Origin of the sequence: Halapricum hydrolyticum (assembly GCF_025517535.1) — an archaeon.
Lineage (GTDB): Archaea > Halobacteriota > Halobacteria > Halobacteriales > Haloarculaceae > Halapricum > Halapricum hydrolyticum.
Window position 1 is genome coordinate 55,902 of record NZ_JAOPKC010000003.1, and the last position, 56,111, is coordinate 112,012.

The following is a 56,111-nucleotide window of genomic DNA, read 5'->3' on the forward strand; positions in this document are numbered from 1 at the left end:
GTCGAACGTCGACTCGACCCACGCCGTCTCCGGCTCGCTTTCGGGCTCGGTCACCTCGACCGACCAGGCGTACTGGCGGCCACCGGCGACCTCGCCGAACGGCGACTGCGTGTTGTTCTGGAGGAACGGTACGCCCCGGTAGTTGCGCCAGACCTGGATCTCGTGAGACCCGACCGGGCCGACTGCCCGGACCCGCGCAGTCGCAGTCCCGCGGTTGATCACGCCGGTCATGAAGCCCATCGTCCCGTTGTCCCAGGCGATCTGGTAGTTGTTCTCAAGGACGTTCGGGCCGATGCCGTAGCCCGTGATCGTGAAAAAGTCCCCGAGCGGGGCTTCGGTGCGATCGAGTTCGAACCACGGCGTGATCGCGATCGTCGTCTTCGCCAGCGGCGGTCCGTCCTCGTCTGTTCGGACTTCGATCGTGTGTTCGCCGCCGTAATCCTCCGGAATCTCCCAGTCTCGCTCGAAGCGGCCGTCCTCGTCGGTCGTCGCGGTGAACGCCTCGACCGTTCGCGGGCGATACTGTGCGCCGACGACCTCGTTGGCCTTCAGGATCCCCCACCGCCCTTCGACGGTCTTCCAGAAGACGTCGACCTCCGTGTTCGCGGGGAGGTTCAGCCCACGAAGTGTGATCGTGTCACCGACGTACGCCTCCTCGTCGCTCGCGACGAGTGTTCCCGAAGCAGTCTGGTCCTCCCGGCGCTCCTGTAGCCTGTCTCTGACTTCTGAAGACAGTCGATCGTCTGCCATGCCTGGCTATATTGACACCGCACGCAAAACGGTTCGGCTGTAATATAAAGCAGTTTAAGCGGAACGCGAGCGGACTCGTTCAGACCGTCTCGGTCTCCTGGATCTGTGTCGCGCCGAGGATCGCGGACATGATCTTCCCCTCTGCGGCCCGCAGTCGCTGTGACGCCGCCGATTTCGAGATCCCGAGCGCGTCGGCGATGTCCGCGAGATTGCCGCCCCGCTGGGTGGAGTAGTGTCCGAGCTCGTGTGCGACCTCCAGCGCCTCCCACTGCTTTTCAGTGACGTCGCTGACGTCGATAGACAGGCAGTTTACGTCTTCGCGCGAGGGGTCGACGATCGAGATCATCTTCACGCTCGACTCCAACTGAGAGTACTCGCGGACGACGTGCCGCAGGACTGACCGGTCTTCGACCTTCAACGTCACGAATAGCGGGTAATTCGAGTCAGTCATTGCACTTCCCGGCACCTCCCGGCCGTTTCCCCGCGCGTCGCCGCTGGTGGCTACTCGAACCCGTCCTCGTCATCTGACCCGCGCCAGTCGACCCCGCGAACTGGCTGGATACCGTATACCTGCTCATGGGAATACGTCTGTGCGACACCAGCGAGAAGATTCACCTTCATTTTACACTGTTTCAAGTACTGTCTCTGGCAAAAACCCTTCCCGAGTGACAGGTGTTCCGAAGGAAACTCAGTCCACAGACCAGTGATCGACGAGCTTGTGAATCAGTTTCGACTCGATCGATTTGAGCCGCTGGGAGACGGCCGACTTCGAGATGCCGAGCCGGTCGGCCAGGACTTCCAGATCTGCTTTGCGGGGCGTTTCGTAGTACCCCTCTTCGACGGCGACCATGAGCGCCTCGCGCTGTTTATCGGTGATGTCGGTAACGTCCATGACGATCGACTCGTTGCCTTTGACGTTCGACTGGGTGATGCCGTAGACGTCGACGCTGGAGCCTCCCTCGCGGAGCCGGCTGACGAGTTCGCGTAGCGTCTCGCGGTCGGGCAACAGCACGGAGACGACGATCCGGTTGCCCTGAACGCGCTCGATGGAGGGCACGCAGTCGACCTCGTGAAAGACGAGACAGAAACAGCCGGTCTCGACCTCGGACCGGACGTACCGGTCGGAGAACACGCCCTCGTCTTCCTCGACGACCTTGGTGTTGCACGTCCCGTCTTCGAGGTCGCTGTTCCCCGCGGACCGCGAGAACGTGAGGTTGTGATCCTCGATATCGATGTTGTCGGCTTCGCTTACGACCACGCAGTCGGCTTCCGGCGGTGGTTCGACCGCCAGCGTCGCCGTGATTGGCGGTCCATCGGGCATGGCTGTGCCCTGTGATTCGTCCGATATACTCTCGGAGCCCATGGTTCGAGTAAAGAACGTTTAGTAGCCTTCATATATACGTTCTTTCCTGCCGGCGTTCGCTACTGGTACCGGTGACAAAACCCGTAATTGATTTTCGTTTCGCGCGTGGTTTTGTACTATCTTTACACGATTGTACGAAACGCTCCCTCCGATCGTTTCCGACTGCGAACGGCCGATACGATCGCGTAGCCGCGTCGTTCCGCGACCGTGGCTACCGCAGTTCGGAGATCGTCACGAGTGCATCGGCGGCTTCGTTCGCAGCCTCGAGTGATTCGCGAGCGCGTCGCGGATCGTCGGCCTGTTCGGCTTCGCGAGCGAACCGGAGCAGGCTCCGGCGCAGCGACGCCCTGGCCTGCTCGAGGTCGTCGCTTCCGTCGGCGGTCGACTCGCGCTCGAACTCCTCGCGGCGGGCTGGCGGATCCGGACGGCGCAACTCCTCGCCTGGACTCCGGTCGCGGTCGGGAACGCTCGGCCGCTCGCGACGCTCGGGTAACTCCGACGCTTCACGCCGATCCGGTCCCGTCGGACTGTCGTCCGCGTCCGGGGCCTCCCCGGCGGTGTCGCTCTCGGCACCGTCCTCCGGAGCTGTTTCCGCCGCGGACTCGGCTGTCGGTTCTGTGTCGCTTGCCGCCGTGGACTCGGCTGCTGGCTCGGATCCACCCTCGTCCGTCTCGGCCGCGCTGGCGCCGTCATCGATCTTCGTGCCGTCCTCCGCGACGACTTCTTCGCAGGTCGGACAGAACAGCTGCCCCTCGTACCGGAAGATCGGATCGCCACACGTCTCACAGTGGACGTTCGTCATCGTCGCGCCTTTCAATAGGAGTTCGCTCATCCGCTCGGTCGCCTCCCGCTTTTGCTCGTCGCGCTCGTACTGTTCGCGGAGCCGTTCGCGCTCGGCTTCCTCGTCGAAATCGCTCATACGCGAGTGTTCGACGCCGATGCCGAAAAAAGACGCGGGCCAGCGCCGTCCGACCCGCGACGCTGGTTCGGTCACTCCCGGGCGGATCGCTCGTCCGACCGACGAGCGGCTGTTTCGTCGGCGATCCGCTCGTCGAGCAGCGACGCCCACTCCTCGACGTGTGTGTGTCGCTCTCTCATGGATGAAACATCTACGGCATTCATAATAGTCGTTTATATCGGCCAGCGAGGCTGCTTCGACGCTTTTTCGTACGGTAGGAACGACGCGGTGGACAGAGATGGGAGACAGCGAGTCCGACGCGCTCGTCGAGTACGGGATCGAAGATCGACCGCCACTCGGACGGTCGATCCTGCTAGGAGCACAGCACTACCTGACGATGATCGGGGCGAACATCGCCGTTCCGCTGTTGCTGGCGAGCGCGATGGGAATGCCGACGGACGTCACCGCGAAGTTCATCGGCACGTTCTTCGTCGTCAGCGGGATCGCGACGCTTGCCCAGACCACGTTCGGCAACCGATATCCGATCGTTCAGGGGGCGCCTTTCTCGATGCTCGCACCCGGTCTCGCTATCGTCACGACCGAGGTCGCCGTCTCCGGACTGCCGGCCTGGAACGCGAAGCTGCTCTTCCTGCAGGGCGCGATCATCACCGCTGCCATCGTCGAGATCGCGATCGGATATTTCGGGCTCGTCGGCAAGATCCGGGAGTACCTCTCGCCGGTCGTCGTCGCCCCGGTCGTCGCGCTGATCGGGCTGTCGCTGTTCTCCGCTCCGCAGGTCACGCAGGCGGCCAACAACTGGTACCTCCTGTTGCTCACGCTCGGGTTGATCGTGCTGTTCTCGCAGTATCTCGACCGACGTTCGCCTGTGTTCGCGCTGTTTCCGGTCCTGTTGGGGATCGCTGCCGCGTGGATCATCGCGGCAGTGGCTTCGGCGACGGGCCTCATTCCGGCCGGCGACCCCGGCTTTATCGATTTCGAGCGGGTCACTGACGTCGAATCGCTCCTGTACGTCCCGCTGCCGTTCCAGTGGGGGATGCCGATGTTCAAAGCCTCCTTCGCCGTCGGGATGTTCGCCGGGGTGCTGGCGTCGATCATCGAGTCGTTCGCCGACTACCACGCCGTCGCCCGCATCTCCGGCGTTGGCGCGCCCTCCAAACGCCGGATCAACCACGGCATCGGGATGGAAGGGCTGGCAAACGTCTTCTCCGGCGTGATGGGGACCGGGGGATCGACCTCGTATTCGGAGAACATCGGCGCGATCGGGTTGACCGGCGTCGCCTCCCGGTTCGTCGTCCAGGTCGGTGCCGTCGTGATGCTCGTCGTCGGCGTCGTCCCGTTTTTCGGCCAGCTCATCGCCACGATCCCGGATCCGATCGTCGGCGGACTCTACGTCGCCATGTTCGGCCAGATCGTCGCCGTCGGTCTCGCGAACCTGAAGTACGTCGACCTGGACTCCTCGCGCAACCTCTTCATCGTCGGGATCGCGCTGTTCGCCGGGATGGCGATCCCGCAGTACATCGGCGGGCTCGAAGGGTACTCGGCGCTCCAGACCGGACTCGCGAACGTCCCGCTGTTCGGATCGATCCTCGGCACCGAGGTCGTCGCCCGGACGGTGTTCATCGTGGGTGGGGTCGAGATGGCAGTCGGCGGCTTCATCGCGCTCGTGCTGGACAACACGATCCCCGGTACGCGCGAGGAGCGCGGCTTGACCGACTGGGCGAGACTCGCGGAGGACGAGGGCGACTTCGACTCCGCGCTCGACCGCGCCCGCGACCGCTGGTCCCGCGAGTCGCCGCCGATGTCCGGCGACGACTGATCTTCCCTCTGCTCCGATACCCGCCGTGAGACGCCTGTCAGACGCTCTTCTCCCAATCCTGGCCAAGAGTTAAGTGCTCCGGGAAGCTCGGTGAAAGTGATGAGCGACGACCCCGAAGAGGGGATGCTGTCCTGGGACGAGTCGGTGTTTCGCGACGAGCACGTCTTCGAGATAGACCACGTCCCCGAAACCTTCCGCCATCGCGACAGCCAGATGGAGAGCCTGAAGTACGCGCTCCGACCTGCCGTCCGGGGATCGCGGCCGCTGAACGTCATCGCTCGCGGTCCGCCCGGGACCGGCAAGACGACCGCAGTCCAGAAGCTGTTCTCCGAGTTGCGCGCCCAGACAGACGTCAACGTCGCTCGCGTCAACTGCCAGGTCGACTCGACGCGGTATTCGGTCTTCTCGCGGCTGTTCGAACACGTCTTCGAGTACGAACCGCCCGCTAGCGGGATCTCGTTCAAGAAGCTGTTCGGCCAGATCACCGACAAACTCGTCGAGGAAGACGAGGTGCTGGCGGTGGCGCTGGACGACGTGAACTACCTCTTTTACGAGGGCGAAGCCAGCGAAACGCTGTACTCGCTCCTTCGCGCACACGAAGCCCACAGTGGCGCGAAGATCGGCGTCATCGTCATCTCCTCGGACCTGGATCTGGACGTGATCGAGGCACTCGACAGCCGCGTCCAGAGCGTCTTCCGGCCGGAAGAGGTCTACTTCAACAAGTACGGCGAGCGCGAAATCGTCGACATCCTCCAGGAGCGCGTCGAACGCGGCTTCCACGAGGACGCTGTCGGCCCGACAGTGCTGGACCGGGTGGCCGAGTTGACCGCCGAGCAGGGTGGCGACCTGCGCGTCGGCATCGACCTCCTTCGGCGGGCGGGCATGCACGCCGAGATGCGCGCCAGCCGGATCGTCGAACGCGAAGACGTCGAGGAGGCGTACGACAAGTCCAAATACGTCCACCTCTCGCGGCACCTCCGCGGACTCTCGGACTCCGAGCAGGCGCTGGTCGAGGTGCTGGCCGAGGAGCAGGGCGGTCGCGCCGGCGACATCTATGAGGCGTTTCACGACCGGTCGGATCTGGGCTACACCCGCTACTCGGAGATCATCAACAAGCTCGACCAGCTGGACATCATCGACGCCGAGTACACCAGCGTCGACGGCCGCGGCCGGTCGCGGGACCTGACGCTGAAATACGACGCTGAAGCCGTATTAGAGCGGCTGTGATGCCGTTCCGTCCCTCCGTCCGCGAAACTCTGTAATCGATCCTCGAACGCCAGTGTGGGCACGAACCGTCCGATCGGTCTCACCGCCGGTCAAGCCGTCTGCTCGGATCGATCCGTGGCAGGGCCACGCTCAGTCGTCAGCCGGCTTCGGATCGGTCCCGAGGTCGATCCCGAGCGTGTCCTCGACGACGTCGCCGTGTTTCCAGGCCCCGCGACGGAACCACAGCAACGCGATGACAGCGCCGGCGACGTTCGAGACCGCGAAGGCCGTCCAGACCCCTTCCTGGCCGATCGTACCTGCACCGAACCAGGCGATCGGCAGACGGATCAGCCACAGCATGACGACGGTGACTGCCGCTGCGGTGAGCGTCCCGCCGGTCCCGCGGAACCCGCCGACGTACGCCCGCATGATGCCGATGAACCCGAAGGAGGGGGCAGCATACCGCAGGAAGGTCGATCCGGGCTCGATCACCGCTGGATCGCCGGTGAACACGCCGATGATCGGCTCCGCGAAGACGAACGCCACGACGCCCATGGCCGTGAGGACGACGAACAGCACCCGGGCTGCGAAGTTGTTCGTCGCCTCGGCGCGGTCCGTGCGGTCGGCACCGACGTTCTGACCGGTCATCGTTTCCACGCCCTGCGAGACCGCGATGGCAGGCAGGAAGACGATCGAGTTGACGCGAGCGACGACGCCGAAACCCGCGACGACTCCGTTGGCGAACTGGCCGACGATGAACAACATCACCGTCACCGACAGTGCTCTGCCCGTGACCTCGATCGAGCCGGGGACGCCGATCCGCAACAGCTTGCGCCAGTAGCGCAGGTCGGGGCGCATTTCCGAGCGGTGGATCTCGACGCCGTAGGTCCCCCGGAACATGATCGCCAGACCGACGACCATCGCCAGTCCGCGGGAGGCGACCGTCGCGACGGCCGCACCGGTGATACCCAACTCCGGGACCGGTCCCCAGCCGAAGATGACGAACGGGTCGATCGCGATGTTGATCACGACCGAGCCGAACATCACCAGCATCGGTGTGACGGTATCGCCGTACCCGCGCATGAGCGAGATGAACACCGCGAACCCGAACATGAAGGGCATCCCCAGGGCGATGACGCGCATGTAGTCAGCGGCCAGGGGACGAACGGCTGGCCCGGCACCGAGCAACCCCAGGATCGGCTCGACGACCGCGTACCCTGCCAGCCCCAGCCCGAGCGAGACCGTCAGCGAGAACACGACCGTCTGGGAGGCCGCGAACTCCGCTCCGGCTTCGTCGTCGGCACCGACGTTCTGGGCGACCAGCACGCTGCCGGCGATGGCCAGCCCCATCGCCATCGCGAACATCAGAAACACCAGCGGGAACGAAAACGTGATCGCGGTCAGCGCCGCGGTGCTGTAGCGACCGACCCAGAAGGTGTCCGTGAGGTTGTAGGCCGTCTGCAGCAGGTTCGTGACGATGATCGGCAGCGACAGGTAGAACAGCGGCCACGCGATCCCGCCGCTGGTCAGGTCCAGGTCGTCCGGGTCCCTGAACACCTGGCCGATGCGCTCGCGAACCCCGGAGAGCCGCCGCGTCACGCTTCTCGCGACGCTCATCGGAGCGACACCTCCGGGTGACGAACAACTGCGCGAGTTGACACTGCGGGGACCATCGTGACCGTACCAACACTGACTGACCAGTTAGTCAAGAACCTTCCGGTAGTTAGACAGGTAGTCACACAGTACCACTGGTCTTTTTCCGACGGAGACTCGACACGAGGAAAACCGACGGAAGGCCGGTTGATTGTGAGTCGGCGGCTGGTTCGTCAGGGGAACGGATCGACGCGGCCGTGGGTCCCGTCGTCGCGCCGGTGGAGCACGATCGGGTTGCCGTCCGGGTCGGCGACGATCGCAATCTCGCAGACCCCGGTCTCGAACGGCTCCGTCAGGACGGCCACGTCCTCCTCTCGGAGGTCCGCGACGGCCTCCTCGACGTCGTCGACGGCGAGTGCGACGCTGGCGGACCCTCCGCCAGGCGTGCTCGGGTCCTGGGGGCCGGGTTCGTTGAGCGCGAGCGTGGTGGGTGGCATGGCAAACTCCGCCCAGCCGTGTTCGTCGAGTCGGTCTTCGAGTGTCAGGCCGAGCGTGTCGCGATAGAACGGGACGGCCGTGTCGAGGTCGCTGACGGTGTACTGGACGAAGTCGACTGCCTTGGCTTCCATACAGTGTTGCTCGGCGGATGCGGCAATATACATGGCGGTTTGTCGATGGAATGAAACGAGCCATAGCCAGCGTCACGGAGGCGACGTGAGCAGGCCTTAACAACTGCGGGTGCGCACATTCAGACAATGGTAGTCTCGAACGACAAGGGCGACCGCCGCGAGCGGGAACTCGTCAACGCCCTCGATTCGGCCGGCTTCGCGGTGATGCGTGCTCCGGCCAGCGGCAGCGCGACCGAGCGGGAACTCCCGGACGTGCTGGCCGGCGACGGCACGACCTTCTACGCCATCGAGGCCAAATCCAGCAGCGGCGACCCGATCTATCTCTCCGGCGAGGAGATCGAGGCGCTGGTCTACTTCTCGCGGAACTTCGGCGCGAAGCCGCGTGTCGGGGTCCGCTTCGACCGCGAGGACTGGTACTTCTTCCACCCCGGCGACCTCTACACGACCGACGGGGGCAACTACCGCGTCAAAAAGGAGACTGCGCTCGCGGAGGGGACGGACTTCGAGGAGTTCGTCGGCCACTCGAAGAAGGTCACGCTGGACGACCTCGCTGCGGACGACGGTCCGGACCAGAACGTGCTGGACGTGCTCGCGGCCTTCGACCGCGGCGATCTGGACATCGACGAGGCCGCGGCGATGCTAGAGTGACCAGCCGCGATCAGATATCCAGCAGTCGCTGCTCGGTCGCTGCAAGCCGCGAGTGTGGGAACGCGTAGGTCCGGGGCTGTTCGCGGTGGGCCACGTCGCCGAGATAGCTCGCTTCGACCACCAGGTCGTCGTCGGGATAGCCCGCGTTCGTCTCGTAGGCGGCGACGGTACTGTCGACGGTGTCGATCACGTACTCGTCGGCCCGCTGGGTCGTGACGCCCGCGACGACCAGCCGGTCGCCCGTCTCGCGGTCGAGGACGACGTCGCCGGGTTCGAACCGGCAGTTCGAACAGAACCACGGCTCTGCACTGTCTTCCTCGACGAACGTCTCGACGCCACACTGCGCGCAGCGAACCTGACGCTTGCCCGGCGGCGGAACGCGGTGGCTGGTCACTTCGATGGCGACGCGACGAATGTGCTTGCATCGCTCGCCGCGGATCCGGTGGTCGGGACAGGTACAGCGACTTTCGGGGAGGTTGACGACGTACGTCGCGCCGCTGTGGCTGTCGACGGCGTATCGGCCCCCGCCCAGCGGACGGACGGCCATGCGCTCGGTCCAGGCGCGGGCCGCCCGCTCGTCCATCGTCCGGGTATCGGGCGCGAGCGCTGTCTTTCGGGTCGAACGACCCGGGAGTTGGTCGGTCATCGTAGATCGGACGCGGCTGGGTTCACGTCTGCGTCCACTAGACACGTAGGGGCTCCAGAAGCCTAAATTGACCGGTAGGTCGGGTCAAACCCCGGAACGGCGGGCCGACCGCGTGCTTCGACACGCTTTTCCGGGCCCGAATCGGATTCTCCCGGTAATGGAGCGTTCAGACGCTGTCGAGATCGGTGTTGCCATCGGGTCCGTCGCGATATTCGTCGCCGCGCTCGTCGCGGTGGGAACGCTCTACGGAACCACCGATGGCACGTTCGACGGAACGCTGACTGGCGACGCGACGCTCGACGACGGGGCACTGTCCGGCACTGTTGACGGTGATCTGCAGGGCAGCGTCGCCGATACGTCCGGTGGTCAGTTCAACGGGACGTTCGAAGGCTCGTTCGACGGAACCGACGACGGAGAACCAGTCAACGGGACGCTCGAGGGAACTGTCAACGGGACAATCGATGGGGCGAGTAACGCCACGTTCGAGGGGACGGTCACGGGGACGCTTAACGGTACGACCAACGCGACCGTCTCCGGGACGATCGAAGGGACCGCCGACGGGTCGATCCAGGAGACGAATCACATCGCCGCGGACGGCGCGCTCGCGCTCGTCGGCGCGCTCGCGCTGTTCATTCTCGTCATGACGGCTGTCGGTCTGTTCCTCGCACGTCAGGATTCCTGACTTTCGCGCCAGTCGGTCACCTCGTCTTCGTCGGCCTCGTCCAGCGCGTCCTCGTAGTAGGCCATCGGATGTGAGATCCGCTCGCACCGATCGTCCATGTTGACACAGTCACCGTACGATTGCATCGTCGCACACGACGGCGTCGAGTACTCCGTCGGGCTGGTTTCCCCGCGGATGTGGTCGGTCTGATAGCGCGTCATCTCCTCGCCGAACCCGGGATTGATCTCGTACAGTTCGACGATCTCGTCGGTGCTCATCCCGATCGAGGTCAGAAACGAGGTGATCGCGAACCGCGAGTGGTGTTCGAGGTGTTCGCCCTTCTGGATCTGATCCAGCAGCGCACGCATACACGGCGGGAACAGATCGGGGACGACCGTGTCGATGTCGCGGGTCAGATCCAGCTCTGCGAGCGTCTCACGTAACTGGGCGACCTCATCACCGAGTGGCTCGGCGATAGCGTCGGGCACCGTCAGCGGCAGGCCCGACTCGACGCGCTGCTCGACGGCCCGTCGACACAGTACGAGCAGCTCGCTCTCTTCGAGCGGCACCTCGCCGTCGGTCAGCGGCCGGTTAACCAGCCGCCACTCCTCGCCCCACTGCCCGGCCGCCAGATCCAGATACGGGCCGACTTCGACCCAGTAGCGATCGGCTTCCTCCAGTGGACCGGCCTCGGGTCTGACGTGTTCGAGCAGTTCGAACTCCGCGAGCAACTCGCGCAGCGTCAGCGAGTCACCGCTGGTGCTTTGCAACTGCGTGGTCGACGCCAACTCGTCGGTGAACCGCTCGTGGGCGCTCGCCGCTTCCGCGCGAGCGTACGACCGGGTCAGGACTGCCTCGTCGACGATCGACACGAGCACGCGAGCGACGGGGTAGGACAAAAGCTCCACGCGGGTCTGCCTGTGGGGTTCGCCGACGGTGCCGTCCTCGAGGGCTGACTCGACGCGATCGAGTCCGCGTTCGACTGCCGGATCGCCCCGCTGGACTACCGTCGCCAGGTCGATCTCGGCGGCCTCGACCGCCTCCCTGGCTGCCCGCATGAACGGATACCGCGCGTGCAGCGGCTTCATTCGACCGTTGGTTTCGTGCGCGCCTGAATAAACTCGGCGGTCCCCGAAACTCGTCGCCATTCGAGACGTTCACTGCTCGCCTTTCGGGGATTGCGATCGAAGCGAGGGGGCACCCCTGCTCGCTGTCCCCGAGGACTCATTTCGGTCGTCCTCGCTGCTCGCGGCTTCGCCGCTCGCTATTTCGAGATTCCTCCCTACTCTCTAAACTCGGATTCGATCTCCCGAATCACGCTCGACTGCTCGCCGCCGTCGCCGCGGATCGCCTGCCGGTACTGCTGGTATTGCTCGCGCGGCACGCGCACGGTTCTGGTCTCGCCCTCGCGGGTGACTTCCATCCGAACCGTGCCCTGGGGGTTGTTCCGGACGCGATAGCTGGCGACCGTCGAGAACACCGACCACAGCGCCAGACACGCACCGAAGAAGTAGACCATGGTCGTCTCGAAGGCGTAAGATGGCTCGGCCGGCGGCCACATCCAGGGATACGCGTGGACGAACAGCCCCACACCGACTATCGAGATCGCCGCCCCGACGACGACGCCGATCCCCTGGCGGCGGCTTGAGGGAAGAACCGCGACCACGCTGAGCAATATCGCCGGCACGCCAAGTCCCGCCAGCACGCCGGCGACCTCCCGCGCTTCGTACTGCCCAGTCAGGCCGAGCGCGTCCCCGAGTGGGGTCGCGACCAGCGCGATCGCGGCGACGATCGCTGCCACGCCCGCCAGGAACGCACCGATGCCCGCGATGACCCACTGCCGGTCCCGGTCGCTCCACTCGCGCTGGTTGTACGCCTCGCCGAGACTGGTCATACGCGTGTCCACGTCCCCAAAATACAAAACCACCCGTCAGACAGAGGCAAGACGCCCCTCTATACAAGAGGAACCGTGCTCTTGACACCGCTTTCATCGTATGGTGGTCCCTACCGTGTGAATAAAGAACATAGAGTGGCAATCAGACGTGATGAGCCGACTCGATTCCCCGATCCTCGAACCGCGGGTCGTGGATACAGGGATTCTCGTGGCCGTCGTCGCGTTGCTCGCGACCGGCGTCGCGAGCATGTTCGCGGCGACGCCAGCCACGGCCTGGGTGTACGTTCTCCACGGCACGACGGGCGTGCTTTTCCTCGCGCTGGTCGTGCTGAAACTCTGGCGCGTCCGACACCGCGTTCGCGTCCGTCCGAGTGGCGTCTGGACGTCGCTGCTCTTGGCGGCTCTTTCGGTGGCCGCGCTCGCAACCGGATTCGGCTGGGTGTTCGGCCTGGAACTCGACGTGGGCTTCTGGGGGCTGTTGAACGTTCACATCGCGTTCGGACTGCTTGTCGCCCCGGTGGTGCTCTTTCACCTTCGGCGGCGTTTCGCCGTGGCGAGCCGCGAGACACTCACCCAACGTCGGACCGTACTGCGGTCCGGTGGGCTGCTCGTCGGCGGTGCGGTCGCCTGGCGCGCCCAGCAGTCACTCAACCGGTTGCTGGACACAGCCGGAGCCGACCGACGGTTCACCGGCTCGCGTCCGGCCGAGGGTGACTCGGGCAACGACTTCCCTGTGACCATGTGGATGGCCGACGATCCCGATCCGATCGATACGGACTCGTGGACGCTGTCCGTGGGTGGGTTGACCGAACGTTCGCTTTCGGTCGGCGCGGACGAACTCGACCCCGACAGCGAGCAGCGCGCGCTGCTGGACTGCACCAGCGGCTGGTACGCCGAGCGCGACTGGCAGGGGCTGTCCGTCGGCGATCTGCTCGACGCGGTCGAGCCACACGAAGACGCCGCCTGGGTCCAGTTTCGGTCCGTGACGGGCTACCGGTGGACCCTCCCGATTGACGAGGCCCGGGACGCCCTGCTGGCCACGCACGTCGACGGGCAGCGACTCAGTCACGGGCACGGCTATCCGCTCCGGCTCGTCGCACCTGATCGGCGCGGCTACCAGTGGGTCAAGTGGGTCGAGAGCGTCGAAGTCAGCCGATCGCGGGACCTGAGTGAGTCGATCGCGATTTTCGTTAGCGGTTTGTGATCGGCGTCCGGGATCAGCGGTTTGTGATCGGTCCACGGTCTCTCCCGGCGGACGCTAGACGAGCGCCCGCAATGTCGCCCAGAACTCCGGCGCGTCCTCTTTCTCCTCGACGCGGACGGGCACGAACCCGGCGTTGCGCGCCCCCTCGACGTCCGAATCGCTGTCCCCGACCATCACGTACTCCTCGGCGTCGATCCGCTCCCGTGCTTCTTCGAACGGTGCCGGGTCGGGCTTGTGGGCTCCGACGTCGTAAGAGGAGACCACCGTCTCGAAGTACGGGAGCAGGTCGTGGGCCGCGAGTTTCTCGCGCTGCCAGTCGCCGACGCCGTTGGTGAGCACGCCCAGTCGATCGGACTCCCCCAGCACTTCGAGGCTCTCGTATGCACCGTCCGGGACGGTCGTGTGCTCGTGTTCGGCCGCCTGCAGGGCCGCGGCCATCGCGTCCGGGTCACCCTCCGCGTCCGAGGCCGCCACGACTGCCTCCATCCCGCGGCGAACGGGTTCGGGTTCGAGCGCCTCGAAGGCCGCGGTGAACGCCTCGTCGTAGGCTCCCAGCAGCGAGTCGGACGTCCGCCCGAGTTCCGACTCGAAGACGTCCCGCAGGAGATCGGCGTAGGAGCGTTCGAAGCGGACGAGCGTGCCGTCGCAGTCGAAGAAGATCGCGGTCGTCATCGGTCGTCGGTCTCGACGGGCTGACCGTCCTGGGTCGGTGGTGCGATGTGATCGATGAACGCCTCGACGTCCGGTTCCGTTACCCGAACTCTGACGTGGATCTCGCCGAGTTCGTCGGGATCACCGACGGCGAAGTTGACCACGCCCTGGAAGGCCGCTTGCTTCTTGAGGTCGAAGCTGAACGTATCGCCCCGGCGGTTCTCGAAGAACGCACCCCGGGCGGTATCGAGGATCTCCCGGCGGTGCAACAGCTCCGAGAAGTGACTCAGGTCATGGGTCTCGCCGACGATCTCGCCGTGCTGGTGGTCGAGTTCCGCCCCGGGGAAGACGTTCGTGATCGCGTCGGCGACCCGGTCGGCGACCTCGGTGTCGTAGACCGGCGCGGTGATCTGGACGTCGACGCTGTAGACCTCGCTCATCGGTCCCCCTCCACGGCGGTCAGTCCCTCGGTCAGCAGCGTCTCGATCCGGTCGTGAAACGCCTCCAGGGAGTCGGTGTTTGCCATCGTGCAGTCGGCCATCTCCATGGCCTCGCCCATGCCGAATCCCAGCTCGCGCTCGTCGCGCGCTTCGAGGCTCTCGCCGCCTTCCTCGACGCTCGCGTCCCGCCCTCGCAGATCGAGGCGCTCGGCCCGCAACTTCCGGGGGGCCTCGATGCTGAGGAGTTCGAAGTCCTCACCGAAGGCCTCGCGGAAGCGCTCGACCTCGACGTCCGACCGGATGCCGTCGACGACGACCGTGTCGCTATCTGCCAGTGCCTCGCGGATGATCGGCAGCGAGCGCTCGGCGATGGCAGCCGGCCCGTTTTCCTCGCGCAGGGCTTTGGCGACCTCGCCGTGATGGGTCGCGGGGTCCAGCCCCCGGTCGCGACACTCCTGGCGGATGACGTCGCCCATCGTGACCACAGGAATGTCGAGTACCCGGGCGACTTCGGCGGCCTCGCTCTTGCCGCTGCCGGGCATCCCGACGGTTCCGATAACTCTCATTGGGAGGATTTTGGCCGCTGTGTGTGGTAAGGATTGCGACCTCCCATCCACGCCCACACGTGTCCGCTCGCTGTTTCGAGGACTCGCTGCGCTCGTCCTCGCTACTCGCGGTTCGTTTCACTCACCGCTCGTCTTTTCGAGACCCCTCGCTTCGCTCGGCGTCTCGCTGTTTCGAGACGCTCCTTACAGTCGTCTCGCTACCGCTCACGAACGACGACAAACTTCGCCAGATCCTCCAGATACGCCAGCGCCTGCTCGTCTTCCACCTCGATCGTCGAGAGCGACTCCAGCGCAGCGTCGGACTGTGCGCGGGCGCGCTCGTTGGCCTCATCGGGCGTGAGTTTGGTCACCTCGACCAGCGAGGGGCGTTCCATGGCGGCGTCCTGACCGGCGGGCTTGCCCAGCTTCTCGGTGTCAGCGGTCGCGTCCAGCACGTCGTCGCGCATCTGGAAGGCCACGCCCACGCGTTCGGCGTAGTCGCCGACGGCCTCGACGGCGTAGGGGTCGGCGTCGGCGGCGATCGCGCCCAGCTCAGCGGCTGCCCGGAAAAGCGCGCCGGTCTTGCGCCGGGCCAGGCGCATGTACTCCTCCTCGGAGGTCGGCTGTGCGACCAGTTCGGAGGCCTCGCCCTCCCCGAGTTCGACCATCGCCTCGGAGACGACTCGCATCGCCCGCTCGTCGCTCGAAAAGAGGTCGAACGCCTCCCCGAGGAGCCCGTCGCTGGCGATGATTGCAGGTCCGTGTCCGAACGCCGCCCAGGCGCTGTCCGACCCGCGACGCAAGTCCGATTCGTCGATGATGTCGTCGATCACCAGCGACGCGTTGTGGACGAGCTCGATCCCGACCGCAAAGTCCAGGGCGTCTTCGGTGTCGCCCCCGAGCGCTTCACAGACCAGCACCGTCACGATCGGCCGGACGCGCTTGCCACCGGCGAGCACGACGTGTTCGAGCTGCGCTCCGAGTGCGTCCGGCTCGACCCGACCGACGACCGCCTCCAGTCGCTCGGCAACGAGCGACCGACGACGCTCCAGATACTCCATCGGACGCGCCCTTCGGACTGGAATGTAAAGTACGTGACGATCGGTCCGACTATCGCGATCAGTTGTCTCGCAGGATGTCCTCTTTCTCGGCGGCTTCGAGGGTCTCTTCCTCGACGTGCGTTGCGACGACGGCCGGCTTGTACGCCCCGCCGTCGAACAGGTCGTGTTCGCTCACCGAGGACTCGACGAAGCGGGTAAACGCCCGCCTGTTCGCGGGCAGTTCGCCGTAAACGACTTCCTCCTCGACCAGATCGTAGACCGGGATTCGCGGGGTCAGCAGGGTGTTCTCGCCCACGATCGAGTTCTCGCCCACCCGGAAGCCACTGGTGACCCGACAGCCCGCGCCCAGCGAGACGCCGTCCTCGACGATGACCGGACTGTCCTCGACGGGTTCGAGCACGCCGCCGATCAGCGTGTTCGCGCCGAGTTTGACGTTCTCGCCGATCTGGGCACACGAGCCGACGGTGTCACTGGAGTCGACCAGCGTCCCGTCGCCAACGTGTGCGCCGACGTTGACGAAGCTGGGGCTCATCATGATCGCGTCGCTGCCCACGTAGGCACCGCGGCGGATTACGGTCCCGTCGGGCGTGTTTCGCGTGCCGCGCTCGCCCAGGTCCCCGGTCTCCCGAAGCGGCAGGACGTCGTGATAGGTGACGCCGCCGTACTCGCGGGGCTGGGTCTCGCGAAGGCCGAAATTGAGGAGGATCCCTCGCTTGACCCACTCGTTGACGACCCACTCGTCGCTCCCGTCCGGCTCGGCGGCCCGGACCTCGCCGCCTTCCAGAGCTTCGAGGAAGCGTTCGAGGGTCGAAAGGTCGTCGCTGTCGGCTTCGCTGGCGGTCAGTCCGTCCTCGTATCGCTGCCAGAGGTATTCGACGTCGGTTTGCAGACTCATTGAAGAGTGCTGGAGTCTCGATCGATAACTATGCGTCGGTCTCTAGCCGTCGATCACGTCGCTGAACTCGTACCAGCCTGACTCTTGCTCCGACAGCCAGACGGCAGCGTCGATCGCACCCGCCGCGAAGACGCCGCGATCCTCCGCCCTGTGCGCGAGGGTCACGACCTCGTCGTTGCCGGCGAGCATGACTTCGTGCTCGCCCCGGATGTCGCCGGCCCGCCGGACGTGGACGCCAATCTCCTCCTCTTCCCGGGGCTGGATACCCTCGCGGCCGTAGACCTCCTCGAAGTCGGCTTCGCGGGCGTCCTGGATTTCTTCCAGGATCGTATTCGCGGTGCCGCTGGGGGCGTCTCGCTTGCCGTTGTGATGGGTCTCCGTGACCTCGATGTCGTAGCCTGGCAGCGCCTCCACCGCCGCCGAGACCGTCCGCAACAGCGCCTGGATCCCGCGGGCGAAGTTCGTCGCCTTCAGCACCGGCGTGCGCTCGCTGGCGGCCGCGACGGTCTCGAACTGCAGGTCGTCGTGGCCGGTCGTCCCGGTCACCAGCGGGACGCCAGCCTCGGCGCAGGCGGTCGCGAACGTCGTCGCCGCTCTGGGCACGGTAAAGTCGATGACGGCGTCCGGATCGTGGGATTCGAGCAACGTCTCGAACGCGTCCGGGTCGTCGATCGGGACGCCCAGAACCTCCTCGACGTCGGCGGTGTCGACGCCGAAAACGACTTCGACGTCCTCGCGACCGGCGGCGGTCTCGATGACTGCCTCGCCCATCCGCCCGGCCGCGCCGCTCACGCCCAGCGAGATCATCGATCCACCCCCGCGCTCTCGACGTCCGTTTCGGCCAGCCGTTCCAGTTCGGCTTCCAGCGCGTTGCGGTGCCGCTCGGAGAGGCGGGTCAGCGGTGATCGGACGTACGGCGTGCCGTGCCCGCGGATGTGCATGGCTTCCTTGATCGGGATCGGGTTCGTCTCGACGAAGAGCTGTCGGGTCAGCGGCCCGAGTTCGTGATGCAGGCGCCGAGCGCGCTCGTAATCGCCGGCCAGCGCCGAGCCGACCATCGCGCAGGTCCGCTCCGGCTCGACGTTGGCGATGACGGAGATACAGCCGTCGGCACCGATCGACAGCAGCGGCAGGGTCATGCCGTCGTCGCCCGACAGCACCGCGAAGTCCTCGTCGCGAGTGCGCTCGATGATCTCGCTGATCTGGCCCGTGTCACCACTGGCGGCCTTGAATCCCGCGACGTTCGGGTGACTCGCCAGTTCGACGGCCGTGTCGGGTTCGATGTTTCGCCCCGTCCGCGAGGGGACGTTGTAGACGATCTGGGGGAGATCCACTTCGTCGGCCAGCGTCCGGTAGTGCTCGACCAGCCCCTGCTGTTCGGGCTTGTTGTAGTACGGCGAGATCAGCAGGAGGGCGTCGGCCCCCGCGTCGGCGGCGCGCCGGGAGAGTTCCAGCGCCTCACGTGTGTTGTTGCTCCCGGTGCCGGCGATCACGGGGACGTCCTCGACGGCGTCGACGACCGCTTCGACGACCTCGACGTGTTCGTCGTGAGAGAGTGTCGCCGACTCGCCGGTCGAACCGACCGGCACGAGTCCGTCGACGCCTGCCGCTTCCAGTCGCTGTGCGTCCGCCTGGAGTTGGTCGAAATCGATGCTGCCGTCCGTGTCGAACGGCGTCACCATCGCGGGGTAGACGCCTTCGAAGAGCTGTGTGGTCATGGGTTGGGTGTATCGTGTCGGCTGTGACGTTGTCGGTGTCGTTGGCGCGCGAGCAATTAACAGGACCGACCCGAGACGGGACGCCACCCCGCCGCGAGTCACTGCTCGCGTTTCCGTTTCGACACCGCCGTCTCACCGGGTTGGTCACGCGTATCGGGGGTGAGACGGCACATACACCATCAATTATCGCTCGCCGACTTATGGATTGTGTGGGCCGCGTGGACAGTCCACAACACACCCTGGTGGAGCAATCGACACCGCCTTGATCGGGTCGCTCGTCACGACTGTTCGATCGGGATCGATCGCTGGCGGATCGACACACGTCGGCGGCTACTCGCCCCCACCGACTCGTCGCTCGAACAGCTCCCGAACGGCGTCCTCGATCGCGTACTCGGTCTCCCAGCCCAGCGTCTCGCGGGCGTTCGAGGTGTCGACCGCGAACTGATCGACCATCGTCTCCTCGCCCGCGCGGGGGTTCTCGACGAGCTCGACGTTGACGTCGATGCCGTACTCGCCGGCGATCTCTTTGACCTGTTCTGCGACAGTCATCACGCTCGGGTCCTGCTCGCTGGCGATCTCGTACTTCTCGACGCCAGTCTCGCCCGCCGCGAGTTGCTCCTCGAACCGCTCGGCACTCCGGACGTAGGCGCGGGCGACGTCCTTGACGTGGATGTAGTTGCGGGCCTGCGTGCCCGGTTCGTAGACGGTCAGCGGCTCGTCGGCCATCGCACGGCCGAGGAAGAAGTTGATTACGGTGCCTTTCGAGACCACTTTGTCGCCAATGATGTGATCGCCGTAGAGGTTCGATTTCATGAACAGGTGGGCCGGGAACGCGCCGTCGGCGTAGGTCTCGACGAGCCGCTCGCCCAGCACCTTCGTCCGGCCGTACCAGTTCATCGGATCGCGCGGCTGGTCGATCGTGATCGGGAACTCGCCGGGATCGCCCAGCACGGCCATGCTGAAGGGGAACGCCATCGCCGCACCGCTCTTCCGGCAGAACCAGGCGACGTTGGCGGTCCCCTCGACGTTGACCGCCTGGGCGAGATCCGTGTTGTTCCGGCAGTCGTCGACGCCGCTGATCGCCGCCAGGTGGATCACGACGTCCGCGCCCTCCAGGGCGGTCTCCAGGCGGTCGCGCTCGCGGATGTCGACGTGCTGAATCTCGACGTCGCCGACCTGGCGGACGTCACCGCGATAGAAGTTGTCGATGGCGCTGATCTCCCAGTCGGGATGGGTCGCCTGCAGGCGCTCGAGCACGCGACTACCGATGTAGCCCGCGCCGCCGGTCACCGCGACGTGAAATGTCGTGGATTCGTTAGTCATGGATATCGCTGTGCGGGCATGCCGGTTATCGCTGTCGTTCCGTCAGCGTTGCCGCGAGGTCGCAGACCCCCTCGCGGAGGGTCCATTCGGTCTCGAAGCCGGTCTCGGCGACCCGGTCGAAGTTGACGTGGTAGGACGGGCCGGGGTGCTCGTCTTCGAGGTAGGTCACGTCGACGTCACCGACCTCTTCGCTGACGATCTCGGCGATCTCGCTGATCCGGTAGTTGCCGTCGTTGCTGCCGACGTTGTAGACCTGTCTGGGCCACTGTTCGGGCGAGACGGCAGCCTGTTCGAACGCCCGGGCGGCGTCCCGGACGTGGATGAACGGCCGCCAGTTGGTGCCGTCGCCGTACACCGTCAGCGGGCGACCGGTCAGCGCACGGAAGACGAACAGGTTGACGACGAGGTTGAACCGGACGCCCGGCGCGTAGCCGTAGTTCGTGCTCATCCGGAGCGCAGTCGCCGAGAAGTCCCCCTCGTCGGCCCGCTCTGCCAGTTCGCGTTCGGAGGCGACCTTCGTCTCGGCGTAGGGATTGAGCGGGTCCATCTCGGTGTCTTCGTCGATGTTCGCACTCGTCGTCCGGCCGTAGTTGTTACACGAGGAGGCGAAGACGACGTTCTCGACGTCGAGTTTCTCCGCGGCCGTCAGGACGTTGGTCGTCCCGTCGCGATTGACGGCAAACGTCTCCTCGCGGCGGTCGTGCGTCGAGGAGGCACCGGTGATCGCCGCCAGGTGGACGACCGTGTCCGCGTCGCGCATGGCGCTCTCGACGTCGCCGTACTCCCGGACGTCGCCGCGCCGAAAGGCCAGCCCGTCGCCGAGTTCGGCCTCCAGCAGGTTCCGGGGCGACCCGCTCGCGAGCGAGTCCAGAACGGTGACCGACTCGACCTCGGGGTTGTCCTGGAGCCGCGGCAACAGCGCGCTGCCGATGTAGCCACAGCCGCCGGTGACGAGTACGTGCATCTTACTCGTCGGGTTCGAGCACGCCCGGCAGGAACCGGTCCTCGTGGGCCTCAATCCGGTCGGCGTACTGGGTCAGCGTCGCGAAGATATCGTCGACGCCCTCGGCGAAGGTCTGATCCTGTCCGTCGATCAGATCGAGATAGCGATCGTTCTCGATCTCCATCTTGTGAGTCTCGTCCTCGTCGCGGGGGTTCTCGAAGTGCTCGACCTCGACGTCCAGGTCGTAGTCGTCGGCGACCTCGGCGATGGTCTCGCCGACCTCGACGATGGAGATGGCGCGGGTGACCTGGTTGTAGACGACGTGATCGTCCGGCCGCTCGTCGGGATCGATCAGCGCCACGCGGGCCAGCCCCTCGACGGCGTCTTCGAGGCTGATGAACGGCTTGCGCTGCTCTCCCTTGCCGTAGATGGTGACGGGATACCCCGAGACGGCCTGAGCAGCGAAGCGGTGGGCGACGACCCCGAAGTAGTAATCGAAGTCGAAGCGGGTCTTCAGTCGCGGGTCTTTCCGGGTCTCCTCGACCTCGGTCCCGTAGGTGATCGCCGTCCGAACGTCGCTGATCGGGATGTCGAAGTGGCTGTGGGCCAGTCGCATGTTGGCCGCGTCGTGGCTCTTCGTGAGGTGGTACCACGAGCCGGCCATGGCGGGGAACGGAACCTCGTCAGTCTCGCCCTGGTTTTGCATCGTCGCGCCGCCTTCCGGGATGGGGAACTCCGGTGCGCCGTAGACGCCCGTCGTGGTCGTCTCGACGAAGTGGGTGTCGGTCATGTCGTGCTCTTCCAGCCCCCACAGCAGGTTCCGCGTCGCCTGCATGTTGTTGTGCTGGGTGTAGTTGGCCCGCTCGCCGTTGATCTGGCTGTATGGAGCCGAGGGCTGGGCGGCCGTGTGGACGATGGTGTCCGGTTCGTGGACTTCGAGCAACTGATCGACGAAGGACTTCTCGGTGAGGTCCCCTTCGACGAACGAGAGGTTCGTCAGCCCGAGGACCTCTTCTGCCGCGTCGATCCGCTCGTCGATCGAGGCGATCGGCACGGCACTGACCGAACCGATCTCCTCGACCCACTCGCGTCGGCCGAAGTTGTCCACGAGAATCACACGGTCGTCGGTTCGGTCCGCGATGCGCAGGGCGGCCGGCCACCCGAGGTAGCCGTCACCGCCGGTGACGATAATCGACATCGATGTTACTCAATTTCTGAGTAACGAATATAAATCTTCTCATCAGTGGCTTTTCGCCGGCGGACGGTCTGGACGCAAAACGAGTCCTCGGAAAAAACGGTTTCGGGATCATCGTTGTCCGTCTTCTCCGGATCGACCTCTTGCAGTCGGGCGGCCGTGCCGGAAAGTCGCTCCGACGATCAGTCGTCGGCGGGCACGCCGGACGTGGTCGCTCCGTACTCGGAGCCACCGCTGACTTTCCCGACGTTGTCGACGACGTACTTCACGACGAGGAACGAGAACAGATACTTCGCGACGATGTCGAAAGCGCTGTAGCCCCAGGACGTAAGACCGACCGAATCGATGACCGCCAGCCCCTCGTTTCCGAGCGCCCACCAGATCGTGTAGCCGAACCACAGCACGACCGTCAGGATCTTCAGCGTGCTGAATATCTCTTCGGTGCCCGCCTCTCTGGCGTCCTCAGACCACTCGAACAGCAGGATGTAGACGACGACGAGGAAGAACGTGACGCTGATCCCGTACCAGACCCACCGCATCGGGTACGAGGACGTGGTCAGCGCGGCGGCCAGCCCGGTGATCATGATGCCGATATCGAAAATGATGGCGGTGAAAATCTTCGTGATGTCCGATCCGGCGATCAGCCCGAGCGCGAGCAGGATCAGCGGTGTCGAGAACGCCCACGTCAGATATCGACCCCAGAGGCTGATCGTCCCCTCGACCGTCTCGCCGCTGTGAGCCAGTTCGGTCGTCGCTCCGGACATGGCGTGGCCGTCCGGCATTTCGAGGATGCCGATCGTCAACCCCGACGCGAGCCCGGTGTAGCTGGCGATCGAGACGGCCGAGACGCTCATCACCGACACGACGATCAGTTTGGCGCGCGGATCGGCGACGTTGCGCCCCATGTACGCGAACAACAGCAACGTCAACCCGGCGAGGGCGATGTTGGCGTAGATCGAACTCCCGAGGAGCGGATCGTTCAGCACGTGCTCGAACATGTCCTGCTGGGTGACTTGCATGACGACGGTCGGTACAATCTGTGACATGGTTCCAGTACACAACTACTGTCGCTACCGTGATATACTGTGTGCCAAACCAGTTTGGGAACCGACCATTTCGGAGGGGAGGGCACGCACCTGTTTTCAGCGATTCCGCGGTCCCGTTTCGACGATTCCGCAACTACTTTGCGCGCTGCCCGCGCGCCTCTGGATATGAAACTCGCCGGTATGGCTTCCAATCGCGGCCGAAACCTGCTGAACATCGCCGACCACGCTCCGGGTGGTGCCGAGTTCGCCGTCGTGCTTTCGAACGATGCGGACGCACCGATCCTCGAGGCGGCCCGGGAACGTGGCATTCCGACCGAGGTCGTCCCCAGAGACGAGGACGAACCTCGTCGCGAGCACGAACGGCGCGTCGAGGACGCGCTGGCCGAGTACGACTTCGAACTCGTCTGTCTGGACGGGTACATGCGGATCCTCACCGAGGAGTTCGTCGAGAGCCAGCCGACGATCCTCAACGTCCACCCCTCGCTGTTGCCCGCTTTCCCCGGGATGGACGCCCACGAGCAGGTACTGGAAGCGGGGGTCAAGCAGACCGGCTGCACAGTCCACGTCGTCGACGAGACCGTCGACGGCGGACCGATCGTCACACAGGAACCGATCCCCGTCTTCGAGGGCGACGACGCCGACGACCTCAAAGAGCGCGTCCTCTATCAGGGTGAGTTCGCGGCCTACCCGCGTGCAGTGAAGTGGTTCGCCGAGGATCGGGTGACCGTCGACGACGAGAACGACGTCGTCCACGTCGAGGGCGACGACGGTGGGCAGTTCCCGGCGCGGCGCGTGACCAGCGAGGATCGGGTCGCGGACCTGCGCTACGGCGAGAACCCCCATCAGGACGCCGCGCTGTACGCCGACAGCACCTGCGAGGAGGCCAGCGTCGTCTCGGCACCGCAGCTCAACGAGGGCGCGAAGGGCATGGGTTACAACAACTACAACGACGCCGACGCCGCGCTGAACATCGTCAAGGAGTTCGACGAGCCGGCCTGTGCGGTCATCAAGCATACCAATCCCGCGGGTACGGCGGTCGCCGATTCGATCTCGCAGGCTTACGCCGACGCGCTCTCGACGGACCCCAAGAGCGCCTTCGGCGGGATCGTCGCGCTGAATCGGGAGTGTGACGCTGCCACTGCAGAGCAGATCGTCGAGTCGTTCAAGGAGGTCGTCGTCGCGCCGGGATACACCGAGGAGGCGCTGGAGGTCCTCTTCGAGAAGGACAACCTCCGGGTGCTGGACGTGAGCGAGCAGTTCGAGGCCACCGAGACGCTGACCGAGAAGGACCTGGTCGGCGGGCGACTGGTCCAGGAGCGGGATCTGCAGTCGCTGGATCCTGACGACCTGGAGGTCGTCACCGAGCGCGAACCGACCGACGAGCAGATCGAGTCGATGCTGTTCGCCTGGCAGACGATCAAACACGTCAAATCGAACGCGATCCTCTTCGCGAAAGGTACTGAAACCGTCGGGGTCGGGGCCGGCCAGGTCTCGCGTGTCGACGCCGTCGAGATCGCGAAGATGAAAGCCGACAGCGACGCCGAGGGCAAGGACGCTGACGGAGCGGTGATGGCTAGCGACGCCTTCTTCCCGTTCCCGGATGGGATCGAGGCTGCCGCCGAGGCCGGGATCGAGGCAGTTATCCAGCCCGGCGGATCGGTCAACGACGACGACGTCATCGAGAAGGCCGACGAACTGGACATGACGATGGTACTGACCGGCCAGCGGTGCTTCCGGCATGACTGAGCCAGCGGGAAGGAGTGTCTGACCCTCGTTGGTAGCTGACCCGTGTATATACGGCAGTCGGTGATCGTTGCTAGGTATGGCACAGTCCGAACGGACCGTGATCGTTGCCGGGACGTTCACACCGATTCACAACGGTCACCGCGCGCTCTTGCACAAGGCGTTCCAGACCGCTAGCTCCGATAGCAACGGGGACGGACGCGTTATCGTCGCCCTCACGTCGTCGTCGCTCACCACACAGACGCGGAGTGACCCCGCCCACGCAGAAACGCTCGGTTCTTTCGAGCAACGGCGGGAGAATCTCGATGCCGAACTCGACCGCATGGACGACGCCTACACTGCCACCTACGAGATCATCCGGCTGGAGGACACGCACGGCCCGGCCGCGACGCGTGAGGATCTCGATGCGCTCGTCGTTTCGCCGGAAGCGAAAGCACAGCGCCGCGCATACGAACTCAATCAACAACGCGTGGAGACGGGTCTCCGGCCGCTCGAAATCCACACCCCACCGTTCGTCATCGCTGAAGACGGCGAACGCATCAGTAGCACCCGGATTCGAAACGGAGAGATAGACGCCCATGGGCGCATACTGGATGGGACGTGACTCGCCCGAGTCGTGACCGAGTCACAGCGATCACTCATAGTGGTTGCTGTAACGATTTACCGGTGTGACCGCACGATGGCGTGCGGTCAACCCGGAACAGACTTACAGCAACCACTATCACTCGCCCCGAGAAACGACGTGGATCGAGCTCCCGAGATACTTCTTGAGTGCCTCGTCGACCGTCTCGGCTCTGAACTCATCGAGTTGGCCGCCGATCTCGTTCCGGAGTGCGTCGAGATACGCCTGGTCCGTCTGCAGTTCGCTGAACGAAACCGATACGACGGGCACGCCGAGTGCGTCCTCGGCGACCTCCTGCAAGTACGTCTCGTCCCCGAGGTCGCCGCGCCAGAGGTGATCGCGGAAGAAGAGCCAGCCGGCCTCGCCCGGCGGATCCGCCGACCGGTACAGCGTCGTCTCGAACTCCGCCGGGTCGACCGACACCTCCGCCAGTGAGGGCTCGATCCGGAACCTGACCCGGAATTTGTAGCGAGCGGTCCCCGCCGGCGAGTCGCTGGCTTTCATACCCGTATTTACGGCTACGCACGCAAAAAGACGGCTCTGTTGACCCCCTCCACTGATACGATCCGCTTACCTCACTGACCGAAGTGAGAGTACTTGTCTCTCATACCTCCTCATACTGCCGGCTGTACGTTCGTACAGATATTCGCCACCCCGGGGTGGCGAATTATTTCGAAATGTTACAGCCGGCAGTATCAGAACCATCGGTTCTCGCTCGGAAGGAACCACCAGCATAGATTATCGTGTCTGTTAGCCTATCAACTCGGTGAATACGATGCACAGTCACCTCCACCGATCGCAGATCATCTCGACGCTCGTCATTCTCGTTCTCGCAGCCATTTCCTCACTACTGGGGGTGTTTCGCCCTGGCCACTACCAGGCTGCGCCAGAACTCGTCGAATCGTACCAAGTGCAGGACATCACCATCCTCGTCGTCGGCATCCCCGTCGTTGCGGCTGGACTCCGGTATGCAGTGCGGAACTCGCCACGCGGTCGTATCGTCTGGCTCGGTGGCCTGGCGTACATGACATACATGTGGTTTAGCATCTCGATCCAGATCCCGTTCAACGAGCTCTTTCTGGTGTATATCGTGCTGGCCGGACTCTCACTGTTCACGTTCGTTAGTGGTTTGGTAACAACCGACGTCAACACTATCCATCAGGCCCTGGGGGGGCGTATCAACCCGTCGCTGTACAGCGGAGCACTGGCCGTCATCGGAGTCGGCCTCGCGACGCTCTGGCTGTCGGACATCGTGCCCCCGCTGCTCAGTGGCACGACGCCGCCACTCATCGAGGAGGCGGGCCCGCAGGCGATGGCGAGCCACGTCATCGACCTCGGAATCGTCGTTCCGTCGATTATCGTTGCCGCGGCGTGGCTATACCAGGAACGGCCCTGGGGCTACGTCTTCGCTGGCGTCGTCTTGGTCCTCGGCGCGACGCTCGCAGCCCCGATCGGCGTGATGACGCTCGTGCTAATGGCCGGTGAGACAGTCTCTATCAGTCCCATTGCAGCTCTCTTCACCTTCCTCCCCATCGTTGTCTCGGCGCTACTGGCCGTGACGTATCTCTACTCGATGGAAGGACAAACGCACTTGCCGCCCGACGGCGATGGTCGCCAGTCGGCCTGATACTGCCGGCTGTACGTTCGTACAGATATTCGCCACCCCAGAGTGGCGAATTATTTCGAAATGTTACAGCCGGCAGTATGAGCGTCGGCGGACCTGCCTGCCCCTGGTCGATATCTCGATGCCCGCGAGATTCGAACTACGGACCGGATGGGAATTGAACCGGATGGAGACGTTCCGGGCATGCGGCGCTTCGCGCCGTTCCGGGGCTGCGACTCCGAGGGTTCAATTCCCTGGCCGCTTCGCTCGTCACGTCCGTTTCTCGCAGAAGCGGGCCGGATGGGAATTGAACCCATGACCGTCTGGTTAAAAGCCAGACGCTCTGCCTAACTGAGCTACCGGCCCTCACCTACAGGTCGGGCGGTGATCGCTTAAGACCTTACGATTGGTCGTCGTGTCGATTCTGGATCTACTGTCTGTCACAGACGGTCGAGCCCTTACCAGCGTCAACACGACGGGTCGTCGTACTCGATGGCGTCGGCCAGAAACGCCCCCGGCTCGGCGTTCGCCAGTGACGACTGCCGGCGGAGACAGAGATACGAATCGACCGGGAGATCGATCGTGAGTCGGCCGAGACGCCCATCGGTTTCCGCCTCGAGCGCCTCGGCGACGTTCTCGCCGTCGTTGACCCGGCTGGCGATCGATCGAACCTCTCTGACAGTCAGGTCGTGATCGAGTGTGGCCCAGGCCAGCAAATAGCGTGCCGTGCCGGAGACGCGAGCGATGTGCTTGGCCGCCGTCGGCGCGATCTCGCCGCGGGCGACGTGCCGACGGATCGCCTGCGGGAGGTCGTGTACCCGCGACCACTTGCGGATGAACGCGACTGTCGCCTCCCCGCCGGCGCGCTCGGCGGCCGCCTTGTAGGACCCCTCGCCGCGGACCAGCGCCGCACAGGCGGCGGCTCCCCGTAACACGTAGACGTTGTCCGCGTCTCCGGCCGTATTTCCGGCGAATGCTTCGACTGTCTCGGCAGCGCGGGCGACGCTCTCGGGATCGTCGGGATCGAACTGTACGGCCTCGTTCGGCCGCTGGCCGGTCAGTTCGGGATCGCCCCTGATGACCGGCTCACCGACCGGTGACTCACGATCGACTGGCGGCTCTGGCCCCTCCGGCGGCATTGCCCGTAGTAACGGGGTCGCTGCGGAAAAGCCTCTCGTCGCCGGTGATTTCTGGGACTTGTCGTCTGCTGACTCCGTGTCTGTCCGAACTCGCTGCTGAGTGCTGTCACTCCCGCTGCTCGATCGGGACGAACTTCTGATCGGTCGGCCCCACGTATCGTGACCGCGGCCGGATGAGGCGGTTGTCCGCCTGATACTCCAGGACGTGTGCGATCCAGCCGCCGACGCGACTCAGCGCGAAGATCGGCGTGAACAAATCGATCGGGATTCCCATCTGGTAGTACGTCGAGGCCGAATAGAAGTCCACGTTCGGAGCGATCCCCGTTTCTTGCTGCATGAACTCCTCGATCACCTGGCTGTAGGAGAACCACTTGAGCTCGCCGGAGGCGTTGCCCAGCTCTCGGGATTGATCGCCGAGGATCGCCGCTCGCGGGTCCTTCACGTCGTAGACTCGATGCCCGAACCCGGGAATCCGCTTGCCCTCCTCCAGGGCGTTGCGAGTCCACTCGACGACGCTCAGTTCGCTCTCGTCGATCTCCTTGAGCATCGCCATGACGTTCTGGTTCGCACCGCCGTGGAGGCCGCCTTTCAGCGTCCCGATAGCGCTCGTGACCGAGCTGTAGATGTCCGACAGCGTCGAGGCCGTGACCATCGCGGCGAACGTCGAGGCGTTGATCCCGTGATCGACGTGCAACACCAGCGCCATGTCGAAGATCTCGGCGAGCTTGTCGTCGGGGACCTCGCCGTTGAGCATATACAGGAAATTCGCGGCGTGATCGAGGTCCTCCCGAGGCGCGACCGGCTCGTCTCCGTCACGCATCCGCTTGAACGCTGCCACGATCGTCGGCATCTTGGCAGTGATCCGCTGGCCCTTCGCCAGGTCTTCTGCCCGCGTGCCGGGCTCGCCGTCTTCCTCGTCGTAGGCCGACAGCATCGATGTCGCCGTTCGGAGTGCTGCCATCGGGTTCGCGTCGGCCTCGGCCAGTCGCCGCACCGTCTCGAGAACGTCGTCGTGGACGGTCCGGTTCGCGGCCAGTTCCTCCTCGAAAGTCGCGAGTTCCGATGCTATCGGCAACTTACCGTGCCAGAGCAAATAGAGCACTTCTTCGAAACTGGCCTGCGCCGCCAGGTCTCCGATCTCGTACCCGCGATAGACGAGCCGTCCCTCGTCGCCGTCGATGTAGCTGAGTTCCGACTCGGCGACGAGGACGCCTTCGAGCCCCTTCTTGAGGTCGTCGGACATATTGTACTGCAATCAACCTCGGCGGAAAAACATTGTCGTTTCCGCGCTACACGTTCCCATAGTCTATCATGTGCTGTCTGTACTATTCTCAAAACATCCGGAACCCCAAACATCTGTCCGAACCCACGGCCAGCAGTATTTTGTTGCGGGGATTTGACCCCCACGCATATGCGTTACCCCTCCGTAGCGCCGACCGACGCATGCCCGATGGCCTCGCTCGATGATCCTCCAACGCCGTCGATGCCTGAGCTGACACCGAGACGGATCGCTGGCGTTTATCTCACGTTCGGAGTGCTGTGGATCCTGTTTTCGGATATGGTCGTCTACGCGTTCGTCTCGGATCCCGAGACCCGGTTTCGCGTCGAGGCCGCCAAGGGCGGCCTGTTCGTCGTCGTCTCGGGGGCGCTCGTCTACTGGTTGAGTGCCCGTGCCCAGCAGCGCCAGCGCGAGACAGCGGAGCGACTGCGACAGCAGACCCGCGAGCTGAGCATCTTCCACCGGATCGTCAGACACAACCTGCGCAATATCGCAACGGTCATCGGCGGCCGAACGGAGGCGGCCCGCGAAGCCGGAGAGGTCGAACCACATCTCACGGTCGTCGAACGCAAGGCCGACCGATTGGCGACCCTGGCCGAGAAGGCGAGCCTCCTGCGTGGCATTTCCGCGCAGTCGGCCGGCCAACGCGTCGAACAGGACCTCGCGAAGGCGATCGCCGAGATATGCTCCCAGTATCAGTCCGCGTATCCGGACGCCTCGATCGAGTTCGATAGCCCCGAGCACATGACGACGCTCGTCCCGGCACGGATGGGGTTCGCGGTCTCCGAACTGCTGGAAAACGCGATCGTACACGGCGGACCGGACGCCACCGTCGTGGTCTCGCTCCGGGCCGACAGCGAGACGGTCAAGGTGACGGTCGAGGACGACGGCCCGGGCCTCCCTGACGGCGAGCGGACCGCCGTCGAGGGCGACGTAGAGGACGTCCTCACTCACTCGGAGGGAGTCGGTCTCTGGCTCGTTCGCCTGGTCGTCGAGAAAGCCGACGGGCAACTCTCGGTAGCCAGTAGCTCGCTCGGCGGTGTAGCCGTGACGCTGTCCGTCCCGCGCGCCGACGGCGGATCTTGATATTCCGTCGAAATCAGGCAAATAGATCCCGCGCGTCGTCGATGGCCTCGACTAGCACGTCGATCTCTTCGCGCGTGTTGTAGACGTAGAACGACGCCCGCGCGGTCGCGGCAACGCCGAGTTTGTCGTGTAGCGGCTGGGTGCAGTGGTCGCCGGCCCGGATCGCGACGGCGTAGTCGTTGAAGATCGAGGAGAGGTCGTGGGCGTGCACGGATTCGAGGTTGAACGAGACCAGACCGCCGCGCTCCTCGCCGGCGGGCGGGCCGAACACCTCGATGTCATCGAACTCGGCGAAGCGTTCGAGCGTGTACTGGGCCAGCTCGTTCTCGTGGCGGGCGACCCGGTCCATCCCGATGTCTTCGAGGTAGTCACACGCCTCCGCAAGGGCAATTCCCTGGGCGATCGGCGGCGTGCCGGCCTCGAACTTCCAGGGGAGTTCGTTCCAGCGTGATCCCTCGAAGGTGACTTTCTCGATCATGTCGCCGCCGTAGAGGAACGGCTCCATCGAGTCGAGGAGGTGCTGCTTTCCGTAGAGAACGCCGATCCCGGTCGGGCCAGCCATCTTGTGGCCCGAGAAGGCGTAGAAGTCGGCGTCGATGGCTTCCACGTCGACCGGGCGGTTCGGGACCGCCTGCGCGCCGTCAATGAACGCCAGCGCGTCGTGATCGTGGGCCAGATCAACGAGATCGGCGACGGGGTTGATCGTCCCGAGCGTGTTCGAGACGTGCAGCGCCGACAGCATGGCGGTGTCGTCGTCGATCACCTCGCGAGCGTGATCCATGTCGAGGTGGCCGTCCTCGTCGATCCGGATGTACTCGACGTCCGCGCCGGTTCGTTCGCCGATCTGCTGCCAGGTGACCAGCGAAGCGTGATGTTCCATCTCCGTGAGGACGACCGTATCGCCCGGTCCGAGTTCGCGCAGCCCCCAGGCGTAGGCGACGAGGTTCTCGCTCTCGGTGGTGTTCTTCGTGAAGACGATCTCCTCGCGTCCCGCCGCGCCGATGAACTCGGCGACGCGGTCGTGGGCCTGTTCGTAGGCGATCGAAGCTTCCTGGCTGAGCTGGTGGAGCCCGCGGTGGACGTTGGCGTTGTACTCCAGGTAGTAGTCGCGGATGGCGTCGATGACCTGCGTCGGCGTCTGAGTCGTCGCCGCGTTGTCGAGATACACCAGCGGCGTGCCGTCGAACTCACGCTCCAGTACGGGGAAGTCTTCCCGGATGCGCTCGACGTCGAGCACCTCGGATTCGCGCACAGTCATTACCCTGATGTCGGGGACGGAGATACCTGGTTCCTTCGGTCCGCCTAGACCAGCTATGCCGTCGGGCCCTGCTCAACTCCGGCTACGGACTCGCCGAGGAGAGCCGTGCCGTCGAGTCCGGACAGCGCCATCAGACCAGGACCTCGATCTCGTATCCGCTTGCCTCCAGGGACTCGATCAACGCCTCGACGTGGTCGGGTCCTTTCGTCTCCAGGTCGAGTTCGACCTCGGCGTCGTTCAGCGCGATGTCCCGGGCGGCCCGGTCGTGCTCGATGGCGTAGATGTTCGCCCCCTGTTCGGAGATAATCTCGACCAGTCGTTCGAGTTCTCCGGGCCGATCCTTGAGGACGGTCCGCAGTCGGAGATACCGCCCGGTTTCTATGAGTCCGCGCATGATCACCGTCGTCAGGACGTTCAGATCGATGTTCCCGCCACAGAGCGCCGGGACGATGACCTCGTCGTCCTCGTAGTCGAATCGCTCGGCCAGAAGCGCCGCAAGCGGGACTGCGCCCGCCCCCTCGACGAGGGTCTTCGAGCGTTCGAGGAGTTTCGTCAGCGCGACGGCGATCTCCGAGTCGGTGACCGTGACGACCTCGTCGACGCGCTCGCGGATCACCTCGAAGGTCCGCTCGCCGATCTTCCGGGTGGCGATCCCGTCTGCGATCGTCTCGACGCTATCCCGTTCGACGATCTCGCCTTTTTCCAGCGACGCGGGGGCGCTTGCAGCCCCCTCCGCCTGGACGCCGATCACCCGGACGTCCTCGTCTCTGCCCTTGAGGGCCGTCGCGATCCCGGAGATCAGTCCGCCGCCACCGATCGGCACGACGACCGTCTCGACCTCCGGTAGGTCCTCGTAGATCTCCAGACCGATGGTGCCCTGCCCGGCCATTACCATCTCGTCGTCGAAGGCGTGGACGTACGTGCGCCCCTCCTCGCGTTCGATCTCGTGGGCGCGCTCGGCCGCGGCGTCGTAGTCTTCCCCGTAGAGGACAACCTCGCCGCCGTAGCTCCTGGTCGCCTCGACCTTTGAGACCGGAGCGTGCTCGGGCATGACGATCTTCGCGTCGACGCCCATCCGCGTGGCTGAAAGCGCGACTCCCTGGGCGTGGTTGCCGGCGCTGGCGGTGACGACTCCGGCCGCTCTTTCGGCGTCGCTCAGCGTCGCGATCCGGTTGGTCGCCCCGCGGATTTTGAACGCGCCCGTCCGCTGGAAGGTCTCCAGCTTCAGGTGGACCTCCGAACCGGTCATCGCAGAGAACGTATGTGAGTATTCCAGCGGCGTGTGCCGGGCGGTCTCGGCGACCCGATCGCGCGCAGCGAGTACGTCGGCAAACGACAGCATACTCGATAGTTGCGCCGCTGGCCAGTTAGGTGTGAGGGAGGAGGATGGAACGTGTGACAGCATCCTCAGATGCGTCGCGATCGAATATAAACGCCGGGGAAGCGGACTGAAAGTGAAACTACCGGACGGGAGTCGGGTTCCCATCACCGTCAGACGGATGGCAGACGACGGCCCGGTCGATCCGGCTCCGGCGACGAGCGTCCGGGGAGAGTGCGTCTCTCGGGGGCCGTGGTAACGGGACTCTCGGAAGCCTTACATATCCCCCTCCCTTCTGAATGATTGCAATGGCAAACGGTACGGTTGACTTCTTCAACGACACAGGCGGTTACGGCTTTATCGAGACTGAGGACGCGGACGAGGACGTTTTCTTCCACATGGAAGACGTTGGCGGCCCGGACCTCGAGGAAGGACAGGAGATCGAATTCGACATCGAACAGGCCCCCAAGGGTCCGCGCGCGACTAACGTCGTCCGACAGTAGATTTCGCACTATCGCTTTATCGCGATTCCGTTTTATTGACGCACCAAGTGAGAGCGGCTGCACTGGCGGCTATTTTCCCGTCCCTCCGAAAACGCTATGGTCTATTATGATAGACCATGAAGGAGAGACTCACCGATCACCTATCCAGTCCGGTGACGAGGTCTTCGCGGGCGTTCAGGAACGTGGCTTGGGGGTCAGCATCGGGGGCCTACACTAGCTATGAATGTCATGCTGCTCACCTGGAACATCGGCTCCATCTGTGGAGCGAAACGATACGTGGAGGAGTTGGCTACGGGATTCGCGAACCGACCCGAGGACCACGTTGATTCCGTATTCGTCGACGAGTCTCTATTCTGGGACGAGTGGGGTGGCAACGTACCCGGGGGGTACGATCTCTACGTTTTCACTGACTCCGTCCCTCAGTACTGGAAAGAGGACGAGTACGGTCGGTGGTGGATGGATCTTTATCACCAATTGCGCGACGAGGTCGTCTTCGCGGTCATGCACGACATCTGGTGGGAGACTGATCGGGAGTGGATTCTGGAGGTCATCGACGACGTCGACCGACTCGTCGCACCCCAGGAGCCGGTCGAGCGGAGTCTCGAAAACCTCCCCGCACCAACGGTCCTGATTCGTCATCCCCTCGATACGGCCCGCATGGATATCGTCGAGGACAAACAGCGCCTGATCGTCTCGGCATCACAGATCAAGCCCCGAAAGAACGTCGACCACCTGATCCGCGAAGTCCCGAACCTCAACCACGACGTCATCGTCCACAGCGAGCTGACCGAGGAGTATTACCGTCTCACAAGCGCCGAGGACCCCGAGTACGGCGACATCTGGGAGCAGGCGCTAGAGCACAGGATGCAGTTCGTGGGCGTGACGCCCGTCGAAGACCTGTGGGACCATTACCGGCAGGCGCGGTTCGTGGTCGACCTCCAGAGCGCCCCCGGATGGTCCCACGTGATCAACTACACGCAGATCGAACCGATGCTGTTCGGGGCGGTCCCGATCGTTTACGAGGACGTAGTCAACCCTATCATGGAGGACCACGTCCTGACGATCGATCATTACTCTGAACTCCCCGAAATCGTCGACGCCACCTCCGAGTCGGAGTTGCGGGCGATGCGTCGGGACAACGGCGAGTTCGTCGTCGATACGTTCCAGGCCGAGCGCATCGCTGGCGAGTTCGTCGCGGAGGCAGAGACCCTCCGACCGTAATCGCTCTTCTGTCTCGCGGACTCTGTGCCCTACCCGAAGCTGGCGTTTTTGACCCTCCGACGCCGAATGGAGATATGGCTCACAGAGACGCCGAGGAGATCCTCCCCGGAGGGCACTTGCTCGAGAAAGTCTCCAGCGGCAAGATAACCCAGCTCCACCGCGGGCAGGCCTACGCCGAGGAGGGTGATACCTTCGAGATCGACGGTACGACGTTCGAAGTCAACGACGTCACCGAGCGGACGCTCGGGGATCTGACCGACGAGGACGCACAGCGGGAGGGATCGCCCGATCTCGAACACTACCGGGAACGGCTCCGGCGTGCTCACGACGACTTCGAGTGGGACGATGACAGCGAAGTCGTGCGCCACCGCTTCGAGCCTGTAGAGTGAACGCACCGCTTCGGGTCGAATCGAGGCCAAAATACTCTGCGGGACGCGCCTGTCCGAACGACCGTCACACCGAGATGTCCGGAACCGATCACTGCGCCGGGGCGATCCCCTGGGCCTCGGCGAGCAACTCTTCGAGGTCGACGTCGGCCGGCTCGTTGTTGAGTAGCACGTCGACCGGCAGCGTCGGCGCACCGTCGACGAGGTTCTCCAGGATGACCAGCCGCTCGCGAGCCCGGGACATCCCGACGTAGAAGACCCGCCGCTCGTTGTCCGTCAGCGTCGGCACCGGCGAGGTGTGCTTGGTAAATTCGTCGACACCCGGGACGTCGATGCCTTCCTGTTCGACCGTCGCGGCCATCTGCTCGACGACCTTCTCGGTGAGGTCGGTCGCGACGAAGACGTGATCCGCTTCGCGGCCCTTCGCGGAGTGGATCGTGCCGAGCCGCAGCCGATCCGGCGCCATCCCCTCGTAGTCGCCGCCGAAGTACGCGTCGACGCTTCGCTCCTGGAAACTCGTGACTTTCCGGAGCATGTCGGCCGCCGCGACTGGATCGGGCGCGAAGGGCGCGTGGTCTTCGATCAGGTCGGGTTCGACGTATATTTCCTGGAGGTCGTCTATGTCCTCGTCCTCGGTGATATCGTCGATCGCGTCGAACAGATCGTCGCGCTCGCCGGTGCCGAACGCAGAGTCGGCCAACATGTCCGCCAGCCGCCGGGCCTGCAGCGCCGTCAGTTGCTCGCCGGCAGCGAGGTTCTCGATCCCCCGGACGTACTGTGTGAGCCGATCTGTCCACATCCGCTGGTCGGTCAGACACTTGAAAGGGATTCCCTCGCCGATGAACTCATCGATGAACTGGAACATCTGGTAGCGCGCCCGGAACAGTACCATCGCCGTCCCGTCTTCGTCCTCTTCGATGGTCGCTTTGACGTTGCGAACCAGATCGAGCATCGAGGGACTGGAGACGGCCTCGACGGTCCCGCCCTCTTTGCGGGGATTGAGGTCTTTCTCCTGGCGCTTGTCGATGTGGCTGACCTCCCTATTGACGACGTTGAGGATCCGCGAAGGCAGGCGATAGGAATTGGGCAGAATCTCGTCGTCGGTGACGTCCTCGTCGAGCAGCAGATCCGGGTCGGCTCCCTGCCAGGCGTAAACGACCTGGTCGTCGTCGCCGGCGATCAGGACCTTCTTCATGTGGGGCTTCCACTCCTCGTAGACGTCGTACTGCAGGGTCGTGATGTCCTGGAACTCGTCGATGATCAGGTAATCGACGTTCGGTAGCAACGAGCGCTGTTTGACCCGTTCGAGCATGTCGGCGAAACCGACCAGCCCCTGTTCGCCCTTGTAGGAGCGCCAGGCGCGGATCGCTTCGGGGACGTCGATCCGATCGTCGTCGCTCGGCCAGGTCGGCGTGTACTTGTTGCCCGTCTGGGCGTTGTCGTCGATCTCCGGCGGGAGACGGACGTTTTCCTCGTTCCACTGGAAGGGGACGTCGTACCAGTCGGCGACCTCCCGGCGAGTCCGCTGGAGCCACTGGCTGGTCGCGATGATCTTGTTACCCATCGTCGTCGACCGGGCCGACCGCCGTCGCGACCCTTCGTATTCGTCCTCGAACTCCAGTCCGTAGCTCTCACAGAACTCCTGTTTGTCGCTCTCGCCGACGACGTCGCCTCGCGAGAGGTTCAACAACTCGTAGGCTTTGGCGTGCATCGTGCTCACGTTGCCTTTCAGCGCACGCGGTGAGACGTCAAGGCGTTCCGCGAGTCGATCTCGGATCTCCGCTGCGGCCGCACGGGTATAGGAGACCACCAGCACGTCTCGAACGTCGATGTCGTCGTTTTCGAGCAACTCCTCGACGCGGTCGAGTAACGCGGTGGTCTTCCCGCTCCCCGGTCCGCCGAACAGACGGACAATCTGGGGATTCGCGTCAGTCATCGACACTAGAGACGGGCTTGTCCCTCATAAACAACGTGACTTCGATCAGGAATGCCGTGGCGACCGCGCCTCCCGTATCTCGGCACCGTCTCGGAGCTTGTCTTCACACTCCGGACAGACACGTGGATTGTCCACCCCACGCGGCGTAAACACTCGAGCGTACGCTTCGGTCACGAACGAACCACAGTTCTGGCATTCTGGCATGCTCCCGCACCCCGTTACATGCGCAACCTCAGAGCACTAATATATTAGTTTCGATGTATTCGAACGAGTCACCGATACAGCGAGAGATATAGCATCGCAAACCCGACGATGAAGGGGATCGTCTCGGCGGCCTGAAAGAAGATCCGGACGAGTTCGACTGTCTCCGCGACCCATCCGATCTGGGTGACGACGTTGCTCACGGCCACGCCCATGCTGATGAACGCGAATCCGATGAACGCGTACTGGAGTCGTTCGGTCTGTTGTGCGCGGTAGGCCTGAAAACTGATCACTGTCAGCCCGAGTGACAGACCGAACAACGCCAGTCGGAGGAGGATCAATGTACCCCGCGCGGCCCACACGGTGAGGTCCGACATATGCTCTCGTGGGGTAGAGACCTACTAAGGTATTTTCATCGCCCTCCGTGGCGGCTGTACAGAAATGACGACCCGACTGCACGAACGCGGACTGCTATGGGGAACCGATCACTCTGCGCCGAGCTCGTCCCAGAGCTGGCTGAAGCGATCCGGAAGGTTCTCGGTCCGATAGATCTGGACGCGATACTCGTCGTCTTCGAGCGAGATGACAGTGCTCTCGAAGTTCGATTCGAAGACCTTGTAGTGGTTGCCGTCCTCGGCGACCAGCGTCCGGTCGGTAACCAGATCGTACTCTTCGAGCATTTCGATGCGACGGTAGACCGTCGGCAACGAGAGGTCACACTCCTCGCTCAGTTCTTTCGCGGACTTTGGTTCGCGGCTGACCGCCGCGAGGACGCGCCGAGCGTGCTGGTCCCCGATCGTATCCAGGATCTCTTCGATGCTCCGGTCGTCGTCTGGCACTACACGTAGCTCTCGCGGGCAGTCACAAAAGGCTTGTTCGTTTCCGATCGCCGGCTCTCGCCGGGCAGGTTGCTTCGCGTTGCGAAAACGCTGACAGGGGATTAAGAGTCGTCCGGGTGCCTCATTCAGTGGATCACGTCCAGTCGCGACCGGCCATCTCGAACGATTGTTTCCACATCCCCCCAGGTGTCGGCGAGATAGCCATCCGTGATCCGAACGCCAGAAGCGACGCACTGGACGAGATCCGCCGGTGTGTGGCTCCACGCCGGAACTTTTTGCGAAGTGATAAACGCATCTCCAGATCGATCTAACCGCTCTGCCCGCTCTGAGTGACGTCAGAATCACCCCATCCGATCAAAGAGCTGTCCGGATCGATTCGGCCGTCGTCTCACCGATGCCCTCGACGGCCTGCAGTTCTTCGAGCGTGGCGTCACGGATCGCCTCGACGCTGCCGAAATGGCCGAGCAGTCGTTTGCGCGTTTCCGGGCCGACGCCCGGTACGTCGTCAAGCGGCGTCGAGACGTCGTCTCTGAGCGTCTGATGATACTGGACGGCGAAGCGATGGGCCTCATCGCGCACCCGCTGGAGCAGGTGGAGGTGGGGCGCGTCGTCGGGCCAGCGCTCGACGCCCTCGGGCGTGACGACCAGTTCTTCGGATTTGGCAAGCGCGATCGCCGGCACGTCCCAGCCGGTTTCCGCCAGTGCGTCGCGTGCCGCACCGAGTTGCCCCTCGCCGCCGTCGATCAACAGCAAATCCGGGTCGGGTCGGTCGTCGCGGCCGTCGATCGCTCGCTCGGCCCGCCAGCGGACCAGCGACCGCATGTTGGCGTAATCGTCGTTGCGATCCGGGAGCTTCTTCCGGCGGTAGTCGGCCTTCTCCGGACTGCCGTCGACGAAGACGACGTCGCTGCCGACGACTGATCGACCCTGCGCGTGACTCACGTCGAACCCCTCGATCCGCCCGACCTGATCCAGTCCGAGCGCATCGGCCAGCGCGGCCGTTTCGTCGCGATCGCCGCCGCGCCTGCGGGCGTTTTTCAGTGCCAGATCGACCAGCGTCGATTCTCGACCCGCACCGGGGACTCTGAGGTCGACGCCCTCGCCTTCGAGCCACGATCGCACCTTCTCGTCGCTGGGTCGATCCGACAACAGCAGGACGTCCGGGAGTTCGCGCTCGGCGTAATACTGGGCGACGAACGCGCCCAGCACCGCGCCCGCGTGCTCTCCCTGGGGGGCGTCAAGGCGGTGGCGCTCGCGCTCGACCAGCGAGCCGTCGACGCTCTGCAGGCGTGCGACGGTCGCCGTTTCGCCTTCGACGGTGACGCCGAGCACGTCGACGGTCCGCTCTTCGCTTCGGGGCGTCGCAACGGCGTCGCTACCCTCGGCGTGCAGCGACTCAACCGCGTCGAGACGGTCTCTGAGGTTCGCAGCCCGCTCGAACGCCTGTTGCTGGGCGGCATCGTCCATCTCCCGGCGTATCGGGTCCGCGACGACGCCGGTCTCACCCTCGAAAAAGCGCCGCACGGCTTCACAGTCCGCGCGGTAATCGGTCTCGCTTATCTCGCCAGTGCACGGCGCGGTGCACAGCCCCATGTCGTAGTCCAGACACGGGCGGTCGCGGCCGGCGTATTTGTGATCCGAACACCCTCGCAGTCCGTAGGTCTCCCGGACGGCCTTGAGGACCGTCTCCAGGCGGCTCTTGTCGGTGAACGGACCGTAGACGGTCGCGTTCTCGTCGGGGTCGCGAGTGATCTCGATCCGCGGGACGGGGTGGTCCGTGAGCTGGACGAGCGGGTAGGACTTGTCGTCTTTCAGCCGGACGTTATAGCGGGGCTGGTGGCGCTTGATCAGGTTCGCCTCCAGCAACAGCGCCTGGGTCTCGGTGTCGGTGACGACGGTGTCGATCGCGCCCGCGCGCTCGATCATCTGCCGGATGCGCTCGCCGCGCGGATCGGCGTAGGACCGTACCCGATCGCGCAGATCGACCGCTTTGCCGACGTACAGCACCGTCGCGTCGTCGCCCTCACGATCGAGAAACCGATACACGCCCGGTTCCCGCGGGAGATCGCTGGCTCGGTCACGAACCGCGTCGGCGTCCATCGCCCCGCTCTAGCGGCGACGACGGTTTGATACTGTCGGACGTACGCTCTCGACGGATTTCGCTATCCGGCCTCGTGATCGGTCCCGGGCAGGATCGCGCGTTCCAGCCCGTCGGCGATCGTCTCGCCGTTCGAGTCGGGGGCCGGGAGGCGGATCGACTCGTCCGCTTCGGCGAGGTCGATCACGAGCGATCGTTCGCGCGACCAGAGGTACACCCCGAACGGAACGATCGCGAACAGCAACAGCAAGGCCCCGGCCAGTTGCATGAACTCGTCGAGGTTCCGAAGCAGCGACAGGAGCTGTTCGAACAGTCCCAGCACGCCGCCGATCCCGAGTTGCCCCGTCGATTCCGGCATCGCGACGTCCGAGAGGATGGCGTCGAGCGGCAACAACAGCCCCGCGACGATCAACACGAGACCGTAAATCGTCGCCCGAACGGCGTACCGGAGAAACGTCGAGTCGCCGCCCGATTCGACCGAGACGCCGGTCACGTTCGGTCGGTCGGCCTGCTGGAAGTTCGGCCCGTCGCGTTCGGGCGTGAACGCGAGCACCCGGTGGCTCGTGACGACGACCGCCGCAGTCCCGACCTCGACGCGCTCGGCGACCGTTTCCCCGTCGTAAAGCAGTTCCTCGACCCGGTCGCTCCAGCGACTCATCGTCTGACTGTAGGACGGCCCGGCTGAAAACGATACGGGACCGGAGGATACAATCGTGTGCTCTCCCAACGCTCGCCCATGTCAGAGACGGTGCGGTGCTGGCTGGTCGAGCGCGACTACTACGACGAGGACCTGGTGACGCTCGTCTACGCGACGCCGAACGGACAGCGCCATCTGACACAGCAACTCTCGACGGCGCTGCTGATGAAGAGTCCGCCGACCGCGGCCAAGGACGTCGAATCCGACCGACTCGAACCCGTGACCGACGACGGGACTCGCCGGCGCTACGCCACCGAGGCCGAACGCATGATCGACCGCCACGATCCGGACGACCACGTGTGAGATGCGCTGTTCCTCCAGCAGTCACAATCCTCTTGACGACGTGTCCCCAGGGTCCGAGTAATGGTTTCGACGCTGACGCTGGTGATCGCGGGGATGCTCCTCTATACTGTCGTCGCGATGGGACTCCGACAGCGTGGCGTGCTCCCCGAGTTCGTCCACGTCTCCGGGCCGCTGACGACGATCCATACCCAGCGTGGCAAGCGGTTTCTGGACCGACTGGCGCGACACGAGCGGTTCTGGCGAGCCTGGGGCAATCTCGGGCTGGGTATGGCGCTGGTGTTTCTCGTCGGGCTGTTCCTGACGGTCCTGCTATCGGCGTATCAGAGCCTCCGCCAGCCGGCGGCCTCGGCGATCCAGGAGCCCCAGAACGCCCTGGTCATCCCCGGCGTCAACGAGTTTCTGCCGCTGTCGGCCGCTCCCGAGATCGTCTTCGGATTGCTCGTCGGACTCGTCGTCCACGAGGGCGGGCACGGCCTGCTCTGTCGCGTCGAGGACATCAACATCGAATCGATGGGCGTCGCGCTGCTGACGATCGTCCCGCTCGGCGCGTTCGTCGAACCCGACGAGGAAGATCGCAAGAAGGCCGGTCGCGGCGCACAGAGCCGGATGTTCGCCGCCGGCGTCACCAACAACTTCGCGATCACCGTCGTCGCCTTCGCCCTGCTGTTCGGACCGGTGACAGGGTCGATCGCCGCCGTGAGCGGCGTCCCGGTCGGCGGGTCGATGCAGGATTCACCCGCGCGATCGGCGGGTCTCGGCGGCGGCGACGTCATCACGTCCGTCGAAGGAACTGACGTCGAGTCGGCGGCCGACATCGACGCCGTGCTGGCCAACCACACCGAGCGCAGCGTCACCGTGGGCACCGACAGCGGCGAGACAGTGACGGTGAACCGATCAGTGCTGGTGACCCGGGCCCTGGCTGACGGACCGCTCGCGATCGACGCCGGCGCGACGATCGTCGCCGTCAACGGTACGACTGTCGGCATCGAAACCGAGTTCGCCGACGCGATGGCCGACCGGACGACCGCGACGCTCACGACGGCCGACGGCACGACCGCCACCGGCCCGATCGGTGCCTACGCCAGCGCAGTCAGCGAGGGCGGCCCGCTGGCGGACGCCGGTGCACCGACCGGCGAACCGGCCGTCGTGACCCGCGTCGACGGCACTCGAACGCCTGATGCCGAGACGATGCAGGACGTGCTCGCCGATCTCGATCCCGGAACGACAGTCGCGGTCGAAGCGCACGTCGACGGGTCGCTCCAGCAGTACAACGTCACGCTCGGTGAGAACACCCGGACCGGCGGCGCGCTCCTGGGCGTGCTCGGTGTCCAGCCCGGTTACAGCGGGCTCGTCGTCAACGACTTCGGGATCCAGGTGTACCCCGCCGAGTCCTATCTGGCGGCGCTGTCCGGTGACGGCGCGCTCGGCGGACTCGGCCAGGGATCGCTCGCGACCGTCGCCGTGACGCTTCTGGTGTTGCCTTTCGCGGCCGTCGCGGCACCGTCGCTGGGCTTTAATTTCGCCGGCTTCCTCGATCCGATCACGAACTTCTATGTCGTCCAGGGGCCGCTCGAACCGCTCGGCGGCGGCGTGTTCCTGCTCGCGAACCTGCTGTTCTGGACCGGCTGGATCAACTTCAACCTCGGGCTGTTCAACTGCATTCCGGCGTTCCCGCTGGACGGCGGGCACCTCCTGCGGACGAGCACGGAGGCGATCCTCGCCCGGACGCCGCTGAACCACCGCCGACACGTCCGGACAGTTACGATCTCGATCGGACTGATCATGGGCGTCAGCCTGATCCTGATGCTGTTCGGCCCGCAGCTCCTTTCCTGAAAGAATAGGAGCGATTCTAGCGGCTCCTCCTGATACGAGGAGATGTTGGAGAACGAGCCGGCTGACGCTGACTCGCCCGCTTCTGCCATCCGCTCTTGCACTCCGGTAGGCCTACTGGATCATCTCGCGCGCCTCGTCGTCGCTCAGTTCCATATCGTGTTTCTCCTTCGCGTGTTCTTTCACGTGCTCAATCACCTCCTGCTCGTCGTCGGACTTGATCATGAAATCGTCCCCTTGGCTACAATCTACCTGGTATGCCATAGGGGATACACAGACTCCGTCCCCATATTGTTATTAGCCGGTTTTCCATCAGTAAGGACGACACCGGATGGAGAAACCTCTCGCATCTTGTCCGGATAGCGGAGTACGAGACGCTTAATCGTCACGCGGGAGAGCGCGGCTGCTGTGGCGCTTCTGGAACTCGCACAGAAACTTGCGCTGGGCGCGGCTTCGGGAAGTAGGCTCGTCGTAGGCATACCTACGAACCACACGTTGCGTCTTCAGCCACTTGCGCGGGATCTGATAGCCGCTGTATACCCCTCTCGAAGGTAAACTCGTTTTCCTGAAAGGCAAGGTTCCTTACGCTCTCGCCCTAAGTCCGGACGATTATGACCACGGAGCGACGGGACGCACCGCCGACGGCCGAGGGGTGGTACGTGCTACACGACGTTCGGACGATCGACTGGGCCGCCTGGGACGAGGCCTCCCAGCGCACGCGCGATCGGGCCATCGAGGAGGGGATCGAGTTCCTCCAGTCGGTCACGGCGGTCGAGGACGCTGACGGAGGCGGTTCGATGGTCGTCTCGATGCTCGGACACAAGGGCGATCTCATGATCGTTCACATGCGGCCGACGCTGGCCGGCCTGGACGAACTGGAGCGGCGCTTCGAGCGCACGGCGCTGGCGACGTTCACCGACCAGATCCGGTCGTTCGTCTCGGTGACCGAAGCCTCCGGGTACTCCGAACGTGGCCGGGAGTTCATCGAGGGCGACCTCGACGACGATTCGGGTCTGGCACGGTACATGCGCTCGCGCCTGTATCCCGAAATCCCCGAGAAAGAGCACGTCTGTTTCTACCCGATGGACAAGCGCCGCGACCTCGAGTACAACTGGTACGATCTGCCCTTCGAGGAGCGCGCCGAGCACATGGACGCCCACGGCGACATCGGCCGCGAATACGCCGGCCGGGTCACCCAGATGATCACCGGCGCGATCGGCATGGACGACTGGGAGTGGGGCGTCACGCTGTACGCCGACGACATGGTCGACGTGAAGGACCTGCTCTACGAGATGCGGTTCGACCCCTCCTCTTCGAAGTTCGCCGAGTTCGGCCCCTTCTGGATCGGCCGACGCTTCGACCCCGCCGACCTGGACGCGCTGCTGGCCGGCGAACCGCTTTCGACGCCCTGGGAGGGTGTCAGCGAACACGCCGAACACGATCATCCGCCGGCGACGCCCGAGGACGCCGCTGAGGGTCACGGGCATGACGAGAGCGGGCATCCGGAGGGATCTGGGGACGGCGACCATCCACACGGCGACACAGACGAGGGTGACAACGAGAGAGACGACCATCCCAGCGCCAGCAGCGGCCGTCCGCCGACGACCGATTCCTGGAGCGAGGCCATCGCCGACATCGACGAGATGGATGCCCGACTTGGCAAAGCCGGGCTCTACGAAGGCGAGGACTACACGGGGCGGACGTACGCGCTCGTCTTCGAGACTGACCGCGACGCCGCCGAACTCGCCGGGGAGGTCGAGGGGCTGGCCTCGAACTTCGACCACTACGACACGCACGTCACGACCGCGGTCCGCGCGAGCGGGGGCCACACCTACCTGGCGAGCCTCTGGACGACCGAAGACGCCGCCCAGACGGCCTCGGGATTCCTGACCGATCTCGACGGGATCGACACCGGCGCGCGCGGGTGGGCCGGCTCCGGTGGCGCCGACGACGCGAGCACGTCTGCGCCGACCGGCACGGACGAAGACGACGACATCCGGTCGCAGCTGGCTGAACAGAACATCTACGCCGGCCAGCCCCACGGCGAGGACGTCTACGCGCTCGTGGTCTACTCCGAGGCAGATCTCGACCGCCTCCGGCCGGTCGTCGAGGACCTCCGTGCGTCCTTCGCGGGCGACGACCACGTCAAGACGGCCGTCTACGACGATCCCGATGGTGAGATCGCGGCCGTCGTCAGCCTCTGGGAAGACCGGGCCGCCGCACAGCGGGCGAGCGACGACCTGGAGTCGGTGCCCGGCGTGGTCCGGAAAGCCGGCGAGGGCGACGGCTTCGGGACGATGGGCATGTTCTACACCGTCAAGCCCGCGTACCGCGAGGAGTTCGTCGAGACTTTCGGGACCGTCGGCGAGAAACTCGAAGCGATGGAGGGCCACCGCGAGACCGCGCTGCTGGTCAACGATGACGACGCGAACGACATGTTCATCGCCTCGCAGTGGGACTCCCGGGACGACGCGATGGCCTTCTTCCGGTCGGAGGATTTCCGCGAGACTGTCCAGTGGGGCCGGGAGATCCTGGACGATACGCCGCGACACGTCTTCCTGGCCTAGCGATCCTCTGACCGGCTAGGCGTATATAAACCCTTCTGAGACACCTATCGCTGTTTGTCCATACAGGAGTTATATCTACCCGGCAAGTGAACGACCTGACAGGAATGATACGTGAGGGGTTAACGAGAGCGGTCGATTTCGTCACGGAACACAATCGACTCACGCTGGTGGTAATGATCCTCCTTTCGGCGGTCGTGCTGGCCGGCATCCCGATGCTCGACACGGAGAGCCAGGCCGGGGCGGACGCGTCGGCGTTCGAGGACATCGATCGCGTCCAGAAGGCGAACTACGTCACGGAGCACTACGACACGTCTCAGGAGGACTCCAACCGGACGCTCGCGACGGTCTACGTCCGCCAGGAAGACGGTGACGTGCTCTCGAAGACGTCACTGCTGGAGACGCTCCGGTATCAGCGCGACGTACTGAACAACGACTCGGTCGCAGCGGTGCTCCACGACGACGGGATCGCCGACGTCGCGAACATGGTCGCAGTGGGTCTCGCCGACGATCCGGCGGCGTCGCTCGACGAGCAGATTGCCACACTCGAAGACGCCAGCCCGGCCGCGGTCGAGACGCAGATCGAATCGACGCTGTCGAACCAGCCGCAAGCGCTGCGGCTGTTGCCCGACGGTCACGATCCCTCGAACACGACAGCGACTGACCGCCGGCTGCTGGTCGTCCTCAACGCGAGCGGAGCAGCAGGGGGGAGTGAAGGGGTCTTCGACCGCGTCGACGCGGCCCTCTACGAGACCGCACAGGACTATTCCGACAGCGGACTGTTCGTGTTGAACCAGTTCGCCTACGCCGAGTACAACAGTCACTTCTTCGGCGAGATGGTCTGGCTGGTCCTGCCGGCCGCGCTGGTGTTGATCCTGGGCGTGCTCGCGTTCACGTATCGCGATCTCATCGACATCGTCGTCGGGATGGTCGGCGTGCTGCTGTCGGTGCTGTGGATGTTCGGCCTGCTTGGCTGGCTCGGCGTCGCTGCGGGGCTGGTCAGCATCGTTCCGGTCGTCCTTGTGACGGGGCTGAGTATCGACTTTGGCTTCCACGTCTTCAACCGCTACCGTGAGCAACGCGAGGCGAGCAGACAGCGAGCGGGCGACGCACGGGGCGACGGGGGGATCCGCGAGCCGATGAACCGTGGGGTCAGACTCGTCGCGACGGCACTCGTGTTGGTCACGGTCACTGCGGCCATTGGCTTCCTGTCGAACCTCGTCAACCCGCTGGGACAGATCCGCGATCTCGGCGTCTCGATCACGCTGGGCGTGATCGCGTCGCTGTTGCTGTTCGTGACCGTCGTCCCGGCGCTGAAGATCAGTATCGACGGTCTCTTCGAACGGTTCGGCTGGGATCGACACAAGCGCGCGCTGGGACACGGCCGGTTTCTGCGCCCGGCCCTGTCGAGGACGGTCACGCTCGCTCGCCGCGGTGCGCCGATCGTGCTGGTCGTCGCCCTCGTGATCGGTTCGCTCGGTGCGGTCGCCTGGACCGACCTCGACGAGGAGAGCTTCCAGCAACCGGACGGCGAGGTCGCGGAGTGGAAACAGAGCCTCCCGGACCCGATCGGCTGGGACACTCATCCCGTCGCCGAGCGACTGAACCACGTGCAGGCGGTCTATCAGCCGGCTACTGCCGACGACGCGTTTCGCGAACGCATACTGATCGAGGGCGACGTGACCGCCGACGGCACGCTGACTGATCTCCAGGCCGGCGTCGAGACGATAAGCGAGCGTGGCGTGCTTCTCGACCAGCCCGGCGTCCGGGCCGTCACTTCGCCCGTGACGGCGATGCAGGCGCTAGCGCAGCGAGATCCGGCGTTCAGAGCGGTCTTCGAAGACGAGAGTCGCGACACTGACGGTGACGGGATCCCCGACCGCGATCTCAAGCCCGTCTACGACGCCTTCTACGAGGCCGACAGCGAACTCGCCGGCCAGGTGCTCGAACGGACCGACGGCGAGTACCGTTCGATGCTCGTCCGGGTCGCACTCGACGCCGACTTCGCGGATATCGACCAGGCCGTCGCTGACCTCGAAGCCGGCGCGGATCGCATGGAGGGCGACAGCGACCGGACGGCGACCGCCGTCGGGTCGGTGGCTGTCAACGTGGCTGTCCTGGACGCGATCGTCGGCGGGATCCTCCAGACGATGACGATCGCGCTGGCGGCGATCGCGCTGGTGATGGCAGTCGCGTTCCGGGCCATGCACGGGAGTGCGACGCTCGGACTCATTGTCGCCGTGCCGATCGCGCTCGTCCTCGGACTGGTGATCGGCGGAATGTATCTCCTGTCGATCCCGCTGACGTTGCTGACGGCGCTGCTGATGAGTCTCGTCATCGGGCTGGGGATCGATTACAACATCCACATCGGCGACCGGTTCGCCGACGAGCGTCGCGAGGGCAAGACGACCGTCGAGGCGCTGGAAGCCGCGGTCACCGGAACCGGGGGCGCGCTACTCGGCAGCACGCTCACCTCCGCCGGCGCGTTCGCGACGATCGCGCTCGTCCCGGATCCGCAACTGCAGAGCTTCAGCTTGATCGTGGTGGTCGCGCTGCTCACCGCCTTCCTGGTGAGCCTCCTCGTCCTGCCGAGCCTGCTGGTACTGTGGGAGCGATACAGCCCCGAAGCCGTGACAACTGAAGCGACGGCCGAGAGCCTGCCACAGGACTGATAGTGACCGCTGTAACGATTACGACTGTACTCCTTCGTGTGGTCGATCCGGAGGGGACTGACAACGGTCCATATAAAAGCGATCTCGAAGTTCGGTCGGAACGTCCAAAGCGAGAAGAGCCTGGAGCCACGACGGACAGACGTGACGGACGACTTCGATCGCCAGCCTGACGACGCTCCCAGACGCCACGAGATCGACGACGCGCCCGGCAATCACGAGATCGACGACACGCCGACGATCACCTGCGATCGCTGCGATCGCTCCTGGGACCTGGCGTACGAACTGGACGAGCTGGCCGTCGGCAACCAGGCGATCCAGCAGTTCGCGCTGGATCATCACCGACACACGGGCCATTTCCCCGACGGGATCGCGACCTGGCAGGCGAGCTGTCGCCAGTGCCCGGAGACGGTCGAACGCCTCGAGGAGAGTGCTGCCAGACGGTGGGCCGAGACACACGCCCGCCACACTCGTCACAGCGTGGCGATCGAACACGGCGAGGAAGAGACAGACATCGTCACCGCACCTGACACATAGGCTGGCTCGCCGTCGGCGTCGCCAGCGGTCTTACTCGGGGACGTCCGGGTCGTCGTCTTCGGTTTTCGTCCTGTCGAGATCCTTCTCGCCGAGATAGATCTCCACGCCTAAATTTTACTCCTCGGGTTTCCTCGTTCGCGGCTACGCCGCTCACTGTGGGAACCACTCGTCGCAAAATTTAGTACAAAACGACCCGCTGGCTCGCCGTCGGCGTCGCCAGCGGTCTTACTCGGGGACGTCCGGGTCGTCGTCTTCGGTTTTCGTCCTGTCGAGATCCTTCTCGCCGAGATAGATCTCCACGCCGTCCTGGGCGACCTTCTCGGCCAGCACCGCGCACTTCACCCGCATCGGCGAGATCTCGACGCCGAGCATGTCGATGATGTCGTCGCGGTCCATCTCCCGCAACTCCTCGATCGAGGTGCCCGGCAGTCGCTCGCTGAGCATCGAGGCCGAGGCCTGGGAGATCGCACACCCGTCGCCGCGGAAGGCCACCGCCTCGATGGTCTCTTCGTCGTCGTCGAGCACCACGTCCATCTCGATGGTGTCGCCACACATCGGGTTCTCGCCGACGTGCGTGAACGTCGCGTCCTCGATCTCCCCGTAATGGCGGGGGTTCTTGTAGTGATCGAGGATCTGCTGCCGGTACATGTCTGAGCCGCCGATACCCATTGTTGTTCGACTGTAGGTGTCTCCGTCGCAAAAGCGTTCCGCGGGAGATGCTGGCATGCGCGGCGTCTTCCGTGCTCGATGTACCTGCCCGATGGGATAGGCATCCCGGCTTGCTAATAAAAGAAAACGAAAGCCAGCAATGAAACGTAATACCCGGCAATAATCTGACTGTCAATGCCGTCATACTGGATCCGTGAAATATACTTCGGGGCGTAGAATAACAGTCCGATACAGACCGCTGTGGCGAGGATTATGGAGTCTACCCGCAACAAAATAAGTGTGATCAGGAGCAGGAGCAAGCAACCAGCTATTGCATCCCAGATGGGAGACCCTGAGGAAGACGTATCATTAACATCTATTTCAGCAGCCATCGTTGCACGTTAACGTGTTTCGATATCGTCATTCCCGGCCCCAGGTTCCACTGACATATCCACCCACAGAGTCGTATGGTTTGTACAGCTCTGGACCGGGTAGAAGCCGAAGCACATTGCATATTGAGCTTTGGTGAATAGCCTGTATCTTGACTCACCTTTGCCACCAGACTCAGCAGCCTTCTTGCTCCATTTTTGTTTCCACTGGTCAATTTTGCCCCCAGTAGAGGTCTCACCCCAGTACCGCTCATCAATATATGTTATCTTATTTTCTTCATTCCATCCATAATCAACTCTCTGATGCCATTTAGCCACCCAAGATTTGACGGCACCCAGATCATAGTAGAGGATAGATGTTCCAGAAGCGAATGCTTCATTAGTTGTTCCACTTGGGTCAACTGGAACACGCTCTGATGTGGATATTCCCTGCTCTGATGTCTGATACGATTCAACTACCAATCTGTCCTCGAGTACAGCGGCCCGTGTTTTGGGCTCAAGTTCATTCAGAACCTTTCGCACGTGGCTACCGCGATCGGCTGGAATGATTGGCGCTGCGGCATTCCCTCCCTGAGGACTAGACCGCTGTTTTCTATTTTCATTCACCGGGATAGCAGAAGTTGTAGCATCCATTCCCTGCGAATTGGATTGTCGCCATCGTTTTGCATCCTTTTCGGCGGCTCGTTTTAACATTTCTTCTGCGTCTGCTTCAGAAATATCTGGCGTGCCAGTGTCGGCACTTCTTGACATAGTACCCACACCCGTGATTGCCACCGATTCCCCCAATTTCCTTAGAATCGACCGTCGATCCATCGCATTTGACTTCTATAGAGAGCATTCATATATAAATTTCTATCTTATTTTCGTCTACTATATAACTAGTGTGAAGATATAAGATAGGATCTATACGCCACCCGAAGCGCAACCGAGTTGTGGCCCGCCGCCGATCGTCCGGGTATGAAGTGGCTCCAGAGCGGCCGTCGCCGCGATCTCTGCGTCCTGCTGTACGGCGAAGACGGGGTGCCCGCACAGAAGCTCAAGACGGCGCTCGAACGTCGCTACGGCGAGCGGATCGATCCGAAGCAGTTCTACGGCGCGATGGAAGCGCTCGAACGACTGGGCCACGTCCGGTCCCGAACCGAGGGGCTGAGCGACGTCTACGAGCTGACCGACGCCGGACGGGAACATGTCGAGGTGTACGCCGCGTGGCTGGACGACGAGGTCGGGTGCGAGGATACCGAGTCGTCCCGATAGTGGGGACTCGAACTTTTCCTATGGCTCTTAGACTATCCTATTCAGAGCTGTAGATATCAGCCGCTCATTCTATAGATCATTCTAAATAGACACAATATTACATACTCTGAATAAAAATAGAAAGTATTATAACTAACTCTTTCGGAGTTGTTTCTGTCATGTCTGGGGAAGAGGGGATGACAAGAAGAAGCGTTCTCAAGAATGCGGCTGTCGGTGGGGCTTCCCTAATCGGGGTTACAGGTTTCGCCACAGGCAAGAAAAAGCAGAGCGATGTCTCGCAGCGAGATGCTCGAAAGATCGCGAAGAAAGCCGTCGGTCATATCGGGACACGCACCGAATTCGACACGTGGTGCGAGCAAGGGGTCAAATCTCCGGAGTTGTTCTACGCGAAGGTGGCAGACGGCGACTCTATCGTGTATACGCCCAGGGCATGGGTCTTTCCGATCGAGAACCGCGGGGACGACGTCGGATACATTGCGATCGACGCAAAGCAGACCGTATCTCCGGTACTCGCATACGGAAAAAGCGAGGCACCACAGCGCAATGTTGACGATGCGATACAGGTAGCAAAGGCTAACGGGAACTCGATTCACAAACGGTTCCTCTACCAGGGTGGCACCCAATTCGGTGTCGAAACAACGGACCGACGCCTCGTTGACCTTCGAAGCCGATCTGTAACGTCGCTTGCTCCAGTCGAAGACCGGCGATCGCTCTTGCCCAGTGACAAATCTGGGCTGCGGTCCTCCTCAAATATCGGTCTCTCAAACATAGGTGGGGGTGATGCCCCTGACTGGTCAGGGGGGACCGACGACGAAGTCGCCGGTGAAGTGCCGAACTGGACAGAAGACGACGATGGGGGTGCTTCTATTACGAACTATGGTGATGGGGCGGATAGCTGGGATGGGTGGGACGGCTGTACACCCATTGCAGCATCAATGGTGATTGGATATCACGAGGGTCTTAACGACGATGACCAAGACCAGGCTGATGCCCTGATCGATCGACTTCACGTTGATCTAGGGACGAACGATAATGGCGTAACGCTTCCCGAACCGCCCCGAAACCCGTTCGACTTAGCTTCTCAAGAAAACAATATCTATGATAATATCCCGGACGGAATCGAAAGCTATGAAGAAGGAAATCACTCTTACGCTGCAGCGAATGAATACGTCCGTTTGCGACACGACACGGAGCAAGCGATCGGCAACGATAACCCGCCAATCCTCTCAATGTGGAACGGACCTTATTCGGGCACAAAAAGCGGTCATAGCGTGGCCGTCGTTGGATATCGGACTGAATCGTGTGCTTCATTGTGGAACCCGTTGTGTACTGACTTCTACTACAAAGTCTACAACGGATACGCAACAGACCCAGACCGAGTCCTCCACGGTAACTGGCTCGGTGCTCTGCTCACGAAAGTCTGGACATAGACACAGAATCACCGTCCCATATACCTCCATATAAAAATTTTATAATAATATAAATATTATACTATAAATATGAAACAAAAAACCAATCACATGGTATGGATCGTTGGTATCGTCGGGGTTGTTATCGTTGCAGTAATACTCGCAGCAACGGTCGCCTTGTTTGTTGAGGGTCCCAGTCCATCTGGACCAGATTGGAAATATATAACGTTAGATACTGAGAATTTCGACAGCAACGGCTCGGATAGCCTTACAATAGTCCATAAATCGGGAGATAATGCAAGCGTGCACAATTTGACGGTCATCATTTGTAACGCAAGTAACGGACGGACTGGAGAACCCTATGCTGCAATCAACGGCCGCCACAATCTCACGTCTCTCGGATATGAATCTGGTTCGTATCTGACACCCAACGACACGATCACGCTAAACAGATCGACGCTCGGCGTTGAAGACGAGATAAACTTCAAAACGGCAGACGTATTCGTCAGGTATACCCGATTACATATGGGTGAGGAATCTAAAGTCACTACTTACAATTGGAACGGATCAGAGGCCACGACACCCGACTGATCCACCCTCCACACCCAGAACGAATTGCCACGCTGCAGCGAATGAATACATCCGTTTGCGACACGACACGGAGCAAGCAATCGGTAACGACAATCCGCCAATCCTCTCAATGTGGAACGGACCTTATTCGGACAAGGAGGGCGGTCATAGCGTGGCCGTCGTTGGATATCGGGCTGGATCGCGTGTCTCGCTGCGAACTTATAGCCCCACGAATGTATCGCCGGTAGCGCAGTTCGATACCGTCACCGAGACGAAGCGTTTCCGAATCGCTGTCCGATAGCGAACAGCGGAGTGCCGAGGAGCGCCGTCCCGATCGACAGCATCAGAAACATCGCCGGCGTGACGAACACGACCCCGGAGCGAGGCACGAACGAAAGCGCAGCCGCGACCGCCCCGAGCGCGGCGATGAAGGGGAAGAGGAAACGGCCTCTATGCCCCGCGGCGGCGAGGACGCCGAACGGCAGGAAGATCAGCGGGCCAGCGACGAGCACGAGCAGTCCGCCCACTCGAGCACCGACGAGCAGCGCGAGCGTCCACACCGCGACCGCGCCCGCAGCCATTCCCGGGACGTTCCGGTCGGTACCTTCGTCCACGAAGTCGGCGAGCGCGGCGGCCGTGGCCGTCGAGAGCGCCTGCGGAATCAGTCCGATGCCGACTACTCCCAGGACGACCCCGACACCGTTGCCCGCCAGCGCCACGACGGCGGTGAGGCCAGCGTACAGGCCGCCGCCTGCGGCGAGCCATCGCAGGACTGCCCGTCCCCGCGTGAGCGTTTCGGGGAGACGATCACCGGCGAGCAACAGTCCGGTCGCGACGAGCGCGAGAAGTGCGGCCGGGACCGTGGCGTACGCGCGCAGCTCCGACTCGATCATCCCGAGTGCGTGCAGCCGAACCGCGCCGACAGTGACCGCCTGTGCAAGGAGACCGTCGTCGGGAGCGAACGCGACTGTCGCCTCGCGGCCGAGCGGGGAATCGAATCGTTGCCTGTCGTCGCCGGGCCTCCAGACGGCCCGGTTCCTGCTGACTGTCCCCCCTGGCGGTGCGTGGGTGATCGCCGTCCCGGACGGGCCTTCGACGGTGAGCGCGTCCGTGTTGATGTACGGTGCGCCGTGGGGCGGGTAGCGAGCGAAGCCGTCGAACAACAGCACACCGCCCGGGTATCGGTGCGTAGCGTCCGAGGCCGTGAACGTGGCCGTGACGGTGCGGTCGGCAAGCGCCACCGAGAGGTTCTCCGGGTCGTCCACGACGGTCCGGTACGAACTGTAGCTCTGATCGACGGTGCGATAGAGGAGCGTTCGGTTCTCGGCGAACCGCTCGGCGGCGTCCCGATTCAGGGTCGCGGTTGCCGTCCAGTAACTCTCCCCGTCGGCGGTGATCTCGACGGTGAGACTGCTCTCAGTGACGGTGGCGTTCACGCCGTTGTCCTCGGCTGCCCGCTCGAACTCCGGCCCACAGATCCCACAGACCCCTTCCGGTGGTGGGGTCGTCGAGCCCGCGGGAGCAAGCGTCGCCACGACGAGTAGTGCCGCAACGACGGCGAGGGTCACGTGGCGAGTGCGCATTGTCGGAGTGTGATTTCCCGATGCACTAAATATATATATTTGGTATTAGATAATTACGGCAGGATATCTGTTAGTTCAGGATTTTCAGACGAATTTTGCGAATAACCCGAAACCGCCCAGCCGCTCACTCCCAGAAGGATTTCGTCCGGGCGTACTCGCGCTCCCGCGCCAGGATATCCCGGTAGAAGTCGTCCTCGTCCTCCCGCAGTTTGTTGATGATCCGGGCGGCGTTGTGTGGCCCGACGCCGCGGGCCGCAAGCGCGATGATCGCCCGCTTGCCGTGGCTCTGGACGAGACTCGCTGCCCGGTAGGCCCGCTCGGTCTGTTTCTCCTGTTCGTCGTCCTTCTCGTCCGCCTTTACCGCCGAGACGACCTCGTCAGCCCAGGGATTTAGGGCGGCGATCTGGGTCGACCCGCAGTGGGGACACTCCGGCTGGTCGCTGACGGTCTTGACCGTCCGCCTGGATTCCCAGTCCTGACAGTGCAGACAGAACAGCAGCACCCGGTCGTTTTGGATGCGCTCGCGCACGGTCTGGACGACGCTGGCGTCGGCGTTTTCGGGGGCCAGCAGCTCCTGCCCGCTCGAGCGGCCGCCCCTGCCGATCGGCGTACGCTCGCCGACGGTCTCGACTTCGATCGCGCCCGACTGGATCGCTTCGAGAATCTCGCTCGCTCCCTCGACTGCCAGCTCTTCGTGCAGGACCGCCCGTAGTGCTTCGTCGTAGATCGGAGTGTCCTCCAGCGCCGCGAGGAGCCGATCCCGACCGAAGCGACCGCTCCCTTTCCCGCGCCAGCGTTTCAGCGCGCCGAACTTCGTCGCGACCTGCGCCAGCCGGAACTTGAGCACGTCGGCGTTCTTGAGACTGAGCTCGATGATCGCCTCCAGGTGGTCGGGGTCGGTCTCCTCGAGCACCTCGACGACGTCGCGGGCCGCGACGCCGCCGGGCACCTCCAGTTCGATCCGGTAGGGATCGATCTCCATGCCGACTGAGGAGCCGGTCCGCTGGCCGAGCATGGCCGAGACGAGCCGTCCGAGGGTCTCGTTGACGGTGTGACCGAAGTGGGCGTTGATCACGAGCTCGCGGCCCCGGAACTCCACGAGGATCCGGTCGTCGGTCGGCAGCGCGGCCTCGTGGCGATCCAGCGGACCGAGCGCGTTCGCGATGGTGTGCTCGTCGGCTGGATAGCGGCGCCGCAGGTCCCGGGCCGTCGCTTCGGGCGTCGCGCCGCCCCGCAACTGCGTGCCCGCCACGTCCCGGATCTCGCCGACCTCCTGGGCG

Annotated in this window: 57 protein-coding genes and 1 tRNA gene (2 of these 58 cut by a window edge); 20 read left to right on the forward strand and 38 right to left on the reverse strand. The window is 63.8% G+C overall.

The features are described from left to right. The 4 genes from OB916_RS05025 to OB916_RS05040 all read right to left on the reverse strand — a co-directional run. Nucleotides 1–750, reverse strand: partial view of a hypothetical protein gene (locus OB916_RS05025; RefSeq protein WP_315908193.1) — the 5' portion only. Its footprint begins 684 nt before the window's first position; the window shows 750 of its 1,434 coding nt (coding positions 1–750); its start codon is at nt 748–750; its stop codon lies beyond the left edge, outside the window. Nucleotides 751–829: 79 nt separating this feature from the next. After that, entirely contained in the window at nt 830–1,201 is a 372-nt protein-coding gene (locus tag OB916_RS05030) for a helix-turn-helix domain-containing protein (RefSeq protein WP_315908194.1), read from the reverse strand. A gap of 237 nt (nt 1,202–1,438) precedes the next feature. After that, nucleotides 1,439–2,071, reverse strand: a complete 633-nt coding sequence (locus OB916_RS05035) for a helix-turn-helix domain-containing protein (RefSeq protein WP_315908195.1) — start codon at nt 2,069–2,071, stop codon at nt 1,439–1,441. A 253-nt stretch (nt 2,072–2,324) separates the two neighbouring features. Further along, a complete protein-coding gene (locus OB916_RS05040; protein WP_315908196.1) occupies nt 2,325–3,032 on the reverse strand; it encodes an Sjogren's syndrome/scleroderma autoantigen 1 family protein in 708 nt (235 codons plus the stop codon). A gap of 277 nt (nt 3,033–3,309) precedes the next feature. Between OB916_RS05040 and OB916_RS05045 the strand changes: the two genes are divergently transcribed. Together OB916_RS05045 and OB916_RS05050 are read left to right on the forward strand one after the other, a co-directional pair. Next, a complete protein-coding gene (locus OB916_RS05045; protein ID WP_315908197.1) occupies nt 3,310–4,848 on the forward strand; it encodes a uracil-xanthine permease family protein in 1,539 nt (512 codons plus the stop codon). A gap of 99 nt (nt 4,849–4,947) precedes the next feature. After that, nucleotides 4,948–6,075: an ORC1-type DNA replication protein gene (locus OB916_RS05050; RefSeq protein ID WP_315908198.1), complete on the forward strand. Its 1,128-nt coding sequence runs from the start codon at nt 4,948–4,950 to the stop codon at nt 6,073–6,075. Nucleotides 6,076–6,204: 129 nt separating this feature from the next. Here the strand turns inward: OB916_RS05050 and OB916_RS05055 are convergent, their stop codons facing one another. Together OB916_RS05055 and OB916_RS05060 are read right to left on the reverse strand one after the other, a co-directional pair. Then, a complete protein-coding gene (locus OB916_RS05055; RefSeq protein WP_315908199.1) occupies nt 6,205–7,671 on the reverse strand; it encodes an MATE family efflux transporter in 1,467 nt (488 codons plus the stop codon). 209 nt (nt 7,672–7,880) lie between these two features. Continuing rightward, on the reverse strand, nt 7,881–8,276 hold the full coding sequence (locus OB916_RS05060) for a VOC family protein (RefSeq protein WP_315908200.1): 396 nt from the start codon (nt 8,274–8,276) through the stop codon (nt 7,881–7,883). Nucleotides 8,277–8,402: 126 nt separating this feature from the next. Between OB916_RS05060 and hjc the strand changes: the two genes are divergently transcribed. Beyond that, on the forward strand, nt 8,403–8,924 hold the full coding sequence (gene hjc, locus OB916_RS05065; protein ID WP_315908201.1) for a Holliday junction resolvase Hjc: 522 nt from the start codon (nt 8,403–8,405) through the stop codon (nt 8,922–8,924). A 10-nt stretch (nt 8,925–8,934) separates the two neighbouring features. Here hjc and OB916_RS05070 read toward each other — a convergent pair whose 3' ends face one another. Then, nucleotides 8,935–9,570: an SWIM zinc finger family protein gene (locus tag OB916_RS05070; protein ID WP_315908202.1), complete on the reverse strand. Its 636-nt coding sequence runs from the start codon at nt 9,568–9,570 to the stop codon at nt 8,935–8,937. A gap of 157 nt (nt 9,571–9,727) precedes the next feature. Here OB916_RS05070 and OB916_RS05075 point away from each other — a divergent pair, with 157 nt between their 5' ends. After that, nucleotides 9,728–10,252, forward strand: a complete 525-nt coding sequence (locus OB916_RS05075; RefSeq protein WP_315908203.1) for a DUF7472 family protein — start codon at nt 9,728–9,730, stop codon at nt 10,250–10,252. On the opposite strand, the gene priL is transcribed toward OB916_RS05075, so the two are convergent. Continuing rightward, nucleotides 10,240–11,319 carry a DNA primase regulatory subunit PriL gene (gene priL / locus OB916_RS05080; RefSeq protein WP_315908204.1) on the reverse strand — a complete coding sequence of 360 codons (1,080 nt, stop codon included), beginning with the start codon at nt 11,317–11,319 and terminating at the stop codon, nt 10,240–10,242. The two genes, OB916_RS05075 and priL, sit on opposite strands and share 13 nt — an antisense overlap. Nucleotides 11,320–11,513: 194 nt before the next feature. Beyond that, entirely contained in the window at nt 11,514–12,125 is a 612-nt protein-coding gene (locus OB916_RS05085; RefSeq protein WP_315908205.1) for a DUF7139 domain-containing protein, read from the reverse strand. Between the two features lie 151 nt (nt 12,126–12,276). Between OB916_RS05085 and OB916_RS05090 the strand changes: the two genes are divergently transcribed. After that, the gene (locus tag OB916_RS05090; protein ID WP_315908206.1) at nt 12,277–13,329 is read left to right on the forward strand and encodes a molybdopterin-dependent oxidoreductase; all 1,053 of its coding nucleotides are present in this window, start codon (nt 12,277–12,279) and stop codon (nt 13,327–13,329) included. Nucleotides 13,330–13,383: 54 nt separating this feature from the next. Here OB916_RS05090 and OB916_RS05095 read toward each other — a convergent pair whose 3' ends face one another. From OB916_RS05095 to OB916_RS05145, 11 genes are all read right to left on the reverse strand, one after another. Next, the gene (locus OB916_RS05095) at nt 13,384–14,001 is read right to left on the reverse strand and encodes an HAD family hydrolase (protein WP_315908207.1); all 618 of its coding nucleotides are present in this window, start codon (nt 13,999–14,001) and stop codon (nt 13,384–13,386) included. Beyond that, on the reverse strand, nt 13,998–14,420 hold the full coding sequence (locus OB916_RS05100) for an RNA-binding domain-containing protein (RefSeq protein WP_315908208.1): 423 nt from the start codon (nt 14,418–14,420) through the stop codon (nt 13,998–14,000). The genes OB916_RS05095 and OB916_RS05100 overlap by 4 nt, the downstream gene beginning before the upstream one ends. Then, nucleotides 14,417–14,986 (reverse strand): AAA family ATPase, encoded by a 570-nt coding sequence (locus OB916_RS05105; RefSeq protein ID WP_315908209.1) that lies wholly within the window; start codon nt 14,984–14,986, stop codon nt 14,417–14,419. Before OB916_RS05105 ends, OB916_RS05100 begins: the two co-directional genes overlap by 4 nt. Nucleotides 14,987–15,183: 197 nt before the next feature. After that, nucleotides 15,184–16,026, reverse strand: a complete 843-nt coding sequence (locus tag OB916_RS05110) for a polyprenyl synthetase family protein (protein WP_315908210.1) — start codon at nt 16,024–16,026, stop codon at nt 15,184–15,186. A gap of 58 nt (nt 16,027–16,084) precedes the next feature. Next, nucleotides 16,085–16,921, reverse strand: a complete 837-nt coding sequence (locus tag OB916_RS05115) for a 2,3,4,5-tetrahydropyridine-2,6-dicarboxylate N-succinyltransferase (RefSeq protein ID WP_315908211.1) — start codon at nt 16,919–16,921, stop codon at nt 16,085–16,087. A gap of 42 nt (nt 16,922–16,963) precedes the next feature. Further along, a complete protein-coding gene (gene dapB / locus OB916_RS05120) occupies nt 16,964–17,728 on the reverse strand; it encodes a 4-hydroxy-tetrahydrodipicolinate reductase (protein ID WP_315908212.1) in 765 nt (254 codons plus the stop codon). Then, nucleotides 17,725–18,639 (reverse strand): 4-hydroxy-tetrahydrodipicolinate synthase, encoded by a 915-nt coding sequence (gene dapA, locus OB916_RS05125; protein ID WP_315908213.1) that lies wholly within the window; start codon nt 18,637–18,639, stop codon nt 17,725–17,727. Before dapA ends, dapB begins: the two co-directional genes overlap by 4 nt. A 330-nt stretch (nt 18,640–18,969) precedes the next feature. Beyond that, entirely contained in the window at nt 18,970–19,962 is a 993-nt protein-coding gene (locus OB916_RS05130) for an NAD-dependent epimerase/dehydratase family protein (RefSeq protein ID WP_315908214.1), read from the reverse strand. A gap of 25 nt (nt 19,963–19,987) precedes the next feature. Continuing rightward, on the reverse strand, nt 19,988–20,926 hold the full coding sequence (locus OB916_RS05135) for an NAD-dependent epimerase/dehydratase family protein (RefSeq protein ID WP_315908215.1): 939 nt from the start codon (nt 20,924–20,926) through the stop codon (nt 19,988–19,990). Between the two features lies 1 nt (nt 20,927). Beyond that, entirely contained in the window at nt 20,928–22,103 is a 1,176-nt protein-coding gene (locus OB916_RS05140) for an NAD-dependent epimerase/dehydratase family protein (RefSeq protein WP_315908216.1), read from the reverse strand. 179 nt (nt 22,104–22,282) lie between these two features. Further along, nucleotides 22,283–23,146, reverse strand: a complete 864-nt coding sequence (locus tag OB916_RS05145; RefSeq protein WP_315908217.1) for a bacteriorhodopsin — start codon at nt 23,144–23,146, stop codon at nt 22,283–22,285. Nucleotides 23,147–23,311: 165 nt separating this feature from the next. Between OB916_RS05145 and purH the strand changes: the two genes are divergently transcribed. Further along, the gene (gene purH, locus OB916_RS05150; RefSeq protein WP_315908218.1) at nt 23,312–24,892 is read left to right on the forward strand and encodes a bifunctional phosphoribosylaminoimidazolecarboxamide formyltransferase/IMP cyclohydrolase; all 1,581 of its coding nucleotides are present in this window, start codon (nt 23,312–23,314) and stop codon (nt 24,890–24,892) included. Between the two features lie 76 nt (nt 24,893–24,968). Then, on the forward strand, nt 24,969–25,493 hold the full coding sequence (locus tag OB916_RS05155) for a phosphopantetheine adenylyltransferase (RefSeq protein WP_315908219.1): 525 nt from the start codon (nt 24,969–24,971) through the stop codon (nt 25,491–25,493). A gap of 117 nt (nt 25,494–25,610) precedes the next feature. Here OB916_RS05155 and lwrS read toward each other — a convergent pair whose 3' ends face one another. Beyond that, entirely contained in the window at nt 25,611–26,015 is a 405-nt protein-coding gene (gene lwrS / locus OB916_RS05160; protein ID WP_315908220.1) for an LWR-salt protein, read from the reverse strand. Between the two features lie 271 nt (nt 26,016–26,286). On the opposite strand from lwrS, the gene OB916_RS05165 reads away from it, so the two are divergent. Further along, entirely contained in the window at nt 26,287–27,138 is an 852-nt protein-coding gene (locus OB916_RS05165; protein WP_315908221.1) for a hypothetical protein, read from the forward strand. Nucleotides 27,139–27,406: 268 nt separating this feature from the next. Here OB916_RS05165 and OB916_RS05170 read toward each other — a convergent pair. The 3 genes from OB916_RS05170 to citZ form a co-directional block, all read right to left on the reverse strand. Then, nucleotides 27,407–27,480 (reverse strand) — tRNA-Lys (locus tag OB916_RS05170). 101 nt (nt 27,481–27,581) lie between these two features. Next, nucleotides 27,582–28,253 (reverse strand): DUF7119 family protein, encoded by a 672-nt coding sequence (locus tag OB916_RS05175; protein ID WP_315908222.1) that lies wholly within the window; start codon nt 28,251–28,253, stop codon nt 27,582–27,584. Between the two features lie 106 nt (nt 28,254–28,359). Continuing rightward, nucleotides 28,360–29,496, reverse strand: a complete 1,137-nt coding sequence (citZ, locus tag OB916_RS05180; RefSeq protein ID WP_315908223.1) for a citrate synthase — start codon at nt 29,494–29,496, stop codon at nt 28,360–28,362. 240 nt (nt 29,497–29,736) lie between these two features. On the opposite strand from citZ, the gene OB916_RS05185 reads away from it, so the two are divergent. Continuing rightward, nucleotides 29,737–30,618 carry a sensor histidine kinase gene (locus OB916_RS05185; RefSeq protein WP_315908224.1) on the forward strand — a complete coding sequence of 294 codons (882 nt, stop codon included), beginning with the start codon at nt 29,737–29,739 and terminating at the stop codon, nt 30,616–30,618. Nucleotides 30,619–30,631: 13 nt separating this feature from the next. Here OB916_RS05185 and OB916_RS05190 read toward each other — a convergent pair whose 3' ends face one another. After that, nucleotides 30,632–31,870 carry an aminotransferase class V-fold PLP-dependent enzyme gene (locus OB916_RS05190; RefSeq protein ID WP_315908337.1) on the reverse strand — a complete coding sequence of 413 codons (1,239 nt, stop codon included), beginning with the start codon at nt 31,868–31,870 and terminating at the stop codon, nt 30,632–30,634. 136 nt (nt 31,871–32,006) lie between these two features. Then, entirely contained in the window at nt 32,007–33,218 is a 1,212-nt protein-coding gene (gene ilvA, locus OB916_RS05195) for a threonine ammonia-lyase (RefSeq protein WP_315908225.1), read from the reverse strand. A 284-nt stretch (nt 33,219–33,502) separates the two neighbouring features. Here ilvA and OB916_RS05200 point away from each other — a divergent pair, with 284 nt between their 5' ends. The 3 genes from OB916_RS05200 (at nt 33,503) to OB916_RS05210 (ending at nt 35,307) form a co-directional block, all read left to right on the forward strand. Beyond that, on the forward strand, nt 33,503–33,697 hold the full coding sequence (locus OB916_RS05200) for a cold-shock protein (RefSeq protein WP_157513551.1): 195 nt from the start codon (nt 33,503–33,505) through the stop codon (nt 33,695–33,697). 276 nt (nt 33,698–33,973) lie between these two features. Beyond that, a complete protein-coding gene (locus OB916_RS05205; protein ID WP_315908226.1) occupies nt 33,974–34,918 on the forward strand; it encodes a hypothetical protein in 945 nt (314 codons plus the stop codon). 74 nt (nt 34,919–34,992) lie between these two features. Continuing rightward, nucleotides 34,993–35,307 carry an ASCH domain-containing protein gene (locus tag OB916_RS05210; protein WP_315908227.1) on the forward strand — a complete coding sequence of 105 codons (315 nt, stop codon included), beginning with the start codon at nt 34,993–34,995 and terminating at the stop codon, nt 35,305–35,307. 88 nt (nt 35,308–35,395) lie between these two features. Here the strand turns inward: OB916_RS05210 and OB916_RS05215 are convergent, their stop codons facing one another. The 6 genes from OB916_RS05215 to OB916_RS05235 form a co-directional block, all read right to left on the reverse strand. Beyond that, a complete protein-coding gene (locus OB916_RS05215; RefSeq protein ID WP_315908228.1) occupies nt 35,396–37,240 on the reverse strand; it encodes an ATP-dependent helicase in 1,845 nt (614 codons plus the stop codon). 45 nt (nt 37,241–37,285) lie between these two features. Further along, nucleotides 37,286–37,444, reverse strand: coding sequence for a DUF7563 family protein (locus tag OB916_RS17075; protein ID WP_449267322.1), 159 nt, complete (start codon nt 37,442–37,444; stop codon nt 37,286–37,288). 68 nt (nt 37,445–37,512) lie between these two features. Then, a complete protein-coding gene (locus OB916_RS05220; RefSeq protein WP_315908229.1) occupies nt 37,513–37,818 on the reverse strand; it encodes a DUF7521 family protein in 306 nt (101 codons plus the stop codon). Nucleotides 37,819–37,926: 108 nt separating this feature from the next. Continuing rightward, nucleotides 37,927–38,280, reverse strand: coding sequence for an ArsR/SmtB family transcription factor (locus OB916_RS05225; protein ID WP_315908230.1), 354 nt, complete (start codon nt 38,278–38,280; stop codon nt 37,927–37,929). Between the two features lie 354 nt (nt 38,281–38,634). Then, the gene (locus OB916_RS05230; RefSeq protein WP_315908231.1) at nt 38,635–40,380 is read right to left on the reverse strand and encodes an excinuclease ABC subunit C; all 1,746 of its coding nucleotides are present in this window, start codon (nt 40,378–40,380) and stop codon (nt 38,635–38,637) included. Between the two features lie 62 nt (nt 40,381–40,442). After that, nucleotides 40,443–41,036, reverse strand: coding sequence for a hypothetical protein (locus OB916_RS05235; RefSeq protein WP_315908232.1), 594 nt, complete (start codon nt 41,034–41,036; stop codon nt 40,443–40,445). A 78-nt stretch (nt 41,037–41,114) separates the two neighbouring features. Here OB916_RS05235 and OB916_RS05240 point away from each other — a divergent pair, with 78 nt between their 5' ends. Both OB916_RS05240 and OB916_RS05245 read left to right on the forward strand, forming a co-directional pair. Continuing rightward, nucleotides 41,115–41,378: a hypothetical protein gene (locus tag OB916_RS05240; protein ID WP_315908233.1), complete on the forward strand. Its 264-nt coding sequence runs from the start codon at nt 41,115–41,117 to the stop codon at nt 41,376–41,378. Nucleotides 41,379–41,438: 60 nt separating this feature from the next. Further along, nucleotides 41,439–43,211: a site-2 protease family protein gene (locus tag OB916_RS05245; RefSeq protein WP_315908234.1), complete on the forward strand. Its 1,773-nt coding sequence runs from the start codon at nt 41,439–41,441 to the stop codon at nt 43,209–43,211. A gap of 111 nt (nt 43,212–43,322) precedes the next feature. On the opposite strand, the gene OB916_RS05250 is transcribed toward OB916_RS05245, so the two are convergent. Beyond that, nucleotides 43,323–43,433 (reverse strand): DUF1059 domain-containing protein, encoded by a 111-nt coding sequence (locus OB916_RS05250; protein ID WP_315908235.1) that lies wholly within the window; start codon nt 43,431–43,433, stop codon nt 43,323–43,325. A gap of 386 nt (nt 43,434–43,819) precedes the next feature. On the opposite strand from OB916_RS05250, the gene OB916_RS05255 reads away from it, so the two are divergent. The 3 genes from OB916_RS05255 (at nt 43,820) to OB916_RS05265 (ending at nt 48,978) form a co-directional block, all read left to right on the forward strand. Further along, complete coding sequence (locus tag OB916_RS05255; RefSeq protein WP_315908236.1) at nt 43,820–45,775, forward strand: heme-binding protein; 1,956 nt, start codon at nt 43,820–43,822, stop codon at nt 45,773–45,775. A 173-nt stretch (nt 45,776–45,948) separates the two neighbouring features. Then, on the forward strand, nt 45,949–48,444 hold the full coding sequence (locus OB916_RS05260) for an efflux RND transporter permease subunit (protein WP_315908237.1): 2,496 nt from the start codon (nt 45,949–45,951) through the stop codon (nt 48,442–48,444). Between the two features lie 192 nt (nt 48,445–48,636). Beyond that, nucleotides 48,637–48,978 (forward strand): hypothetical protein, encoded by a 342-nt coding sequence (locus OB916_RS05265; protein ID WP_315908338.1) that lies wholly within the window; start codon nt 48,637–48,639, stop codon nt 48,976–48,978. A 225-nt stretch (nt 48,979–49,203) separates the two neighbouring features. On the opposite strand, the gene sufU is transcribed toward OB916_RS05265, so the two are convergent. From sufU to OB916_RS05280, 3 genes are all read right to left on the reverse strand, one after another. After that, the gene (gene sufU / locus OB916_RS05270; RefSeq protein WP_315908238.1) at nt 49,204–49,647 is read right to left on the reverse strand and encodes a Fe-S cluster assembly sulfur transfer protein SufU; all 444 of its coding nucleotides are present in this window, start codon (nt 49,645–49,647) and stop codon (nt 49,204–49,206) included. Nucleotides 49,648–49,760: 113 nt separating this feature from the next. Continuing rightward, a complete protein-coding gene (locus OB916_RS05275) occupies nt 49,761–50,018 on the reverse strand; it encodes a hypothetical protein (protein WP_315908239.1) in 258 nt (85 codons plus the stop codon). Between the two features lie 9 nt (nt 50,019–50,027). Continuing rightward, a complete protein-coding gene (locus OB916_RS05280; RefSeq protein WP_315908240.1) occupies nt 50,028–50,828 on the reverse strand; it encodes a hypothetical protein in 801 nt (266 codons plus the stop codon). Between the two features lie 144 nt (nt 50,829–50,972). Here OB916_RS05280 and OB916_RS05285 point away from each other — a divergent pair, with 144 nt between their 5' ends. From OB916_RS05285 to OB916_RS05295, 3 genes are all read left to right on the forward strand, one after another. Then, the gene (locus tag OB916_RS05285; RefSeq protein WP_315908241.1) at nt 50,973–51,269 is read left to right on the forward strand and encodes a PadR family transcriptional regulator; all 297 of its coding nucleotides are present in this window, start codon (nt 50,973–50,975) and stop codon (nt 51,267–51,269) included. 158 nt (nt 51,270–51,427) lie between these two features. Next, on the forward strand, nt 51,428–52,699 hold the full coding sequence (locus OB916_RS05290; protein WP_315908242.1) for a hypothetical protein: 1,272 nt from the start codon (nt 51,428–51,430) through the stop codon (nt 52,697–52,699). Between the two features lie 69 nt (nt 52,700–52,768). Then, complete coding sequence (locus OB916_RS05295) at nt 52,769–53,269, forward strand: type IV pilin (RefSeq protein WP_315908243.1); 501 nt, start codon at nt 52,769–52,771, stop codon at nt 53,267–53,269. A 242-nt stretch (nt 53,270–53,511) separates the two neighbouring features. Here OB916_RS05295 and OB916_RS05300 read toward each other — a convergent pair whose 3' ends face one another. Together OB916_RS05300 and OB916_RS05305 are read right to left on the reverse strand one after the other, a co-directional pair. After that, nucleotides 53,512–54,831, reverse strand: a complete 1,320-nt coding sequence (locus tag OB916_RS05300; protein ID WP_315908244.1) for a hypothetical protein — start codon at nt 54,829–54,831, stop codon at nt 53,512–53,514. Nucleotides 54,832–54,955: 124 nt separating this feature from the next. Beyond that, nucleotides 54,956–56,111, reverse strand: the 3' end of a protein-coding gene (locus OB916_RS05305; RefSeq protein ID WP_315908245.1) for a DEAD/DEAH box helicase. Its footprint extends 1,685 nt past the window's final position; only the last 1,156 of its 2,841 coding nucleotides appear in the window; its start codon lies off the right edge, out of view — the gene reads right to left on this strand; the stop codon is at nt 54,956–54,958.

Coding starts and splice junctions, on each gene's coding strand:
- OB916_RS05030 (WP_315908194.1), bottom strand. CDS start 1,201: ATGACTGACTCGAATTACCCGCTATTCGTGACGTTGAAGGTCGAAGAC.
- OB916_RS05035 (WP_315908195.1), bottom strand. CDS start 2,071: ATGCCCGATGGACCGCCAATCACGGCGACGCTGGCGGTCGAACCACCG.
- OB916_RS05040 (WP_315908196.1), bottom strand. CDS start 3,032: ATGAGCGATTTCGACGAGGAAGCCGAGCGCGAACGGCTCCGCGAACAG.
- OB916_RS05045 (WP_315908197.1), top strand. CDS start 3,310: ATGGGAGACAGCGAGTCCGACGCGCTCGTCGAGTACGGGATCGAAGAT.
- OB916_RS05050 (WP_315908198.1), top strand. CDS start 4,948: ATGAGCGACGACCCCGAAGAGGGGATGCTGTCCTGGGACGAGTCGGTG.
- OB916_RS05055 (WP_315908199.1), bottom strand. CDS start 7,671: ATGAGCGTCGCGAGAAGCGTGACGCGGCGGCTCTCCGGGGTTCGCGAG.
- OB916_RS05060 (WP_315908200.1), bottom strand. CDS start 8,276: ATGGAAGCCAAGGCAGTCGACTTCGTCCAGTACACCGTCAGCGACCTC.
- hjc (WP_315908201.1), top strand. CDS start 8,403: ATGGTAGTCTCGAACGACAAGGGCGACCGCCGCGAGCGGGAACTCGTC.
- OB916_RS05070 (WP_315908202.1), bottom strand. CDS start 9,570: ATGACCGACCAACTCCCGGGTCGTTCGACCCGAAAGACAGCGCTCGCG.
- OB916_RS05075 (WP_315908203.1), top strand. CDS start 9,728: ATGGAGCGTTCAGACGCTGTCGAGATCGGTGTTGCCATCGGGTCCGTC.
- priL (WP_315908204.1), bottom strand. CDS start 11,319: ATGAAGCCGCTGCACGCGCGGTATCCGTTCATGCGGGCAGCCAGGGAG.
- OB916_RS05085 (WP_315908205.1), bottom strand. CDS start 12,125: ATGACCAGTCTCGGCGAGGCGTACAACCAGCGCGAGTGGAGCGACCGG.
- OB916_RS05090 (WP_315908206.1), top strand. CDS start 12,277: ATGAGCCGACTCGATTCCCCGATCCTCGAACCGCGGGTCGTGGATACA.
- OB916_RS05095 (WP_315908207.1), bottom strand. CDS start 14,001: ATGACGACCGCGATCTTCTTCGACTGCGACGGCACGCTCGTCCGCTTC.
- OB916_RS05100 (WP_315908208.1), bottom strand. CDS start 14,420: ATGAGCGAGGTCTACAGCGTCGACGTCCAGATCACCGCGCCGGTCTAC.
- OB916_RS05105 (WP_315908209.1), bottom strand. CDS start 14,986: ATGAGAGTTATCGGAACCGTCGGGATGCCCGGCAGCGGCAAGAGCGAG.
- OB916_RS05110 (WP_315908210.1), bottom strand. CDS start 16,026: ATGGAGTATCTGGAGCGTCGTCGGTCGCTCGTTGCCGAGCGACTGGAG.
- OB916_RS05115 (WP_315908211.1), bottom strand. CDS start 16,921: ATGAGTCTGCAAACCGACGTCGAATACCTCTGGCAGCGATACGAGGAC.
- dapB (WP_315908212.1), bottom strand. CDS start 17,728: ATGATCTCGCTGGGCGTGAGCGGCGCGGCCGGGCGGATGGGCGAGGCA.
- dapA (WP_315908213.1), bottom strand. CDS start 18,639: ATGACCACACAGCTCTTCGAAGGCGTCTACCCCGCGATGGTGACGCCG.
- OB916_RS05130 (WP_315908214.1), bottom strand. CDS start 19,962: ATGACTAACGAATCCACGACATTTCACGTCGCGGTGACCGGCGGCGCG.
- OB916_RS05135 (WP_315908215.1), bottom strand. CDS start 20,926: ATGCACGTACTCGTCACCGGCGGCTGTGGCTACATCGGCAGCGCGCTG.
- OB916_RS05140 (WP_315908216.1), bottom strand. CDS start 22,103: ATGTCGATTATCGTCACCGGCGGTGACGGCTACCTCGGGTGGCCGGCC.
- OB916_RS05145 (WP_315908217.1), bottom strand. CDS start 23,146: ATGTCACAGATTGTACCGACCGTCGTCATGCAAGTCACCCAGCAGGAC.
- purH (WP_315908218.1), top strand. CDS start 23,312: ATGAAACTCGCCGGTATGGCTTCCAATCGCGGCCGAAACCTGCTGAAC.
- OB916_RS05155 (WP_315908219.1), top strand. CDS start 24,969: ATGGCACAGTCCGAACGGACCGTGATCGTTGCCGGGACGTTCACACCG.
- lwrS (WP_315908220.1), bottom strand. CDS start 26,015: ATGAAAGCCAGCGACTCGCCGGCGGGGACCGCTCGCTACAAATTCCGG.
- OB916_RS05165 (WP_315908221.1), top strand. CDS start 26,287: ATGCACAGTCACCTCCACCGATCGCAGATCATCTCGACGCTCGTCATT.
- OB916_RS05175 (WP_315908222.1), bottom strand. CDS start 28,253: ATGCCGCCGGAGGGGCCAGAGCCGCCAGTCGATCGTGAGTCACCGGTC.
- citZ (WP_315908223.1), bottom strand. CDS start 29,496: ATGTCCGACGACCTCAAGAAGGGGCTCGAAGGCGTCCTCGTCGCCGAG.
- OB916_RS05185 (WP_315908224.1), top strand. CDS start 29,737: ATGCCTGAGCTGACACCGAGACGGATCGCTGGCGTTTATCTCACGTTC.
- ilvA (WP_315908225.1), bottom strand. CDS start 33,218: ATGCTGTCGTTTGCCGACGTACTCGCTGCGCGCGATCGGGTCGCCGAG.
- OB916_RS05200 (WP_157513551.1), top strand. CDS start 33,503: ATGGCAAACGGTACGGTTGACTTCTTCAACGACACAGGCGGTTACGGC.
- OB916_RS05210 (WP_315908227.1), top strand. CDS start 34,993: ATGGCTCACAGAGACGCCGAGGAGATCCTCCCCGGAGGGCACTTGCTC.
- OB916_RS05215 (WP_315908228.1), bottom strand. CDS start 37,240: ATGACTGACGCGAATCCCCAGATTGTCCGTCTGTTCGGCGGACCGGGG.
- OB916_RS17075 (WP_449267322.1), bottom strand. CDS start 37,444: ATGCCAGAATGCCAGAACTGTGGTTCGTTCGTGACCGAAGCGTACGCT.
- OB916_RS05220 (WP_315908229.1), bottom strand. CDS start 37,818: ATGTCGGACCTCACCGTGTGGGCCGCGCGGGGTACATTGATCCTCCTC.
- OB916_RS05230 (WP_315908231.1), bottom strand. CDS start 40,380: ATGGACGCCGACGCGGTTCGTGACCGAGCCAGCGATCTCCCGCGGGAA.
- OB916_RS05235 (WP_315908232.1), bottom strand. CDS start 41,036: ATGAGTCGCTGGAGCGACCGGGTCGAGGAACTGCTTTACGACGGGGAA.
- OB916_RS05240 (WP_315908233.1), top strand. CDS start 41,115: ATGTCAGAGACGGTGCGGTGCTGGCTGGTCGAGCGCGACTACTACGAC.
- OB916_RS05245 (WP_315908234.1), top strand. CDS start 41,439: ATGGTTTCGACGCTGACGCTGGTGATCGCGGGGATGCTCCTCTATACT.
- OB916_RS05250 (WP_315908235.1), bottom strand. CDS start 43,433: ATGATCAAGTCCGACGACGAGCAGGAGGTGATTGAGCACGTGAAAGAA.
- OB916_RS05255 (WP_315908236.1), top strand. CDS start 43,820: ATGACCACGGAGCGACGGGACGCACCGCCGACGGCCGAGGGGTGGTAC.
- OB916_RS05260 (WP_315908237.1), top strand. CDS start 45,949: ATGATCCTCCTTTCGGCGGTCGTGCTGGCCGGCATCCCGATGCTCGAC.
- sufU (WP_315908238.1), bottom strand. CDS start 49,647: ATGGGTATCGGCGGCTCAGACATGTACCGGCAGCAGATCCTCGATCAC.
- OB916_RS05275 (WP_315908239.1), bottom strand. CDS start 50,018: ATGGCTGCTGAAATAGATGTTAATGATACGTCTTCCTCAGGGTCTCCC.
- OB916_RS05280 (WP_315908240.1), bottom strand. CDS start 50,828: ATGGATCGACGGTCGATTCTAAGGAAATTGGGGGAATCGGTGGCAATC.
- OB916_RS05285 (WP_315908241.1), top strand. CDS start 50,973: ATGAAGTGGCTCCAGAGCGGCCGTCGCCGCGATCTCTGCGTCCTGCTG.
- OB916_RS05290 (WP_315908242.1), top strand. CDS start 51,428: ATGTCTGGGGAAGAGGGGATGACAAGAAGAAGCGTTCTCAAGAATGCG.
- OB916_RS05295 (WP_315908243.1), top strand. CDS start 52,769: ATGAAACAAAAAACCAATCACATGGTATGGATCGTTGGTATCGTCGGG.
- OB916_RS05300 (WP_315908244.1), bottom strand. CDS start 54,831: ATGCGCACTCGCCACGTGACCCTCGCCGTCGTTGCGGCACTACTCGTC.